Below are 57,671 nucleotides of genomic sequence, written 5' to 3'. Positions count from 1 at the left end.
GCCATGGGCTACGGCAAGACGGACAAAGATGAACTCAAGGTTGAGATGTTCGGCGTCAAAATCAAAATTTCTGATCTGCTGGATGTGGACGCGAACGGTGGTAGCGCACTGGTGCATAAAATCCCGTTCGATATCACCAGCCCGGACTTTATTCGCATCAACGGGACACCTTACCTGCGTGATGATGAAACTGAAGACCTGGTGCACAGTAGGGGGCGGAATGACCGATGTTATCGACGAGGGCAGCCGTGTCGAAGCCCAATTCACGGAAATGGCGGTGGCCAGACAACTGGCAGCCGCAGCTAAAACGAAAAGTGGTCACCCGCTCAGCGCAGAGAACTGCACAGAATGCGGTGATGAAATCCCGCAAAAACGCCGCGAGCACGTACCGGGATGCCAGTACTGCACCGGCTGTCAGGCACTCAACGAAAAGGGACGACTGTGAAGCGATTTGAATTGAAACGCCGTTATTTCCCGCATGGGACGTACAGCACGCTGCACCGCGAAGACGGCAGCCAGGTGTGTGTGATGGTCGAGCGGGCATGGAAAAACAACGCTCAGGGGGAATCGTGTATTACGGAAGGGACATACACGATGTACCCGCACAAATCGCCCAAATTTGGTGAGTGCTATGCGCTGGAAGCCAAGGCGTTGGGGGTTACCCGGTACGGCCCGAGCCTGCGCAGCCACATTCTGATCCATAAAGCGAATTACCCGAGCCAACTGCAGGGGTGTCTAGCGCCAGGTGTGGATTTCGGATTCGTCGGCGATGAGTGGGCGGTGGTGAATTCCACGGCTGCATTTAACGCCCTGATGCGTGAGCTTGGCGGTGAACCGGCTTCGCTCACCATTGTAAAAGACTGACGGTAAAGGACAGATAACGATGTGGGACAACGTAAAGCAACTGATTGGAAATACCGCCCCGTTGATTGGCTCTTTGATTGGCGGTCCGGCAGGGGGCGCGATCGGCAGTTTGGTGGCCTCTGCGTTAGGCGTGGAAAACTCACCGGGTGCCATTGAAGCGGAGCTGCGCACTAATCCGGATGCCTTGCTGAAACTGAAGCAGCTGGAAATGGCACATGAGGTGCAGTTGCGTGAACTGGCATTTCGACATGCGGAGCTGGAAAGCGAAGAACGAAGACTGCAGGTGACACAGCAAACGGCCACCGTTCAGGCTGAAATGGCCAGTGCAGACCCCTTTGTGCGCCGCTGGCGGCCGACGTGGGGTTACACCTTATGTCTGAGCTGGGCGCTCATGTTCTTTGGACTGTTTTTTGTGATGATTTTTCACCCCGCAGAGGCGGCGAATGTTGTGAACGCCATCGTGGCGTTGTCACCGCTGGTTACTGTCGCTCTTGGCGTGTTGGGCGTGAATATTCACAAACGTTCGCTAGACAAACAAATTGCCGCCGGACAAATGCCGTTGGGCCTGTTTGCTGGGATGAGACAAGCCGTTAAAGGGGGCTAGATGAGTGCAACGTGGGTCTCAGTCATTATCGCGGCCATTGCTGTAGTGATCAGCCTGTTGGCGCTCATCTTTGGTCGTTCCGATAAAGGGCAGGCGACCTCCAATGAACACGCCAAACGGATTCACCAAAACGAATTGGCTACTGAGCGACTTCGTGGGGATGTGGCGGAAAAATACGCAACCAAACACGAACTGCGTGAAGCAGTAGACGATTTAAAAACCTCAATTAATGGGCGATTCGATCGCCTGGAAGACAAGCTGGATAAAGAGAGAGACGCAGCATGAGCAAGAAAACCATCATTCTGACCATTGCAGGAACGGATATCAGCTTTGACCCGACCCCGGAACTGTACGGCGAATACATGGGGCAGATGGCCCAAGGAGATCTGGTCGATGCCGCGCATAACTTTGTGATGCAGTCAGCCTCTGAAGACGGCAAGCCAGCACTGCGTGAGCTGTTTGACGATAACCCCGGCGCACCGATGCAGGTTGCAGGTGCGTTGATTAAGGAATACTCGCCGAAGGTGGCGATTAGCGTAAAAAAATAGATGACCTTGTCACGGCCATAGAACTAAGTGACCTGAGCAAAATGCTCGCCTGGCGCAGAAAGTGGTTGCCGGGTGAGCAAGATACCGAAGCCAACCTGGCAAGGGCTGTCTGGTTAGAGAAGAACTACTGGGAAAACATGCGAATGGAGACAGCCAATGGTGTCGCCAAAGCATTCAGCCCATAAAGGATGTATGACCCATGAGCCTACCTGAACCGCTGCGATTTACCGTTGGTCTGATTGACCAAATCAGCAAACCGCTTGGCGATATCCAGCGGCAGTTCGGTGATATGACCCGAACCTATCGCGACGGTACCCACACCATGGTGGCAGGGGCTGCAGGCGTGGCTGGTGCAGGGTTCGCCCTGCAGGCTGCGCTGATGCCAGCCATTGAAATGGACCGGGTGCTGGGTGAGGTGAAGTCGTTAGGCGTGGCGGATGCACAGTTGCAGCAACTGAGCGACACGGCCCTGCGGTTCTCTGTCGAGTACGGCAAGTCGGCCACCGAGTTTGTGGCAGCCTCTTACGATATCCAATCCGCGATTGCCGGTTTGGCGGGTAACGAGCTGGCCGAGTTTACCAAGGCGTCGGGGGTACTGGCGGCGGCAACAAAAGCTGATACCGGCACAATTACCAACTATGTCGGCACCATGTATGGGATTTTTCAGAATGCCGCCCACGGCATGGGGAAGGCGAACTGGGTCAACATGCTGGGTGGGCAAACCGCTAAAGCCGTGCAGATGTTCAAAACCACCGGTGATCAGATGTCGGCGGCCTTCACCTCTGTGGGGGCTTCTGCCACTTCCGTTGGGGTGGGCATGACAGAGCAGATGGCGATTCTCGGTACCTTGCAGGCAACCATGTCAGGCAGTGAAGCCGGGACCAAATACCGGGCATTTCTGGCCGGTGCGGCTAAGGCACAGGACGCTCTGAATATGCGGTTCACCGATGCGCAAGGGCAAATGCTGCCGATTGTCGACATCCTGCGCAACATCAAGGGTCGGTACGGTGAAACCATTTCCGTTGCGGAGGCGGCGGAGCTGTCAAAAGCCTTTGGTACGCAGGAAGCCGTCGCCATGGTGCAGTTGCTGATGCAAAACACCGAAGGGCTGGCTGACTCGATTGAAACCCTGGGCCAAGTCAAAGGACTGGACGTGGCCGAGCAAATGGCCGGAACCATGACTGACCAGTGGGAGCGGTTAGAGCAAGGGGTGTTTGCGGTTAAAGCCGCCTTTGGTCAGGCTCTGCTGCCAGTTGTGCTGCCAGTCGTTCAGATGTTTGCCGATGGTGCCAAAGAAATCCTGCTCTGGACGAAGTTGTTCCCCAATATCACCCGTTATATCGGCTACGCGACAATCGGGTTCTTTGGCCTGGTTGCTGCCGGCGGCGTGATCACCATGCTGTCCGGCGCCATGCAAATGGCGTGGACCACGCTGTCACTGGGTGTCGGGCTCATCAAAGGTGCCAGCGGAGCGGTCTGGATGCTCACGAAGGGATTCACGACGGCCGCGTTTGCCGTGGTGAAGTTCAGTATGGCGCTGTTGGCTAACCCGGTATTTCTCATGGTGGCGGCTATCACTGCCGCAGTGGTATCGGTCGGTGCGCTGATTTACTACTGGGACGATCTCAAAGCCAGCTTTGGCGACACCACCTGGTTCCAGATTTTGGCAGGCGCAGTAACCTTGTTTTCCGCGCCTTTCGTGGCGGCGTTCAATATCGTGAAAGGGGGCTGGCAGTGGGTGATGAGTGGTTTCACTGACACCTCTGGATTTGATGGCCTGTTTGCAGTAGCTGACAGCCTGCGCAATGTGTTTGGTTCAGTGTTTGGCTGGATTACCGAACAGCTGTCTGGCCTGTGGGACATGGCCAAAGGCGTGATGGAATGGTTGCCGGGATTCGGTGGTGATGAGACGGAAGTCAAGTCGGCCGCTGTGCAGCAGGCACTGCCGAGATCAACAATCCCCCCAGGTGGGGCGGCGCGCAGTATAGCCAGCTACCAGACCAGCTCAACGAACTACGGCGGCGTGAGTATCTACGCCCAACAGATGAACAGCCCGCAGGACTTTGCCAACGAAATGGAGATGTTCGCCGGATGAAGTATCAAGACATCCTGATTGAAAACGGTGATGTGGTGCTGGATGCCGGGCGTAACCCTGTGCTGATTCAGGACCGGGCGGTGATCGCCCAGGACATTAAGCACGCCATTATTGAAAGCGGGCTGGCCGTGGAGATGGTGGCCGAGCGCAGCCGGAGTAAACGGGCTGACCTGAGCATGAAGCTGGAGCTGCTGGTTGAGGAAGATGTCCGGCTGGTGCCAGGTACGGTGCGACTGGAAGAGCAGACCGAAGGGGTGATTTATGTGTTCGCCGCCACCCTGGATTTTGGCGAACTGTCGTTGTTTGTCGATGTGGAGCAAAGCCGTGGCTGATATCCCCCAACCTGATTACGAGCAGATTGTTAAAGACGCTGGCATTCCAACGGACAAAGAGAGCTGGAAAGCCGTGCTCAAAGCCGAAATGGAGAAAGCAGGCTCTGTTATCAACAACGACAGCCGATTCTCCCCGTTCTGGCGAATGATTGAAGCGGCCGTGATCAACTGCACCACCTGGCTCATCAACATCCTGCTGGTCAAGCATATCTTGCCGAACATGTTTCTTGCGACCGCCCAAGACCATTATTTGGACTTGCTGGCGTGGGCCTGTCGGGTCGACCGGAAGCCGCACAGCAAGGCGAAAGGTCAGGTGGCCTTTCAACGCTCGGCAGTGAAGGGCCCAGCACTGATTATCCCTAAAGATACCTGGGTGCAAACCGAGGCTATCAATGGCCATATCTACCGGGTGCGGGTAACGGAAGACACCACGTTGCCCGAAGACGAAACCAGCGTGGTGGCCACCGTGGAAGCGGAAGAAGCCGGAGCGGCCTATAACCTTGGCGGCGGCTATTACCATATTTTGCCACAGGCGATCCCCGGTATTGCTGCTGCGACCAATACGGACGACTGGCTGACGGAAGCCGGGGCAGATAAGGAAAGTGACGATGACCTGCGACTGCGGGTGCGAAATCAGTGGTCAGCCGTGGCCAAGTGGCACATTGATGCGGCGTACCGTTCGCTGTTGATGGAAAAGGCTGGCATCCAGAATGACAACATCCATTTCGAGCATAACGCTCCGCGAGGGCCGGGTACGGCGAATGCGTTGATTTTGCTGGATACCGGTGAGCCAGCCGCTGAAATGATAGAGATGCTCAACAACCATATTCGTGACAACGGCCAGCATGGCCATGGCGATGACCTGAAGGTGATGGCGATGCCGGGGGTTGAGCAGGATGTCTCGGTACAAGTGTGGCCAGCGCTGACACTGACACTGGAAGAGCGTGACACGCTGGTGAGTCAGGTCGAGCACTTTATCCGGGCGGCCTTTCGCGAGAACACCGATTACAGCCCGACCCGGACAAACCCGATTGCACGGTTCAGTTTCTCCCGGCTGGGGCAGGAGCTGCATGACCAGTTTCCGGGGGTTGCGTCACTGGAGTTTGGTCAGCCGGATATCGTGAACAACCTGACCATCCCGCGCCTGCGAAATCTGGAGGTCGCCCTTGCAGCTTCCTGAGATTAGGTTCAAGTGGTGGATGGGACGGGGCGAGCTGACCAAGTTCGCCCGAGCCCTGCAGCACTACTGGGGTCATGTTGAAGCCGCACTCAAGATGCCGCTGCAGCAGCATGACCCGCTGACGGCCCCCATAGGCCTGGTTGAACTGATGGCGTGGCAGCGTGATGTCAGCCGGTTGGGGCAGGAGCCGGAAGCGCTGTTTCGTATCCGGGTGGCCCATGCCTACAGCTTTGCCCGCGATGGCGGCAGTATCGCGGGCTGGGAAGACATGTTTTCCAAGCTGGGCTATCCGCATATTACCCAGGACGAACGGCTTAGCCACGTCGACTGGGATGTGATTAGCCTGAAAATTCAGGACGGCGACCTGACCGAAGTACCCCAATTGCTCGATACCGTGATTCAGCAGTATGGCCGTACCTGTCGGCGCTATCAGTACACCACTTATATCGACCTGCCATTGCAGGCCAGACCGCAGACCTTTGAAGCTGAATATGACATGGCCACAGTGACCCAGCCAATGGAAGTGGCACTGCTGCCCAGTCTGCAGAACATTGACATGGAATTAGAGTGTGTGGTGATCACACACCCGATGAAGGAAACCGCATGACCAATACAACCTCTGTCCAGATCCTGACCAAAGCGGGTGAAGAGCTGCTGGCGCGCCTGGCTGCTGAAGAAAAAGAGCTGGTGATTGATAAGTATGTTTTCGCAGATGTGCCGGAGCGCCCTGATTTCCCGCAGCGCGAAGACGGAGTGCCGACCGACTATGTGGTGCATGAGTCAATCATCCATGAGAAAGGCCGCCTGAATCCCAACTCGGTGATCTACTCGTCCACGCTGGCCAGCGATGTTGGCCCGTTTCACTTCAACTGGTCAGGGTTGTACTGCAGCGAACATGATGTGCTGGTCACCATCCATTATCCACAGCGTACTCCGAAGACTGCCGATCAGCCGGGGGTTGCCGGAAACACACTGGTTCGTTCGCAGGTGCTGCAGTACACCGGTGTGGCTGACATCACCAATATCACGGTGGATGCATCCAGCTGGCAGTACAACGCCGACCCACGAATGAAGAAGATGGACAGTGATTCGGCGCAGGCCATTGTCGACCAGAACGGCAAGGACTGGTTTATTGAGGACGGTTTCCTGGTAACTCCACAGTCGACGGCTTTTAAGGTAGCGCCGGGCGCAGGCTATGTATCCGGTCACCGTGTCACGCTTGAGTTTGAGCGCTTCCTGCAGGTGCCGGTCAAGCCGTCATTCATTTATATCGATGCGTATCGCGAAGGCACCCCAACCGGTGAGTGGGTAACAACATTCAATTTTGTTGTATCTGCCGATGAGAAAGACGACTACCTGGACGCTCAGGGGCTGCCTCACTACGTGGTGAAAATCGCGCAGGTGATGGCGGATGGAACGGTGGCGGATTTGCGGCCTGAGGGTGGGCAAGAAGCAACAACGAAAGTTACATCTAGTTTTGTTAGTATCTCTAAACAGCCAATGAACTGCGGTCATATCGTAACACGTGGTTTTTATATGCCAGGTGATAAGGGCAATGCAGAATTTGCCTTTACTGGTAACGAGATAGTGAATGAGGCAGGTAAGAGCTACCTAAATATTGGGTTGGTTTATGATGCTAACGGGCGTGAATTTGAGATAATTAGCAGCCCATTAAACTATCGGCAATTTGGAGCTGTTCTAGATGGTCAATCGACCGTTATGCGTCAAATTAAAGATTGTCATGATTGTGCGAACTTAAAGAAACTTCCAGTTGTCAATGAAGATGGGATCGCGTTAATTGATGATAGTTATTTGGCAGTCATCAATACCAATGTTGATTGGGGAATGACAGAGTTTGTCATACATGAAGATGTTGGCCGTCCTGCGACATGGGATTTTCCGGTTTTGTTCCGTGCTGAAGGTAATCCTCTCTCTGATTTTCAGGGCGTGCTCAATCATGCTGATTTTTATGAAACATCTAGTCATGTTGCTAGCCTCTCATCGTTACACAATGCTTATGTGTTCATTGAGTCCGATCTTGAGCATATAAAAAGAAAACCTGAAAGCACGACGTTTATTTACAAGAAAGAACCTAATCGTGTTGTTAAGAACGGAGAGTTGAATAAGCCGCTTAGATTTGATTATTCCGGAGCAACAAGCCTGTCAGTAAAATATAGAAACTTAGAGGAAAGCTATATCACAATCAAGGGTGGGTTTATTGACTTAAACAGAAGCCCGAGCCATGTGTTTCTTGATATAGCAAGAAATAACACGATTTGGGAATTGATTGGTTTTAAAGATAAAACTCAGTCAGATGAGCTAAATATTCGAGCTACGATGAAAATTACTCATGCAGCGGATATTCGTCTGATTAATGTTAATGGAGAAGCACCAACAAGATTGGAAGGTACGGAAGGGACGTATGGTTTAAGTGGCAACGGTATTGTTGACCTTCAAATGGAAAACATTAATGGTTATTGTGGCTGGGGTTTTTCTGGGTTTAATAATATTAATGGGCTGTCATTAAAATCATCAAAAATAAACCGTATCGACTGTCATTTTGGCCTGTGGGACTTTTATGCAGAGGATACTCACTTCAAGGAATGGGGAGTAATGGTCGGTAGTGGTGGTGGTTATTTAAAATTAAAGAACTGTTCTAGATTTTTTGGTAAGTCAACCAAGCTTAATGCTTCTCAGTATGGGTATAAATCTGTAGTTCAGTTCCGTCCAGATTATGGCGCTGAATGGCGTGGTAATATTGACATTGATGGGTTGACACTGGTTATAGATTCTAAAATGCCAGTCACGGACAAAATCAAAATTGTTGATTTTGTTTCCAGTGGTGATTATGGCGCTCAACAAATAACTGAATGGGGGAGAAACATTAACATTCATAATGTTGTCATCAATGCACCAGACAGCCATTTAAATCGCCATGAGTTCGGTGTGGTCTGTGTCGATTACAATAAATACGCTATTACTACTGGCGTTAGACTACCAGCACGAATTGTTGTCGATAACGTTAATTATTCAAAGGAAAATGCAAATGCATATATATCAGCGGTCAATGGACCTAATGATAAGCATGTAAAAATGCCGGTTGAATCTGCATCGGTTCTATCCGGTGCTCATAATTCAGTTTGGTGTATATCGAGAATTTTTAATGCTAATCGAAATCCGTTTCATGATGATGGTATACCAGGGGCAGAAACGTTAATTCAGTATGATCCGATACCCGATGATAGAAACATTAATTCAGACAAAATCAAATTAAGGGTAATTATTACAGATTGCACAATGTTTGACGTGGAAGTTACTGTTGACCATCTTATAGAAGTTCACGGCGGGTCATGCATATCATATGACGCCAATTCTGGAGGTTTAGTTTCAGAAGGCGAGGCATGGTTTTATGGGTCACAGATCATACCATTACCAAGCCGAACGTCTGGTAATGCAGACTTTTCTCACCATCATCTACGTGATTGTACAATAGTAAAAACAGCTACCCAATATATTCCGACAAAATGTTTAAGCTCAAAAGGAACATTGGTGGAAAAAGGCGCCACGTATGATTTTGTAAGTCCCATCGATTTATTTCATGGATATGTTCAAGTGAATGAACGATTTGAAGATGTTTCTTGAAGATGAGAAAACAATGCTCACTCTCGACGGCACTCAACTCCTACTCAAAAACCTGCGCATCAGCGTGCGTCAGCAACTGGCCGGAAAAGATATGTCCGGCCAGACCTCGGCGACAGACCAGGCGGAAACTGGCAGCAAAGGGAAAACCCTGGCTGTCTCCGGTGTGGTGCCGTTCAGCAGCGCGGGCTTGCTGAGCCGGATTTTCACTTTGGCTGAGCAGCAGGACAACGGTGCCCGCCATGTTTACCGCATCAGCAACCGGACAGCGGAAACCCTCAAAATCAGACAGGTCAAGTTTCAGGGGGCGATACGAGCCGATGAGCAGGATTCCCTGCGCCAGTGGTCTGTGTCCTTTGAGTTGGTCGAGCACTTGTCGGTGCCAGAGCGGGTTGAACAGCGCCAGCCGGATAAACCTGCCGCCCAGCAACAAGCGCAGGGTATTACCACACCGGTGACGGCATCGGCTGAGCAGCCGAATGTCCCACCGGGGACGGAAGTTGAGCTGACCGGCTGGCAAAAGACACTGAAGGATTTTGATAATTGGCTGGCATGAACAATTCCCGCTTCACAATCCAAATGTATATCGGGGCGCAGAAAGTGCCCGTCAGCGACCATCGCCTGGTCTTTGATATCAACACGCCGGGCAGGGCGCAGCTGACGGTTAAAACTACCCCAGACAAAAACAGCGTAGTGGCCGTCGACCTCGGTTGGGGGGATAGAGTAAGCCGGGTGTTCACCGGTTTTATTGAACGGGTGCTGCCGGCTGAAAAGGGATATTCCAAACTGTTCTGCCGTGAGCTGGCCGCCGTACTATACCACCCGCTGCCTGTTGTGATCCGCCACCCGACCCTGATGCAGCTGCTGAGCTATGTGACCGCCAAGACTGGCCTGCAGTTTGTGGTACCAGAGCGGGCCTACAGCAAAACCGCAATTCCTTGTTTCTACAGTGACGGTAATGGTTACCGGGTGATGGATGAGCTGGCACAAGCCTTCAACATACCAGACTTGTTTTGGCAGCAGCAGGGCAATGGCCAGGTGTATGTAGGCAGTTGGAAGGATTCCTACTGGGGCGATAAGCCAACCACGCTGCCTAATGAATTCATGACCGGACACACCGCCAATAAAACAGTGACCGTTCCTTGTATCCCGAAACTTAAACCGGGCGCGCTAGTGAACGGTATCCGACTTAAAGCCGTTGAGTTTTCCGGCACGGAGAGCAAACTGACATGGATGTAGATTCCCTCAAGCGTATCATTTTACGCCTGTTCCCCGAGCTGACGGCCAAGGCCCATCTGCCAAAATGGGGCAAGGTGGTTGATCTGCCAGAGCTGCCGGAAGAAGGCGATAAATCAGACCGCTTCTATCCCCATTATGCGGCCGATATCCAGTTGCTTGATGAACAGGGCAATACCCTGAAAGATACTCCGCCGCTACAGGCCGTGTCGCTTCCGGTGAGTGGAATCGGAGAGTTTGCCGGAATGCTGGCACCGCCTGCGATTGGCAGTATTGTGGAGATTGGGTGGATGTTTGGCCAGGCGGATAAACCATTCATCCGCACTGTGTTACCGCTGGGCTGGAGACTGCCGGCCATCAAAGCAGGGGAGTATCGCTACCAGCAACGCAAAGGCGTGTATAAGCACGTCGACCAGAGCGGTAACTTCTACGATGTCACCGACAAGCTGGCCAAACTGCAATGTGAATTGCGTGAAGTGAAGGCTAAAGCATCGCAGGATTACCGCAGCCCTAAGAGTTGGTTTGGCTCAGATAGCGAGAACCTGTTGAAGTTGGTCAGCGATCTGATGCAAGTGGTTAGTGACCTATCCAGTGCTTGTTCCAGCCACACACACAAGAGCCCAGAGACGGGAGCACCAACCTCACCGCCAGAGCAATCAGCAGATATCAAAGGCCCGGGAACTCAAGCATCCAAACTTAAAGCCAGGTTAGACCCCATCACCAAGTAATCAGCCTTCCACATTAACAGCGCCCAATAGGGCGCTTTCTTGTTTATGCGTAAGGGAGTTGAATCATATGCATGCAAGGACTTATTCTGTCTGTTGAATTGGCAATGGATGACAGAAAGAAGGAACCCAAATGTTGTTTACTTATAATGTTTGTATTAACACGAAGACTTGGTATGCGTATCCAACTGGGAACAGTAAATACGAAAGCAAGTTAGGAACGCCAACGCCTGAAAACATTCGGCAAGCACTTTATGAGGCTTGTTGTAGCCCAAACCCCAAGAATGAAAACTACAGTGCTTGGTCGGCGACGGTAGCGAGAGATGGCATTGAAAATTTCTTTGTGGTGTCGGTTAAGTCAGAGAGTCAAAGCGAAGCTAAGGTATTAGCTAAAAAGCTGATTGCAGATAATGGCTGGACTGACGTAAGCATTAGTACATATCCAACAGCGTCTCACACTGTTTGATACTCTAGCAACGACATCGATTGAGTAAGCGCCGTTAATGAATGGCGCTTTTTTTGTACCTATCGATTACGCCACGGAATCGCGCACTCACGTGACGGAATCCGCACTCCTCCTCCCCTCCCGCGCGCTTTGCCTTGTGCGGTTTTACGAAATTATTTTTTGCGAAAATAGCATGCCAGCCACATACAGGGTTCAACGCTCGAAGCCTTAGCTGGCGCGGGGTATTCAGAGATTCAAAGCCCCTAAGAATGGCTTACAGCGAGTTTTTAAAAATTTCAAAAAATGAAATTCTTTCAGGTTTTCTGAAATTTTCCGACACGAAAACATGGATGCATGCATAGGTAAGCACTTGATATCACAGGGTAGGGAATAGATTTCGTCACGATCTCAATGATCCCGTGTTGATCTCATTGGGTTGAGTGGTGGCGTTTAAGTGATTCATATTTATTGGGTTGTGGTGATGTGATGTAAAGATCAGAATTTCAATTTTGATCACAGGGTTTGGTGGGGATTGGGCTGTGATATTGAAAAGTTTTCGAGTCACGAAATAGCTGTGCTTTTATTGGCGGCTTTTTATAGCTGTCGCCACTTTGTCGCCACTAGGCGTTTCTGGCAACGAACAAGGCCGCTTAAAAGCGGCCCTAAAAACTGCGGAAAAACCGAGTTTACTCTTTCCCGTAAACGTTGTTTTCCTGCTCGCGAACGCGGATGAACGTGGTGCGTTTGGTCAGCTCTTTCAGCTTCGCCGCGCCAACGTAGGTGCAGGTTGAGCGCACACCGCCCATGATGTCCTGAATGGTGTTTTCTACCGGGCCACGGAATGGCAATAGTACGGTTTTTCCTTCAGCAGCACGGTAGTTGGCTACGCCGCCGGAGTGCTTGTCCATCGCGCTCTGGGATGACATGCCATAGAACTTCATGAACATCTCGCCGTCTTGCTCGATCACTTCACCGTTGCTTTCCTCGTGACCGGCCAGCATGCCGCCCAGCATCACGAAGTCGGCACCGCCACCGAAGGCTTTAGAAACGTCACCGGCACAAGTACAGCCGCCGTCACCGATGATCTGGCCGCCAAGGCCATGTGCGGCATCACCACATTCGATGATTGCAGACAGCTGTGGGTATCCAACACCGGTTTTTACGCGGGTGGTACAGACCGAGCCTGGACCAATGCCCACTTTAACGATATCGGCACCGGCGAGAATCAGCTCTTCACACATATCACCGGTCACTACGTTTCCGGCACTGATCACTTTGTCAGGGAAGGCTGCGCGTACTCGCTCAACATACTCGACCAGGTGCTCTGAGTAACCGTTGGCAATATCGATGCAAATGAAGATAAGATCATCGCTCAAGGCCATGATGTCTTTGGTTTTCTGGAAGTCGGCATCAGACGTACCGGTCGACACCATGACATTGTTTAGCACGCTAGCATCGTTGTCGCGGATAAAGCCTGCCCAGTCTTCAACGGTGTAGTGCTTGTGGACTGCGGTCATGACTTTGTGTCGCGCCAGGGCTTTCGCCATGTCAAAGCTACCCACGGAATCCATATTAGCGGCAATAACAGGTACACCAGACCATTGACGGCCACTGTGCTTGAATGTAAAATTGCGGGTTAAATCAACTTGAGAGCGGCTTTTTAGAGTTGAACGTTTTGGACGAAACAGTACATCTTTGAAACCCAATTTCAAGTCTTGTTCGATACGCATTAGTTTTTCCTTAATCTATCGAATTTTGCTTCCTGGCTTTCAGCTATTGGCAGATAGCAGTTAGATCACCAGTTAGCAGGCACAAAAAAACCGGAGCGTTGGCAGACGCTCCGGTTTTCAGCATTATAGGCAGAGAAAGTTAATAAACAAGTCTGATAATGTAATTTTTTTTGTGTTATCCTTCCGAAGATAGTACGTCGAAAAACGTACAGTTATGTCAAAATTTACCGATTTCCTCCTTCAAGACTTCCATTCTTCGATAATCACTGCATAATTCCTAAAACTGGGCGATTAACTGGATTCATTGACCTTGTTTAATAAAAAAAGAACAAATAAATTTTTTCCGCTCGATTTTTACGGTGAAGAGGGAAGTTGGCGGTTCATCATTCGAGCAGAACATCCGGGCGAGATTCTGGATGCGATGTATTGGCGGGCATATGTTTCCTGCCATCGTAAAGACTTTGATTTGCTTCACATCGCGACCGATAAGTTTAATTACAAGTACAATTACTCCTCGTCTGATTCTTCAGAAATGCACTACGCATCTGGTGCTGAGCAACTTCGCGTGAACATGATGGGGCCAATAGTTCCAATCTCTGTTTTTCTGAAGACCCTTGCCGAGCAGCAAGGAAAGTGGATCAAGAAAGCAGCCGGTACTGCAGCAGGAGCAATGGCACTGTCTGCGTCACCGACTGACCAGCCTTAAATCAAGGTGTTTAATCGTACTGATAAGAAAAGTGCTGGCGGGCACTTTTCTTATGCTGAAAAGCAATGAAAGATTCTCATTGCACCGTTATCTTGCACCTAATCTTACACTTTGATTTTTTCTAAGCCTGTTTCCTAATCCACTTTTCCATACGTTTTTTGTGCTAAGACACCTTTATCGAGTCGACTTCTTCGGCCAATCGTCTTGCAGCATCAGCCTAGCTACAACCAGCTTTGCAATAGTCAGCTTTGCAGCATGAGTCTCGCAATATCAGCTTCAAATGATCCAGCTAATAACATCCACCTCAAAACATCCATCTCATAGCATCAGTGAAATTTTCCTGCATGGTTCTATCATGCCTTTGTGATGGTTTTGAACTGCAGAGATCTACAACGTTTCACGGGATTTCTCGTATTTTGCCAGCAGAATAAGCGGGAAAATGATCATTGCTGTTCCCAAAGCCATAATGAGATCAGGCATTTCATCAAACCATATCAGCCCGGCAATAACGGCCGCAATCAGGCCACTGTATTCAGCGCTGGCGATCTTGTTACTGTCTGCTGCGCGGTAAGCGACAACACAAGTACCAGCATAAATAAGAATAAAACTGCTTGAGCCCGCAGCTGTTAGTAGCGGTTCAAAGTCCCAGGCTCGCCCTTCCCATATTGCCAGGCCTAATGATGCCGGAATCCCAACCAGGTTAGTCAGGAGCAGTGTCTGAGGAACGCTCTGGTGTTTGGGTAATTTTCGAATCAACAGGTTATTTCCGGCAATGGTCAACGCAACCACCAAGGCAGCGATCGCCCCCCAGTTAATTTCGGTTGGACGAATAATGACCAATACACCTAGGAAACCAAAAACGCCGGCAATGATCGAATAACGTGAAAGCTGTTCTTTGAACAGAACTAATGCCATTGGCAGCATCAATAATGGCGCTGCGTAGAAAATGGCGTTAGCGGTTGCCAATGGCATGGCGTTGATGGCTATCACCATAAATACGGCACCTAGTAGCCAAATATGAGCTCTGAGTGCGTGCCATTTCAATCCATCCATAAAGCTGGCTTTTCCGGCATTTAAGCAGAAAGGTAGCAGAATGATCACTGCGGTGATTTGGCGAAAAAAGACAAATTGGAAGATGGCAATATCTCCACCGAGTGTTTTGATCAGAGCATCGGAAAGAATGGCGATAAGGTTACCGAATACCAGTAATCCCATCGCCAGTCCGACAGAGATGTTGGGCATAACTGCTCTCCTGACATTACTGGCATTAATTTGTTTGAGTCTTATTGAGTCGATCGGGCGTGCGCTGTGCCTCAATCTGTCATGCCATAAGCTTATGTCAGACTTTACTATCGTATAAAATGATAAAAATTGATTCAGTATGAGCTGAGATAATAATGAGGTTACCACCGCTGAGGGCTGTTCAATGTTTTGAAGCTGTAGCGCGTATGAACAGTTTTTCGAAGGCAGCAGATGCTCTGAATGTGACGCAAAGCGCTGTCAGCCATCAGGTGCGATTGTTGGAAGAGTATCTGGGCGAAGACTTGTTTATCAGGCAGGGGAGGCGGTTATCGCTGACTGTAACAGGTGAAAATTACTTTACGGAGGTGACGCATGCTTTACAGGGAATATCGCAGGCCAGTCGCAAAATACGGGAAGGTGAGAGTGGTCGTATCCGGTTGTCACTGTATAGCTCTCTGGCTGTAAAATGGCTGGTTCCTCGCCTGGAAAACCTGAGACAGATGCATCCCGAAATCGATTTAACATTGAATATGGTGACCGAAGAGCCAGACTTTACCGACGATGTCGCCGATTGTTTTATTACGGCGTATCCACCGAAGAAAAACTATGTCAGTGAGTTTCTATATAAGGAGCTGCTCTATCCGTTTTGTAGTCACAGACTGTGGCAGCAGATGCAGGACCAGCCGTTACCTGATGCCCTCTGGCAACACCCTCTGCTGTCGGTGACATCTATCTTTAAGCGGGGAGAGGAGGGATATGACTGGAAAGTGTGGTGTCAACTGGGCGGATTCGAATTGCCTGAATCGATTAAGATGAATCATTTTAGTCATATGGTCCTCGCGGCTGAGGCGGCCAAGTATCATCAGGGGATCGCATTTTTGAATGATTATTTCCTGACTGATCAAGATCGGCTACAGCATCTGGTACGAATACCAATGCATGAGTTACCGACGGGTGACAACATGTATTTTGTGTACAAACAATCCCGAGCTCGCCAGCCAGAGATAATCACCTTAGGTCGGTGGCTTAAGCAGCAGTGTGTCGACTGACGGCTGTGGTATCTCATGGTGGGGTATAGCAGTGAATTTCTGCTCATCGGTGCTATTTATTAGAATCACAAACAATAAAAAAACCGGCAGGTTAGCTGACCTTGCCGGTTTTTCATTTGTATCAAATTGTCGCTGATTTTATGCCGTTTCTTTCATGTTGCTACAGTGGCAGTTAATGCTAGGGCTAAGCCTTAATATTCGTCTTAGTCTTAGTCGATAGCGAGCCAACGGCGATTAGCTTTCGGTTACACCATGCCACTGATAGTGGTTGTTAGGTTTTTTGCTGACAATCCCTTCTTCCATAAAGCGTTTGAACAGCTCATCAACTTCTTCGGTACTCACTTTCAGGTGACGTGTGACAGCACGCTTGGTGCAGTTAACCTTGTTCGTACTCAGGGCTTCTATCGCTTGTTCGTAAAGCGTTTTCGGCTTCGCTGGCTCCTTAGGCGGTGAGGCATCAGTGTCTGCCTGTGATGCCGGATCGTCTGAATCGCCTTGTGCGGTTTGAACTGATGGCTGATGGCTCAGCAATTCAGGCTCCGCCGGTGAGCAGGCAAAACTGTCAATGGTAAACCCACCTCCCTGACGGAATTGATTTCTGAAACGCAGCTCTTCGCCGATCAGGCCAACGAAGAAGGCCGCGAAGAAATCGAGCAGCACAGACAAGAAAACAACCAGACCTAGCTGTGCGGTCTGGGTTTCGATTCCCAATGATTTGGCCAAGCTGTCGATAAGGCCGATCACAGATCCCTGCGTTACAACAGGCAGACTGTCACGTTCTGCCGCGAGCTGCATTTGTTGCTCACGAAGCTTGTCATTTTGTTCCTGGATACGCGCTACACCGGTAGCGATACGCTCCATCTGAATATATTTTTCTGCAGCGATATTATTGAGTTCGATCTGTTTTTCGATCGCCTCAATCTGCATATTGTAGCTATTAACCTTACTTTGCTGGACGTTGATATGGCTTTGGGCTTTGTTGGTCGCACTGTTGATACCACCAATGGAACCACCAATGGAAATGGCTGCCAGTACTGAGTAGAAAGCGAAAGCAGAGAAGGCGCCTGCATAGTTGCGACGTGAACGGCGCTCGCCAAATTCGTACCAGGCAAAGAATTTACCCAGCTCAAAAATGACCGCTAGTCCACCAAACAACAGCTGCATGACGGGATCTTCATCAATCGATAAAAACAGAAGAAGAGAAAAAATGATTGATGCAAGAATCGAGGCTCCGGTAAAACTGTATACCGTGACCATTGCAAAATTACCCTTAGGGTATCGAACTGGGAGGTTATCGTTGTAAAGCATATGCGTCTAACTGTTGGACAAAACTGAGTTGTCTGACGGAACCTGCCAATAAAATGTTAACTGCATACCGACAGGCTCTAAAAATGGTGGCTTAGGATACCGTAAATACTTCGCTAATCCTTTATAAATTCAGGTCTCTGCTGTTTTCTCGGCCATTTTTTACACTCACCTTTCATAACTGAAGAAATCTTGTCCAAGCATAATTGTGGCTGGTTAAAAATGTGCCAGATAAAGTGATGCCAAAAGCATAACTCTTCGATGGTTGTTGCAAAAATGTTGGTAAGAAATTACTTTAATGATTCTAACGTCTGTTTAAATTAATCGTTTATTTTTTGCTTAATAAGGATTTGGTCATGGAAGCATTGTTGAAGGATTACCCCGTCATTACCGAAATTCCAGTCGCATGGGGGGAGATGGATGCCCTGAATCACGTAAATAATGTGGTGTATTTCAGATATTTTGAAACAGCCCGATTGGACTACTTTTCCAAAATCAACATCATGGAAGAGATGAAGAAAACCAATATCGGGCCGGTACTGAGCGAAACATCCAGTCGCTATAAATTACCGGTTACTTATCCTGATACTCTGCTTGTTGGTAGTCGAGTGTCTGTAGTGAAGCAAGACCGATTCACGATGGAATACCAAATTGTCAGCAAGCGATTGGGGAAAGTGACGACCCTTGGCAAAGCCGAAGTCGTGATGTTTGATTTCTCTAAAAATGGCAAAGCGGAAATCACTCCGTCACTTGCCTCACATATTTTTACACTTCAGCCGGAACTGACTAAAGACGAGCCGTAACTGATAGTATAAATTGTCACTTTATCATCGTATTACTGGATAATCAGAGCTGTATGCCATTGCGGCAATGTTGTTGCGGCTCCGATGCACAAACGACCTTTAATTCCTTCTATACTCCTAGTAACCCAATCTTTTTTCACCATTTTCATCTTACAGGCAGGAGTAAAGCCGTATGTACATTGTGACTCAGCATGAGATAACCGATCCGGAACTGTTCTGGCAGAAGGCGAGTGGAACGCTGACACATCCGCCGGTGGGAATGAGGTTGCACAGCACTATGGTTGTTGAAAGGAACAAGCTTTGTCAGTGCATGTGGGAAGCTGAATCTATTGACGTGGTCAGAGACTTTTTGGAACCTGAATTAGGCGAAGCCAGTGTCATGACTTATGGATTGGTGGATCCGGACAGGGCAATTGGTTGATACATACTGTCAGGTTGCTGGGTTCAGCAATTTTCATTCAGTAGCTAGGTAGTTTTTGGCTTTCTGGAGTAAGGTTCTACAGCGGAAGCATTGAGCGAAATAAATGTCGGGTTGGGTGCTATGAAGGGAATTCGGCTGAGTTGGCTTTGAGATGATACGCCTGTTACCGACTGCCGGTAAAACCACTCATTAAACGTTATTCAATGAAAAAGTGGCGCCGGAGCGCCACTTCAAAATGCTTACTTCTTGTAAGAACCAGCGATGTTGTCGATGCGCTGGTTAGCACGCATTGCTTCCTGGTATGCAGCGTCAGAAGCAGCGCGAGTTTCGTTGATTGCGCCAGCCATAGAGTCTTGCTGAGATTGCAGAGAAGATACTTGCTCAGACAGCGCGTCAACTTTGTTAGTCAGTTGAGTCATTTGATCTACTTCATCAGTGCTTGAACAGCCCATCAGAGTTGCACTTAGGATAAGGCCAGAGATCATAGTTAGTGAACGTTTCATGTGTTTCTCCATTGTGTTGGTTTTTTTTCGTTGACAAGAACAACTAGCATGATGTCATTTTTTTGAATGCATGAGTGGCTCTGTCAGATTAAAAGTGAAGATCCGTCTCATTTGGATCTTTGCTTCCCCTGACAACCATCAACACGATCAGGTTACTGATCGTCACCTCTTATTGTCACTTGTTTTCAATGTCACTGCGATTGCTAAGTATAGTGACGCTTTTTCAGAGTATTATCAGAGGCTTGATAAAAACTGAACAGTTATGTCAGATTTCTGTGAGAAAGAGTGCGTTTTTTAAATCATTAATAAAAAATTCAGCGAAAGAGGATGGGGGAATGTCCCCCAAGTTTGCTAAGCAGTAACTACAGAATAAATCTCAATAGGAGGTTAGTCACTCTTAATACCAAACGCCTGTGCAAGTTCGTACACGTTGTAATTGGAACGAAGATCTAACCCGGTATTGCGGTTCTCATTGTTATCGGAAATGACTTTAAAGTTATCCTTGCTTGTTCGGCTGAAATGCCCCTCGTCCAAAAAGTGCTCCTGAATAATGGTGACTTTTCCACCATAACGTTTTTGCCAGTAGAGCAAACCGGCACCATGATCCCAATGTTTCTTTAATCGTTTGTTAAATTCTGCTTCATCAGGGCAGTTGGGATGAAAAGCCCAGCCTTGCCACATACTGCAGCCTTTGTCGAAAATATCCTGGCTGGCCCCACGAGTAATGCAGCCGGCAAGTTCAAACAATTTAAAAGGCCTGACAAGCAGTTTTTGCAGGAAAGGATTTTTGATTTTTGTCAGGTTGGTCATGGCTATTTCGCCATCAGGAAGATCTTTAAACAGTTCTGATAACCAGCGCATTTTGTCTGGTCGAATAATCAAATCTGAATGGAAAAATGCCATTCGAGGTGCGAAATGAAAAATGAAATCGATGGGAAGGTGCATGTATACAATCGGGAGCTGAAGATGCTTATTAAAATCGATGAGAATGGCATCCGGAGTCAGCTTTTTGGGAGCCCCGGCTCTAGGGTCAAAACCGACAACAGGTGTCCAGCCTGCATCGGATACCATTTTCTGCTGCACATAGGCCCAGTCTTCATCAACACTCCAGACTAACCAGGGGAACTCGACCCCGTCTAAGGCTGCTTTCCAGTCGTCAGCGGCCTTAAGTAAAGTTTCCCAGTGAAGGTGAGTATCAAACTGCATGTTCAGCGCCTGAAAGGCGCGCCAATTGGCATTACCGAGCCGCTTTAACAAGCGGTCTTTATCACTGAACATCCCTGGGAGATTTGTATCCGACTCAGGTTGATTGATGACTTTTTCCAAATTGGCTTGCATGTATTGAGGTATTTGCATGACGCTTCCTTGTGACCAATAAATACGGCTGACCAGAATGGTAAGAGGGGATCCTCCTAATTGAAAATAGTGTGGAATGTTGCCGTATACAAGAAAGATTGACGGAAGAAGAAAGGCTCGAAAGAAAATAAAAGGATGGGGGAAATTAGGCGATGGTGAAAAAACAGCGGGACGTACCCGCTGCTTGGATGAGTCTGGATGAAAAATAGACGTTTATTTTCCGCCAATACTCAGACGGCTGAATCGCATTTTCGGCGCGTAGAATTGACGTGCATAGTCAGTAATCAGATCACTACCTACCGCATCAATTTCTTTTAACATTTGATAGAAATTGCCTGCTACGGTAATCCCGCGGACCGGTTGAATACGCTGACCGTCACGGCACAGGAAGCCGCTGGCACCAAACGAGAAATCACCACTGACGGCATCGGCGCCGGAATGGACGCCCTGAAGCTCAACCAGTTCCAGGTATTCACCGGCGGTTAGCTCAGCCTCAGAACTCTTACCGGTTGCGATAACCGTGTGGCGTGGCGAAATTCCCAGCCCACCTTTTGCCGACCGGGCGGCATTCGCGGTGTTTGCAATACCGAAGTAGTTGGCGGTATGGCTGTTGTGAAGCAGGCTATGCAGTTGTCCCTCACCGAGCAATACGGTATCTCGGGTTGCAAAGCCTTCACTGTCGAATGCCTTTATGGACGAGCCGCCCTGCACGTAAGCCGTATCAGTCATAGTTAATAGCGGGCTGGCGACCTGTTGATTCAGTGAGTCGCGCCATGGATTGATGCCTTTCATGGCCGATGGGCCTGAAAAGCACAGACTGAACGCACTGAACAGGTTGCTCAGGCAACTCAGGTCAAAAATGACGCTGTAGCTGCCGGTATTTACCGGCGCCCCTTCAAGCAGAGCCTGAGCTATATCGTAACCATGGTTGATTGCGTACTCGCTATCCAGTTCGTCAAAACGCCGACCGGAAGACATGCCGCCATGCATAGACTGCTTACCGTCTTTCTCATACAGGGTGTAGGCGTAGCAGTAGGCTGAACGCTCCTGGTGGAAACAGCGGGTGCCCAGCGTGTTCGCCAGAATGATCTGGCTATCTGATTCACTATAGCCGTTGTACGGCGCTGAGCTGGCGTGGGGTTTAGCAACTACACCGCTTTCCAGTGTCAGCGCCAGGACAATTTTGTCATCGACAGTTGCGGTGTCAGCCTGATAGATTTCAGGACAGTTGGTTGTCAGTTGGCTATCAGCACAGCTGATTGTCTGATGCTCATCCTGTTTTGTGTAACGGGCATTGGTCAGCGCCTGTTCGACCATCAGATCAAGGCTGTTTGGCTCGAGTGACTCGGAGTAGCTGGTGGCGATACGTTGATCTTTGATAATGCGCACACCGATAACTTGTCCGGACGTCACTTTGTACTCATCAAGCTCACCTTTGTCGGCTTTTAGCGAAAAATGGTGACCGGCACTGGCAATAACATCAGCCTCTGCGCCAGCAGTACGCACGCGGTCCAGCACTTGGTCAATGGCTTGCTGGAGTTGTTGTTGATCGGCCATTAGTTCCCTCCTCCTACCAGAATGTTGTCGACCTTCAGTGCGGGTTGGCCGACCGTTGTCGGAACCGACCCACTGACCGACCCACACATTCCTGCCGCCATGGCAAAGTCTTCGCCGACCATTGAAATTTCTTTCAATACTTTCGGGCCGGTGCTGATCAGGGTGGCAGTTTTGAGTGGACGCGTGATTTTACCGTCCTCAATCAGGTAGGCTTCCTGCACGGCGAAGTTGAATTCGCCGGTCCCCGGCTGAACGGAACCGCCCCCCATTTTCTTGGCATAAATGCCGCGTTCTACACTGCTAACCATGTCATCAAGCGAGCTACTGCCCGGTTCAATAAAGGTGTTACGCATCCGGGATGCCGGGGCAAATTTATAGGATTCACGACGGCCCGAGCCGGTACGGGCATAACCGGTTTTCAGAGAGCCCATGTGATCAACCATAAAGCTGGTTAGCTTCCCGTCTTTGATCAACTGGGTTCGCTGGGTTTCCATCCCTTCATCATCAATGTTGATGGAACCCCATTCATTGGTGAGGGTACCGTCATCGACCGCATTCACGACCGGGTTTGCAATCAGTTCACCCATTTTGTCGTGGAAAACGGAGGCTTTTTTCGCCACTGAGGTTGTTTCCAGCAAATGGCCGCATGCTTCGTGGAAAATGACGCCACCGAAACCGTTACCGATAATGACTGGCATTTCGCCGGTCGGGCAGGTTTCTGCGAACAGCTTCACCATCGCCTGCTGTGCGACCGTTTGTCCCAGAGCCTGCGCGTTCAGGCTGTTGCTGAACTCCCAACCAGTCAGTGCGCCTGGGGATTCAAACCCTGTAGACTGCTCACTGCCGTTTTTAGCAATAGCGGTTGCGGCAATACGGGTATAGTGACGGGTATCGCCAATGTGAAGACCCGTAGAGTTAAAAATTTCAACCTGCTGCTCACGTTGCATGATGCGACCAATGAACTGATTGATTTTTTCATGCTCGGCACGCGCTGCGTCGTTGCACTGGCGAAGGAACGCAATTTTCGCTTCCAGGTAGCCGTTCTGGCTGAGAGGCTGCTGGCAGGTATGAAGGTTATTGTGTCTGCTGAGATTCAGTGAACCGGCTTGAGCGATCTGATCACGCTTGTCTTTTGCCGCCAGCAGGCTGGTGACGCGCTTCAGTTCTTCTTCGTCTGTGCTGTTGGCGTAGCCATACAGAATTTTATTGCCGAAGAACAAGCGTATGCCGATGCCGAAATCAATACCTGAGCTGATTTGATCGATGTCACCGGAAATCAGTTCTACGGCACTTGACTGATGGTGTTCAACGAACAATTCAGCAAAGTCCGCACCCAGAAACAGGGCATGGTCAATCACCGCTTGTGCAGTTGAAGGGTTTAGCATGGTTGCTCCTTGCTTAATCGCCATCCGAGCAGTGCCCGGATTGGGTAATAGACACTCAGCCCACAACAGCGAATGAGTCGATGCGGGCTGTGGTGAAGTCCTGAACTGTTTTTATAACAATCCTGCTTCACCGATGGGTGATGTCAGTTTCATTATTAGCAGTCAAAATGATTTTTAACAGTTCAGTTACAAGGTTTGGGTCACTTTTCACTCGTTAATGAACACAGGATAGTTTCCAGTTCATCGTAAGGAAGTCTTTCTTTATCAATAACCTCGATGCGGGATTCGAAGTTTTCCAGGGACAGTTCGTTGACCGAAACCACCCGGTTAACAACGTTGAAGGCAAAACAGCCACGTTCGGTATTCACGACGGCCTTGACTCGCTGGGCATTCAGGTTTGAAAACAGGGTAAACAGCTTAGAAAAGTCAAACACCAGATCTGTCGCAAAAAACCAGCCGCAACTGCGATAACCCTGACCGCTATTTTCACGGCGGATAAACTGTTGTCCCGGTGCCAGTTCCAGCCCCGGGAGTGGCGCAGCGTCTTCCTCATGGCCGTGATGGTGATGGCTGTGGCTTGCCTGACGCTCAAGACGTTCAACTTCCAGCCATTCAAGCGCAAGTTCACCTTGCTCAACATGACCTAATACGGCTTTGGCCGGTGTTAAGGTATCGGCATACTGTTCAAAAGCGCGCAGGTCATCCGGCTGACTCTGATCAACTTTGTTGGCGACCAGAATATCTGCCAGCGCGATTTGATCCTGGAAATTTTGATTGTCAGTGTAGATTGAATCGGAAAACTGACGCGGATCAACCAGCGTGATGGTTGCTTTCAGGTCGATGTAGTCGCGGTAAGTATCAGACGTTAGTTTATTGATGATCTCTTTCGGATGCCCAAGGCCGGTCGGTTCCAGAAGCAGGCGATCTGGCTTTTGTGCCAGCAGGGCATTGATACCGACAGACATCGGTAAACCTGCGACACAGCACATGCAGCCACCCGGAACTTCTTTTACGATGGCACCTTGCTGATCCAGAATCGCGCCGTCTACGCCGACATTGCCAAATTCATTGATCAGAATGGCCCATTTTTCATTTTCCGGTTTACGGGCAAGCAAAGAGAGAATTGCAGTGGTTTTACCGGCTCCAAGGAAGCCGGTAATGATATTGGTTGGGATGCGCTTCATAAATTTTGGCCGCTCATCATGCTTGATAATGGCATCATCATAACATCCCAGCCGGAAGCGAAAAGAGGGTTTTCAGGCGCTTGTAGCCGTCTAACCCTCAAAAGTCTCAGGGAAGCTTCAGCTCCGGACGATTTTTAAACTCTTCCAGAGCTTCAGGGTTGGCCAGCGCACCCAGATTTTTGACGGGCTCGTTGTGAACCACGTTTCGGACTGCCAGTTCAACCAGCTTGCCGGATTTGGTTCGAGGAATATCACTGACACTCAGAATCACTTCCGGGAGATGCCGGGGTGAGCAATGGGTACGAATCCGATCCCGAATGGTTTTTTCCAGTTCCTCACTAAGAGAGACGCCCTCATTGAGTTGAACAAACAGTACCACCCGAACATCATTGGCCTTGTTCTGACCGATAACCAGTGAATCTTTTATCTCATCCAGGCGGTTAACCTGGCGGTAAATTTCCGCTGTACCGATACGTACGCCACCTGGATTCAGAACTGCGTCGGAACGGCCATAGAAAATCAGACCACCGTGTTTGGTTAGTGAGACGTAGTCACCGTGATGCCAGACACCGGGGAAAGTGTCCCAGTAGGCACTGTGATAACGGCTGCCGTCCGTGTCATTCCAGAAACCGCAAGGTTGGTTGGGGAAGCTGTTGCAGCACACCAGTTCGCCTTGACGTTCATACAACGGATGTCCTTCGCCATCAAACACCTGAACATCCATCCCCAATCCACGTCCCTGGCATTCGCCACGATATACCGGGCTGATGGGGTTGCCGATCGCAAAGCAGCCGCATATATCCGTACCGCCGGCAATAGACGCGAGTTGAACATCCTGATGAATGGACTGGTAGACGTAGTCAAACTGCTCAGGAGAAAGCACCGAACCGGTCGAGCACAAGGTACGCAGCTTATTCAGCTTGTGAGTTTGAATCGGCTGGATTACCTGTTTCTCCAGTGCTTCAAGATACTTGGCCGAGGTGCCGAACAAAGTAACGTTTTCTAGTTCAGCCATGTCCCACAGTACATTTCCGTTGGGGTAGAAAGGCGAGCCATCATACAGGATCAGCGTAGCTCCTGATGCCAGTCCGGTGACCATCCAGTTCCACATCATCCAGCCGCAGGTAGTGAAGTAAAACAGCCGGTCGCCCGGTTTTACATCACTGTGTAACTGATGCTCTTTCAGGTGATTTAGCAGCGTGCCGCCCACACTGTGAACAATGCACTTGGGTTTGCCGGTTGTGCCGGAGGAGTAAAGGATATACAGCGGGTGATCAAAACTCACTGGGGTAAAACCGAGTTCGCAGGGTTCCGTCGATGACAGAATCTGCGTCCAGTGATGTTCGCTGACACCCGGAATGGTTATTGCGTTTGTTGTATCGGTTACATTAGTGACGTTGTCACTATTGGCGGAGAGGCCAACGTATGGGATTGTGACCACGTGGGTCAGGCCTTCCAGTTCAGCGGCAATATCGGCTACTTTCTGGCGGTAGGTGTGCGTTTTACCGTTATAAAAATAGCCATCGGCAAAAAACAGGACTTTAGGTTTAGTCTGACCGAAGCGCTCAATGACGCTGTCGGCACCAAAATCCGGAGAGGTTGAAGTCCAGGTTGCGCCTAGTGCGGTGGTGGCCAGCATGGCAACAATGGTCTGCGGCAGGTTTGGTAAATAGCCCGCCACCACATCGCCTTTCGTGACGCCAGCCTGGTGCAGGAATCCGGCAATCTGAGCGGTTTGGTGATAGAGCTGTTCCCAGCTCAGTCGTTGAATCCGTGAGCTGTCGCCTTCACTGTGGAAGACGAGCGCGTCTTCTTTTGCTCGCTGGTGCCAGTTCTTGAGCAGGTTTTCTGCATAGTTCAGTTTTGCGTGCGGGAACCACTGGGTGTCTTTGGCTGGGGCTTGGCTTGCTGGCGGGCAGTAGCTGACTGGCGGTTTTTTCGCGCCTTCAACACCGCAAAAGTCCCAGAGCAAATCCCAGAATTCTTCACTGTGGTTGACACTCCACTGATGTAGCTGGTTGTAGTCGTGAAATAGGGTGTCTTTTTTTGCGCTGACTGCAACCATGAACTGGTACATCAGGCTGTCATGTATCCGGTCTTTTTCCGGCATCCAAAGCAGGGCTGATTGTGCGCCTGATGGGGTTGCCGTTGTTGAGGCAGTTGTGGTCATAATCTGTTACCTCAAGGTTGCTGGTTGTCAGGGTGGGCGGCAATAAATGCCGGTAGCGCCTGGCAGCGTGCTTCAATATCCAGTAGGCGAGGGTAATGGCTGAGATCGAAACCAAAACGTTTCGCGTTATAGAGTTGAGGAATCAGGCAAATATCAGCCAGTGAGGGTTCATCTCCGCAGCAAAAAGGGTGAGAATGGCGACTTACCATGACTTCCAGGCTTTGCAGGCCTTGCTTCAGCCAGTGGTGATACCAGGCCATTTTTTCGCTCTCGTCAATGGCCAGTGGACCGGTCAAGTATTTCAGCACCCGTAAGTTGTTCAGGGGATGAATATCGCAGGCAATCGCGAACGCGATTTCTCGGCATTTGGCTTTTTGCCATGGTTCGGAAGGCAGCAGTGGTGGCTCCGGATAACGTTCATCCAGATACTCAATAATGGCCAGTGACTGACTGAGAAGTTCGCCGTCATTTTCGGATCCTGCCGCCGGATCGGGAATGAAGCCCGGCACCAGTCCGCTTGGATTAAGCGCGGTATATGTTGTGCTGTTTTGTTCGTTGTCCAGTAGTGATACTGGCTGTTGTGCATACTCCAGCCCTTTGAGGTTAAGGGCGATTCTGACCCGATAAGACGCGGAAGAACGGTAATAATCGTACAGTTTCATGATAACAATCCTTTTATGCGCTAAACCTGTTTCGCTCTAAGCACAGTGCTGACACCTGGGTGTCAGCACTGAATCAAAGCGCAATAAGTACCGTTTTTACACGTGATGCGGATCGTGGTGGTTCAGATCTTCATCGTGATATTTGTGCTCGTAACGCACAACCGTCTGATCGATGGCGCCAAAAATGGAGTGCCCGTTGTCATCAAACATTTCGATACGGACTTTGTCACCAAAGCGCATGAACGGTGTTTTCGCTTCACCCTGATCGATAATTTCCAGCATGCGGCGTTCTGCCAGACAGCATGAGCCGCTGCTGCGATCTTTGTTTGAAACTGTACCTGAACCTATGATGGTACCGGCAGAGATAGCACGGCTTTTCGCAACATGCTGCACCAGTTCCGCAAAGTTGAACGTCATGTCTGTACCTGCATGCGGATTACCAAACAGCTCGCCATTGAGATGCACCGTCAGAGGGTGGTGAACTTTGTAGTCATGCCAGTTATCACCCAGTTCGTCCGGGGTCACGGCGACCGGAGAAAAAGCAGAAGCAGGCTTGGACTGGAAGAAACCAAAACCCTTGGCCAGCTCGCCAGGAATCAGGTTACGCAGCGAAACATCATTTACCAGCATCAGCAGTTTAATATGGCCGTGAACTTCTTCGGTGCGGGTACCCATGTCGACATCATCAGTAATGACTGCGATTTCCCCTTCGAAGTCGATGCCCCAGTTTTCGTCTACCGCTAGGATGTCGTCCATCGGGCCAAGGAAACCGTCAGACATTCCCTGATACATCAGCGGATCGGTCCAGAAGCTTTCCGGCATTTCGGCACCGCGGGCTTTGCGAACCAGTTCAACATGGTTAACGTAAGCACTGCCGTCTGCCCACTGGTATGCGCGTGGCAGAGGAGAGGCACACAACGCCGGATTGAACGGAAAGGTATCCGGTGCAATACCGTCATTAAGGTTACGGTACAAATGCTGCAGATCGGCCTCGACCTGATCCCAGTTATCCAGTGCAAACTGGAGAGTAGGGGCGATGTCGTGGGCATGAACGGCCGTTTTCAGGTCGCGGGAAACAACAATCAGCTGGCCGTCACGACCATGGTTAAGAGAAGCTAGTTTCACGTAATACTCCTTGTTTCAATGTTAATCCTTGGGTGGGCCGCAACGTGAAATAAGTGCGGCCTGCTGCGTTATTCGTTGGTCTTAGGTCGACTTTTCCAAGAATAAACATAGTCTTTATTTTCAGCACTTTCCGCTTGTTCACTCACTTCGAGTGGCCAGCGGGTATCAATCATGACGGCGACCTCGTCGGTTTCTTTCTTCGGTGATGACATACTGGCTGCCAGCGCTTTCGGATGCGGGCCGTGTGAAAAGCCGCATGGGTGGTGCGTGATCATGCCGGCTTCGATGTTGTCACGGCTGAAGAAATTACCGCGGTGGTAGAACAGCACTTCGTCATAATCATCATTGTTGTGATAGAACGGCACTTTCAGTGCATTCGGGTCACTTTCAATTGGGCGTGGTACAAACGTGCATATCACAAAACCATCTGCCACAAAGGTAGTGTGTGCCGATGGCGGCAGGTGATAGCGGTGGCTCATCAGCGGGCGGATATCACGCCAGTTCAGTTTGAACACGGTCAGATCCCCCTTCCAGCCCTGTGCATCCAGCGGGTTGTACGGGTAAGTGATAGTGTTTAACTGGCTGCGTGCTTTCAGCTTCACTTTCCAGGTCTGGTTGTCACTTTGCTGCGCCAGGAAGGTGTCGTTGATTCGTGCATATTCCAGCACGCCCGGGTCAAACACCGCATGTTTACCGACAATACCGCGTTCTGCCATTTTGTAGCCGCTGTTGGTGGCTTCGATCAGCAACATTTCAACCGGCTCGTGCGGCTCAATACGCCAGCTGGTGGCGCGTGGCAACACAATGTAATCACCGTCACGGAAACTCAGGTGGCCGTAGTCACAGAACAATTCACCGCTGCCGTTATGGATAAACAGAACTTCATCTCCATCACCATTGCGGGCCAGGTGGTCCATCTCTTTGTCGCAGCGCCATGAACGCAGACGGACATTGTTGTTGAACAATAACAGGGCGGCATCCCAGGGCGAATTGCCTTGAGTTTCAATCAGGTTGGTATCAATCGCTCGCGGACGCAAAGGCCCTTCCCATTCCGTCCAGCCTGTTGGCGGGTGGCTGTGGTACATATGACTGGCCGGACCAAAAAAACCTTCCTTGCCACACTCGCGCTCATACGTGCCTTCCGGTAGATCACAGTGTGCCTGCCGGGAGACTTTCCCTTCAGAAATAGGAAACTGAAACCATTGACGCATTGCCTGTCCCTCTGGTTATCGGTGGGTAAAATTTGACGTTAAATCCGTGGTTAACGTTTTGTTAATTCATAGCTTAACTCTGGCCCAGAGCGTGCTAACAGGCAACTGTTGCCGAAATTTAGCTTTTTGTCAGATGTTCGGTTTGCTTTACATATCCAAGTAAATTCAATGAGTAATGGCAACCCCCAGTGTTTACAAGGGCTCTGGAGGGGTTTTTCAGGGTTGAAAATGGTGTGTAAATGAAATGTTACAGGTGGGGTTTTTCTGATTCTTGAGAAGGGCTTCCTTTGTCCACCTGAACCCTCCTAATCTAATTAATAACCAGCGAGGACAATCACTTTCCTATTCCGGGGAAGTGAATCCGAAAGCTGAACTGAATGATTAGGACCAACCAAATTTGCCAAGGTGAGGCAGAAACAGATGAAGTAGGACGATTATGGGTAGTGCGACTAAATATGTATCAAAAAAGCCCGATGAACGAGGCTTTGTGGACTGGGATCAGTCTGAAAATCAGATTTGGCATGATTTGGTGACTCGTCAGCTTAGTTGCGTGAGCGGACGTGCCTGCCAGGCCTACATTGACGGCCTGAAAATGTTGAATTTACCAATCGACAAAGCGCCGCAACTGGGGGATGTCAACCGGGTGCTGAAAGCACAAACAGGCTGGGAGTGTGTCGCAGTACCCGCCCTGATTAACTTTGACAGGTTCTTCGAATTGCTGGCAAACAAGCAATTTCCGGTTGCCACCTTCCTGCGCAGCCGCGAAGAGTTTGATTATCTGCAAGAGCCGGATTTTTTCCATGAAATCTTCGGTCACTGCGCCATGCTGACGAATCCGGCGTTTGCTGAATTTACGCATACCTACGGGAAGCTGGGATTCAGTGCTTCACCGAAAGATCGGGTATATCTGGCACGTTTGTACTGGTTTACCGTAGAGTTCGGTTTGCTGCAGGAAACCAACGGCATCCGAATTTACGGGGGCGGTATTTTGTCATCGCCGGGTGAAACGCGATTTGCGCTGACAGGTGATTTCGAAAGTGCCAATGATTCGGTCAACGATCCTGAATCGGGCTTAAACCAACAGAACACCGAACAGATTGAATTATCACAACGTGAGGTCAAACCGATTTACCGGCCATTTGACCCGATTGATATCATGCGAACACCATATCGCATTGATATCATGCAACCTGTCTATTTCATCCTGGATGACATTCAACAGCTTTTTGAGCTGGCTCAGCAGGATATTATGAGTATGGTGGAGCAGGCGAAGGCAATGGGCCTTCATGAACCGCTGTTTCCACCGAAAAACAAGGACGAAGACAAAAAAGTGGGGAACTATGTCTGAATTACATGAACTGAAATGTGAAGCTTGCCAGATTGATGCGCCAATGGTGACGGAACTGGAAACAACAGAGCTGGTGAAAGATATTCCGGAATGGGACGTATTGGATCGTGATGGCATTAAGCAGCTAGAGCGTGTATTCAGCTTTAAGAACTTTAAGCAGGCATGGGCCTTTGCCGACAAAGTGGCCGAAATGGCGGAAGAAGAGTTCCACCATCCGACGATTACTCTGGAATGGGGCAAAGTAACGGTTTGCTGGTGGAGCCACTCCATCAAAGGGCTACATAAAAATGATTTCATTTGCGCAGCAAAAACCGATCAGTTGCTGGCAGAATAATGACATAAAAAATCGCGGCAATCTTTACGGTTAGCCGAGCTTTCATAAAACCCTAAGTTTAATAAACTTAGGGTTTTTTCATGTTACGTTAAGGTAAAAACAGTATTTTATTGCTTATGGAATGAAATATATTTGCGTTATGATTGCGAAAAATCATACGTGAGCCTTATCTATACTGATAATAGATAAGGGATTTAGAGGTTACATATGGGCAAACCACAAGAGCCTGACACGCTGGTTGGCTGTGAAGAGTGTGGGTTGGTGGTTGAACTGCCGACATTAAAAGATGGTGAAAAAGCAACGTGTCCCCGTTGCGATCACACTTTGGCGAAAAGAATAGCTTTGCCCTTTCAGCGTCCGCTGTCTTATGGCGTTGCCAGTCTGGTTATGCTGGTGGCAAGCATCAGCTTTCCTTTCATGTCATTTAGTGTGAAGGGGATCAAACAGGAAATCACGCTTATGCACGCAGCAGAAATGCTGAGTGTGTTTCAGAACAGTTTACTGGCGCTTTTGCTTCTGCTGACGGTGCTGATTCTGCCGGCAACCTACCTTATTTCTTTACTCTATTTTTATTTTCGGGCCTGGACACTGGTGATGGGCAGAAGCAGTAATGCGATCAGTGCAACGGAAAAACGTCTGTGCCGGTTGATGCTGCGTATTGAACCCTGGTTGATGGTGGATGTATTTCTGATTGGGGTGCTGGTCAGCCTGATCAAGATCGCTTCATTGGCTGATATCGGGTTGGGTATGTCATTCTGGGCGTTCTGTATTTACACCGTGCTGGTGGTGAAATGCGTGTCGATGGTTGACCCTACCTGGTTATGGATGCAGTTCTTGCCGATGGAACGACTGCCGCAGGTCAAAGCCGGTGACTCCCACCTGTCTGACAATCACATCAGTTGCCATTATTGCGGTCAGCTGAATGCCATTGATCAGGACGGAAAGCGATGTGTGCGCTGCCACGGTAAATTGCATGGTTATCATCCGCAAGCGATGCTGCAACGTTCCTGGGCGCTGCTTATTGCTGCCACCATCTTTTTTATTCCGGCAAACCTGTACCCGATGATGTACACCGTGAGCTTGGGTAATAGTGAAGGCTCCACCATTCTGGAAGGGGTGGTGCTGCTATGGCAACTGAAGTCTTATCCGATTGCGGCGGTGATTTTCTTTGCCAGTATTCTGATTCCGTTGGCGAAAATTTTTGCCCTTATCTGGCTGTATTCACATGCCCAGAAGGCCACGTCGATGGATGATATGAAAGCTATCAAGAAGCTGAAGCTCTATCGGATGACCGAATTTATTGGTCGCTGGTCAATGATCGACATTTTTGTCGTGGCGATTCTGGTTGCGCTGGTACAACTGCAAAACCTGATGGCGATCTACCCGGGTCCGGCGGCACTTTCATTTGCAGGCGTGGTATTACTGACCATGCTGTCTGCGATGTCATTCGATCCGCGCGTGTTCTGGACCAAACAAGAAAGTGACACGAATTCCTCACAAAACGCTGTGAACCATTAAGAGAAAGAAATCTATGAGTGAACAACCCTCATCAAGGGCTAAAACCCATGTGATTAAGCAGGTATCGTCCATCTGGCTGGTACCCCTGATTGCCGTTGGTATCGGTATCTGGATGCTTGTTCAGTACATTACCAGTCAGGGCCCGGTTATTACCCTGCGTCTCGATACCGCAGAGGGGATCGAAGTCGGTAAAACCGAGATCCGCGCTCTGAATGTAAAAGTGGGTGTCGTGACCGATGTGGTCCTGAACGATGATTACAGTGCGATTGAAGTCACTGCCCAGATGGATAAAGACGCCGAGCGTATGCTGATGGAAGATACCTTATTTTGGGTCGTGAAACCGCGCATTGGTAAGTCGGGTGTCTCGGGGCTGGATACGTTGCTCTCTGGTGCGTATATTCAGTTGCAGCCGGGCCATGCAGACAAAGAAAAACGTCATTTCGATGTGCTCGATATTCCACCGGTCGCGCCACCTGATGCAAAAGGGCTGCGTTTGATTCTGACCCACAATGAAGCCGGTAAACTGGGGGTGGGCGATCCTGTTTTGTATGAGGGCTTTACGGTTGGCCGTGTTGAGAAAGTCATGTTTGACACCAACACCAAGAAAGCACACTACCAGCTGTTTATTTTCGAGCCTTACAACGGACTAATTCGTAAGCGTACCCGTTTCTGGCTGACGTCTGGTGTTGATATGCAGATTTCGGCAGAGGGCTTTAACCTGAAAATCGGCTCAATTGAATCCTTGTTGACTGGCGGGGTAAGCTTCCGCGTGCCTAATGGTTACGATCCGGGTGAGCTGATCACGAAAGACAAATCTGTGTTCCGCTTGTATGACAGTATCAAAGATGTACGTGAACGTTTCTTCGACGAATATCTGGAATATGTCATGTTGTTTGATGAGTCCGTTCGCGGCCTGAAAGCGGGGGCGCCAGTGGAATACCGTGGTATTCGCATCGGTACGGTTCAAAAAGTGCCGTTGAATATGGCGATTGGTGTACGTGAAGGCTTTAGCAACCGTCCAATTCCGGTATTGGTACGTATCGAGCTGGGACGTGTCGCTGAGCATGTCAGCAACGAGACGCTGGAATCGTTAAAGGTCAATCTGGAGAAGGAATTTGGTAACGGACTTCGCGGGACCCTGAAAACAGGCAGTCTGCTGACTGGTGCGTTGTTGGTTGATCTGGAAATCTATAAAGATGAGAAGCCGTTTGTACCGCGGCAATATGGTGAATATACGATCTTCCCGACCAAGGCGGGTGGCTTTGCTCAAATTCAGCGTGAAGTGATGGCTGTATTGAAGAAAGTCAACAATCTGCCGATTGAAGATACGCTGACAACACTGACTCGAACCATGGAAACGTCGCAGCAGACATTGCGAGCAACTGAAAAAGTGGCTAGTCAGCTTAACAATCTGTTAGCGCAGCAAGAGACACAGGCGCTGCCGGGCGAGATTCGTAAGAGCCTGCAACAGATTCAGAATACCCTGAATGGTTACGGGCCAGACGGCGTGCCATATCAGAATCTGGAATCTGCACTGCAGCAGTTTGAGCAGGTAATGGCTGACCTGCAGCCTGTTTTACGCCAGTTGAATGATAAACCTAATTCACTAATCTTCTCAGATGAAGCACCGGCTGATCCGATTCCGGTTGGAGGAAAACAATAATGAAAAGAGTCGTCTTACTGGCACTGCTTCTGGCCGGGTGCAGTTCATCGGAACCGACCACCAGCAAAACGTATTTGCTGCCAACCACCGAAACGAATTTGGCGACCTCGTTCGCCAATAAACATCAGCCGGTTGTTGTGGTAAGACCGGTTCAGGTTGCGGAGCACTTGTCCGGTACAGGTCTGGTTTATCAGACCAGTGAAACGGAAGTTGTTCAGGCGCGCCAGAATCTGTGGGCAGAGAGTTTGTCTAAACAGCTGACCCGCATCATTACGCAGGAACTGCGTCAGAAACAGTCTCGCTATTGGTTTGACGAGCTCTCACCGGTCGTCAGTAATGCGAATGTGCCGAAACTGCAGGTGAAATTTGACCGTTTTAACGGGCATTTCACGGGACTGGCACAACTGAGCGGACAGTGGATTTTGACCGATGCGGAAGGCAGAGCGGTCTCCAGGCAACCATTTTCGATTCAGGTACCGCTTGAATCCGGTGGATACGATGCTCAGGTTCTGGCGTTGTCAGAAGGGGTCTCTCGCCTGACTACACAGATTAGTCAGAGTATCAGTCAGCTGACGCTGTAACGTGAACCGAACACGCTGGTCTGCCAACTCGTTAACAGACCAGTGAAAAATAGCAAAAAAAGAGAGCCCGAAGGCTCTCTTTTTTGTCGCGGCAAACTCGGCGCTGACTGATCCTCTGATGTCGCTACAAGGAAATGGTCGCGGCCAGAATACCTTTACCGTCAGTTAGCTTAGTAGCCAGTTAGGGTATCGCTTGCCTGAATGTACCGCGCTGTGCTCATGTTGAATATAGGGATCCTGACATAGGGACCCTGATACATTGTCCTCAAGTGGGTTACCTGTATCTTCGTTACGGCTACATGCACTTTGGTACCGTTCTCTTACTGCCGCTCAGCGATGGCATTTTCGGTAATATCCGTTGACCCAGCACTCTGGTAAGGATTCGCCAGAGGGGAACGCAAGATATTGTTTATCAACACTGACCGGGTCAGCCAGATCCTCACCAGACTGATACTGCACAGTAACTTCATTGGAGAATGGGTTGATCAGGGATGCCATGTCGATGACATCCACCAGATCGCCGGTACGGGACTCTTTCAAAAACATTTCTCTCTCCATAGTTTGCTATGTGACTGAGAATACAAACCGAATCTTGGCTAAAGTTAGCCAAGCAAACATCGATCACTGTTGGTTATCGTTTTGGTTTAATTATGGCTGATTTTGCGCGCTTTGCTTTTGGTGTCGATCAGCCTGCTGTAAAGCGTGTGCAGCGTATGGTATTCGGTGGATAGTGTGATTCTAGCGACCGGTTATGTTCAAACGATACGCGCGCCAACCTAACCACCAGATAAGCTTCAGCTACGCAGCTATACGCATCAACAAGGATATTAAATGAGTCAGTTTTATTGGGGTGTGGACCTTGGCGGCACCAAAATTGAGTGTGCGGTGATGAATACGGAAGATCAGTGCGTCCTGCGACACCGAATTGATACTGAAGGTGAGCAGGGGTACGAGCACGTTATTGGCCGGATTGGTCTGCTGGTTAACACTTGTGCCAACGAACTTGGTGTATTTCCGGCGCGAGTGGGTTTCGGTACGCCGGGTACGCTGGACCCGGCAACGGGGGTGATGAAAAACTGCAACTCCACGTTTTTAAACGGACGAACGCTTGATCGTGATCTGGAAGCTGAATTGGGTGTGCCTGTGGTGCTGGCCAATGATGCAAATTGCTTTGCCTTGGCAGAAACCCGTTTAGGTGTAGTAAAAGATATTTGCCCCGATGCACAGGTTGTTTTCGGCATCATTATGGGAACCGGTGTCGGCAGTGGCATTGTGGTGCACAACCAGGCTCTGTACGGCTGTCATGGTATCGCCGGTGAGTGGGGACATAACGTTATTGAAGCTGGTGGGGTTGCCTGCTACTGCGGAAAAGCCGGATGTGTGGAAACCGTGATCTCCGGAAAAGGACTTGAACAATATTTTCAGCAACAGGCAAAGGTCAGTGCGCCGGTGCCACTTCAGCAAATTGTTGCCATGTCAGCGCAGGGAGAACCGGCAGCGCAGAAAACATTGGAGCGGCTTTACTCGTACTTTGGAAAGGCGGTTGCTCAGGTGATCAATATTCTGGATCCGGATGTCATTGTGGTTGGCGGCGGAGTGGGCAATATTGACAGCCTTTACGAGCATGCTGAGCAGGCCATTTTACCGCATTTGTTTAATCCGGTGCTCAATACCCGAATTGTCAAACCCAAGCTGGGTGACAGCGCCGGGGTTTTCGGTGCAGCGATGTTAGTTAAACCGAATTAAGTGGCAGCTGTGAGTGAATGTAAACCCAGCTAGTCTGTTGGCTGTTGACTCGCCTGAGTGTGTCAATGGACTAACTGTGTCTGCGGAAAAGAGATTCTCCTGAGGAAGCTATACTTCTGGCAATGTGATAACGGTTAAGCGGGCAGGTAACTGCCGGCCAGACTCAGATTTCATGCCCAAATTCCATGCCCACATTCCCTGATAGGAGAGTAATGATGAAAGCTGACTTGTCTCAGGTAAAGCGTCTTCAGGTAAAACTGCCTTTAGTGTTGCTATTCACGCTTGGGTCTTCTGGCAGTATTGCTGCCACGGACCTGCCGCAACCCTCGCACGGAATAGATTATCCGGCAGGATGGGATCAATGGTCTGCAGTCGCTGTTTCGCACCGTACGGATAACAACACAATCCGCTTAATCTTAGGCAATGAATTGGCGGTGAAGGCCGCGCGGGAAGGCCAAACCAATCCCTGGCCGGACGGGGCGATATTAGCCAAAGTCGTGTGGAAAGATACCGAGCTGGAAAATTGGAAAGCAGCTACTGTGCCGGGTGAGTTTGTCCATGCTGAGTTTATGTTCAAAGACTCTAAACGTTTTACAGAAACGTATGGCTGGGGCTGGGCGCGTTGGGTTGGGCCTGAACAAAAGCCTTTTAATGAAGGCGCTGGCGTGTGCGTGGCATGTCACACGCCAGTTAAAGATCGTGACTGGGTATTTACCGATGTGCCTTTCTTTCCACAGTTTAAATAACGGGTAACGGATGTTTTCGTGACGTTGTGACAAAACCTATTGGCAGATAAACCCTGTTGGTAGATAAACCCAATCAACCCCAATACGGCAAGGTGCTAAGGTTTCTGGAATTGGCACCTTGTAGCTTGCATCCAGTAGCGGCACCTTGTAACGGAATCAGGCACCTAACTCCTGATAAACAGGTGCCATGTAGACCATATCGGCCATATCGATAGGTACTTGGTAAATTGAAGATAGGCCAATTGGTAACCAAAATCCCGCAGAGACTTAACACCGTTCCGATAAAGCCTCAGAAAATAAAGCTCAGCATCAGAGTAAATAACTGGGCATCTTTATCTTCCCCGAGACGTTTGCTTGGCACCGTAAACTGGCCGGGGTTTAATGCATCATAATCCGAGCGTGCCATGTAAACGCCTTGCCATTCAGCATTCAGTGAAATTGTGTACGTTAAATCGTATCGAACACCCGCCGTCAGACTCTGAGATTTTCTGCGATGATGACTTTCGCCGTATACCAGATATGGTGTGAATTTATCTATGGTATAAGCACCGGACAAATACCAGTTACTTTGCAATTTATCCGTCTGAGCTTCAGCAATCAGCTGCCAGCCATCCCAGGAATATTCAGCACCCAGAGTATAGATATTCAGCGTTTCCTGATATGGATTCGGATCCGAGGTCAAGGTGTACTGAGTATTCATATAGCCGAAGTGAATGCGGTAATTAAAACCGCTGAGTTCGACAGATAAACCCGCCATATGATTGGTATCGAATGTCAGGGTTTCATCGCCGAGGCGCGTAGTATTATTGCGTTCAAAGCCATAATAGGGTGACAGTGTCACAATGGCTTCATCATTCAGCTCTTTCAGCCACAGGGCAGAGATACCGTCAAAATAGGTAAACCCTAAAATACTGTCATAAACCTCCTGAGGGGGACGTGCCCATGGGTAGGTCTGGCCGACGTAGTAGTACTCCGACATCAGAAATAAGGGGATGCGCAGACGTCCGCCTTTCAGGTTGAGCCCGCCGAACTGATAGCTGAGATAACCCCATTCCATTTCAGGATCAGACCAGTGATCCTGAGGGCGTTTAACAACCTGTAACGATGCCCTGAAAGCATCAGATAACTGCCAGTCAGCCTGCAAGCCAAATGTCGTATCACAGTCAAAACAGGTGTCATCGACAATTTCACGATGTACAAACAGCGGTGCGGCGTTATCGGTACGAGTCACCGATGTTGACCCGAACCCGCTGACGGATAATGAGTCAGAAAGCGGAATGGCGGCCTCACTGAAAGGGGCGGCGACAAGCAGTGGAAGTAATAAGGTAATGTATTTGGTCATTCCGTTACTCTCCTTGTAACACCGTGATCAGAATATTGGCATTTTCGGGCACATCGCGAATGGGCGCATACGCGATGCCGTTCGGATTGTTGTTCAGCCACTCCAGAATGTCTTTAATGTCGTCACTAGACAGTTCTTCCGGCGGTGTCCCTTTGCCGGAAAATGACAGACTGGCCCAGTAGCCATTCATTTGAGATACCGACTTGCCAAGTAACATGTTGTAAAACTCTTCGCGGTGAATGGAGTTTTCAGGTAAATCAACCAGGACGATATTAATGCTGCCGTTCAGTTTCTTGGTTTTCCCTTTGTAAAGCATGCGGGCTTTACTCTTACTTAGCGGGGGAAGATCGCTATTGAGCGTAAAGACAGCAAATTCAACGTCGTTTCCTTCCCTTGCGAGCGTCATTTTGCTGGTGGTGAGTAGTGAAAATACGATCAGCGTAGCGAGGAAAAAATGTGTAAAACTCAATCCTTTGAACATCGATAAAGTTCCATCGTACTGCTTATATCCTGCTATAAATACTAGTAGACATTGATGTGACTACAAATAGACATTTCAGGAATGCAAAGCAAGGAGCAAATATGGGCCTTCTTAACAGGCTTTCAATCAAACTGCGTATATTAACGCTGGTTATCCTGCCGATGGCATTCGCGGGGGTATTTACCGGAGAAGAAGTCACAAAATTGTTGGATAAGGTGAAATCACTGGGAATGTTGCAGTCCCGAATCGAACTGCTTGATGCTAATTCCGATTTTTCACAGGCTGTACATACCCTGAAAACAGACAAACTGGCCAATATCGGCAATCCGCATTTATCCATCCCTGCCTATGAATCGCTTTCTCGTTTCGAGTCGCAACTGGCCAGTGCATTCTCACTTACTACCTTACCGCAGGTACAGACTCAAACGTTAGAAATGAAAGAGCTGTTGGAAGAGTATGAGCGAGTTTCACCAGAAGAAGTGAATGACTGGTCAGACTGGGGTATTGATCTGGTGACGCAAAACCTGGTGCTGCTGGAAAAGCACAAACTGGCCATCGGTGAAGCGGCGATTGAACAAAAGGTCGATATTCTCTTTCAGTTACAATGGCTTCAACTTTGGGCACAGCAGGAAAACTGGTATATCCAGCTGATTCATCAAATACCGCAAAACGCTCCCGTTTATAAAGAACAACTTGATACCCTGATTGAACGACAGCAGTTGATCATCGAGCGCTACCTGACGATCAATGCCACGCCAGCGCAAATTGAATTGCTCAGCAATACCTTTGCCAATCCGGTGTTTGCGACCAGCCACAGTTATCGTAACCAGATTTTTGATGACAATCAGGTCACCGTCGGAATGACAGAAATGGTGAAAACGCTGAACGAGCGTTATGCCCTGATTCAGTATGTTGTTCACACACTCAGCAGTGAGTTGCACCGAAATATTGATGACTCCATTCAGTCAGCCCGCACCCTGATCTGGTTTTATATTGCCGGTATTGTGTTTTCATTGGTCGTGACCCTGATTCTGGGCATGAATCTGTTCCATCGTTTTGGTTCGTATTTAAACCGGATACTGAAATCAATGGCCAGTCTGGAAAAAACCGGTGGTCACGAAGCCAAAGTCGAGGCTGATGGCAATGATGAGCTGACGCAGTTCAGCCATAAACTGAACCGCCTGATTGATGAGAGAATCCAGAACCGGATCAACCTTATCCGAGCTAAAGAAGAGGCGGAAAAAGCCAACAAGGCGAAAAGCTCCTTCCTCGCGAATATGTCTCATGAAATCCGTACGCCGCTAAATGGTATCATTGGCATGTCGGGGATTCTGGCTGATACGGAACTGACTCCATCACAGGTGGAGTATCTGCAAACCATTGAAACCTCCTCACAGACCTTGTTGCTGCTGATAAATGACATTCTGGATCTCTCGAAGATTGAGTCAGGGAATCTCGTGCTGGCACCAACGGAGTGTGACGTTCAGGAGGTCGCCTATGACACTATCACGATCATTCTTGCGCGCGCCGCGACACACGGACTTGATCTGCAAATTAAACTTGACCCGGCTTTACCGGCTCTGGTCATGCTGGATGAATACCGGCTGCGTCAGGTACTGATCAATTTACTCTCTAATGCGGTGAAGTTTACTCACAGTGGTTCCATTACCCTTGAAATAACGAATGAGCGTGTGAATGAGAAACATGTCAGGCTGTCGTTCTCGGTCACGGATACAGGGATAGGTATCGAAAAAGATAAGCAACAGCAGATTTTCGCTCCTTTTACTCAGGAAGACGGGTCAATCACCCGCCAGTTTGGTGGCACCGGGCTGGGACTGGCAATCTGCCGCCAGCTGGTGGAGTTAATGGATGGCGAAATTCAGTTGCAGTCAGAGAAGGGAATCGGCAGCCGTTTCACGTTCAGTATCGAAGCACCTGTTTATCAGCAATTCCCTTCGGATGTTGAGCCTCTGCGAGGTAACCATGTGCTGATCGTCGGTGATAGCTCTGATCACCGGGAATGGATTCACCATGAATGCCGCAAAAATGGCGTGCATGCTGAAGCCCTGACTGTGGAGCATTTTCTCGGCAAAGCGCAGCGCGTTGAAACGGACAGCTATGACTTAGTCATTTACTGCCAGAACTCGCTGACAGAATCAAAACTTCACCTGTCTGAGATTCGTCAGTTGTTACCGGGATTGACGGTGGTGCTGAGTTGCCGTCATCTGGATGATAAGTACGATTTTGGCAACAGCGTTGATGGGGTCATTACCTTGCCATTGCTTGGGCGACGTTTCGTCAGAACACTGAAGTCAGCGATTAGCTCGGGTAAAACAGAAGCCAGTACGCTGGGAAGTGACACCGTACATACCGAGGAAACCGAAAAAGTCCTGATCGTGGAAGATAACATCGTCAATCAGCGAGTGGCATCTGTTTTGCTGAAAAAAGCAGGATACCAATACGACATTGCCAGTAACGGGCAAGAAGCTGTCGAAGCGTTTAAGCTGGGATCACCTTACTATGCGGTGTTGATGGATTGCATGATGCCGATAATGGATGGCTTTTCAGCGACCCGAGAGATCCGCCGCTGGGAAAACGATCAGTCCGACATTATTACCCGTACCCCAATCATTGCGCTGACAGCCAGTGTGCTGGACGAAGACATTACCAAATGCTTTGATGCCGGCATGGATGACTATGTTGCGAAGCCGTTCAAAAAAGAGGTTTTGCTGGAAAAGCTAAAAGGTTTGAGTTCTCTGGTTTAAGCGTGGGTCGGGGCACTGACAGCCGGATAGCCGACTCTCTGAACCAATATTATCTCTGCCCGGTTTTTGGCACTTGCGGCTTAACATTAACTGGTTAACCATTGGCTGATTAAGAATCGCCCTGAACGGAAGGGCTTTAGGGTGTTTCTTCTTTGCTGTTGTTTTTGCGGCTTTTAGTCAATTATTCGCTTTTAACTATTCGCTTTATTTTAAATAGTCCACACTTGAAGGGCGGCCTGTCGACGCTGCCAATTTGGCATCTGGCACTGCTTTTTCAACGGTGGTATGCGCGTTTAAGTCACCGATTTTAAATCCACGATTGAATGGTTACGTAAATGGGGCCCGTTATTGCGAGGTAACCATCTATGAGTATTTTACTTGAGCAAGCAAAACTATTTTTTGAAGCCTGTGAAACTGGTCAGGGGTGGGAGATATGCAGTGCTTATTGCCATCCCGATGCCACCTTCTCAGCCCAGGCCGATGCTTTGACTGAGATAGATACGCTGCAACAATACACCGAATGGACCAAAGGAATATTAACGCCTATACCTGATGGGCACTATGAATTACGGTTCTTTGCCGAAGACGAATCGCGAGACGCTGTAGCAGCTTACGCCGTGTTTCATGGCACCAACACCGGTCCGGGTGGCCCGGATGTTCCTACCGGAAAAACCATCGCGGCAGATTACGTGTATGTGATGCAGTTTGAGGACAATCGAATTCGGCACATGACCAAAATCTGGAACGATACTATCAGCCTCAGACAGTTAGGCTGGGGATAACCGGTGAAACGAGGTAGGGCGTTAGGCAGGGAAGCCTGCAAATGCCAGTGGATGTCGTTGTCGGATACTGTTGTTAGGATGCTGTCGTATAAGCTGTTGAATCTGATTTTTGAACGGAATTTTACGCGTAACCCGTTCTGACTCTTGCTACTTTGAGTGATTTATCGCACACTTCGGGCGTTTTTTACTGTGACAATAGGTTTTCATTATGGCATCCACTGCAGCAGCTCTGCATATTCTGGTCAAACACAAAGAACAGGCCGACGATATTTTGATGCAACTCAAAAAAGGCGCTAAGTTTCAGACGCTTGCAAAAAAATATTCAACGTGTCCGTCAGGTAAGCGTGGCGGTGACCTCGGTGAATTTCGCCGCGGAGCGATGGTGCCGGCGTTTGATAAAGCGGTATTCAGCGGCAAGGTGCTGGAGCCAATTGGTCCGGTAAAAACAAAATTCGGATACCATATTATTAAGGTGCTTTACCGTACATAAGGGTAAAACCTGTATTGGCACTGTTCGAGACAGTGTCGACAAGATGGCAGGGTATATTCGAACGGTCCTCCTGTATGCCTGCCATCACTAACATATCCTTATCTCATTCAATCTAGGCTCATTCAAGCAGGACACACTAAAGTCGGACACATTCAAATCTAATCCTTTCAAATATGCAGCATGCGAAACCAACTTCGGCTACGTTGAGCGCGAGTGCATATTAACGTTGCCAAACACTTTTCTGATGTCATTATTGTCTATAAAAACCCTTTGGAGTCTTTTTCATGTCGGATGTGATTCGTTATCAGATTCATCCAACTAAGGATCAGTTACAAGATGCCACCGCAATTCTCGCTACACAGCCTAATGCGAAGCATTTAGTGACTCCTATAAATTTGGCCAACGATTTTTGTGTGGTGGTTGCCATTGATGGCGAAAAAGTGGTGGGGGTTGCTACTATAAAAGCACTTAAGCAGGCAGATATTGGTGAAATTGGTCACCTTTACGTTCTTCCCACTTATTTAAGGCAAGGTATTGCGAAACAACTTACCCATTTACGCATCGAATATGCGCTGAAACATGGTTTGGCGTTACTTTATGCGGTGATTAAAGAAGGTAACGTAGCATCGACACAAAACCTTATTAAATTTGGTTTTCAACATTTTGGTTTATTTACCAATGTGAAAAAGACCGGGAAGAATTTCGACTGGTACTATCTGGTTCTGGAAAATTCTCTGGATGGTGAATCCGTAATGGCTACATTAACTCATCCTCGTCAACGCCTTCTATAGAGATGTTGTTAATATGGTATTTTGTCCCTCTAGTCGTTACACCGAAATGTCAGCCTTAATAAGCAAGGCGGCATTTTACGTTTAATTACTGTTATTACCCTAATACAATAATGAGTCAGGGTGAATTTCTCTGACTCGTTTTTCCCAATCGCGTTAACGTATTAGGTTAGTCGCGGTTCTCATTAGTCAATTTTTTATACTTCCTCTTATATCAAGTAATCTAAGGTTTTTGTAAAAAACACCAGAAGCTATTCAATCAGAAGGCTCAAGTTAATATCGTTATAACTCAGCTATTACCTCATGCATAAATAGAGAGAACGTCTAAACTTCATAGCAAAGTAATCTATTGGTTGAACAACAAATCAATGTTTTATTTTTTGAACGTCATCCAAAAAGAAAGGATGCAGAACGTCGGGTTGAATTGGGTCAGGCGAAACACCTTCCAAAAGCATTCTTCATCGACTAACCATCGTGACCTGCCCCTAGTATCCTTGTTAGCTTTCAGCCTCATTTTGAGGCTGCTTCAAACACCTCTGACCGTCACATAAGATCATCAAATAACCGTCTTCAGATACCAACCAAAGAGCAATATTCCGCTGGCTGATACCCAGCTACCTAACACGCGCACTGCAATCCGTGTCCATGCAGATTTCAGGGCAACCACACTCGCGCTGACTAATGTCATAAGTACAAATAAAGCGCCGATGGTGCCAATTAGTCCTGCTGCTGCCGGGCCTGCTTGAAGGGCCTGACCGTTAAAAACACCATGTGCAAACCCGACAAAAGCAATGACTATAACCAAATGGCGTTTGGGTATGACGACATCCGCTGCGACTAATACGCCCAGCAGTACAAAAGAAATGGCGGCAATGGGCAGGGAGGATGAGTCGATGGTCGTAGTCAGGCCAATGAGACCGCCAATACACCAAGCAATGGGGAATGCAAACATACCTAAACGGCTGGCCGATGCTCCTGATAGCCCGCAGTAGAGTGCTAATGCGATGACAGTGAGTAGGTCTTCAGGCGTGATGAATAAATGCGTAATGCCATCATAAACAGGGCCCAAACCGGTGTTCACAAGGTGAGCGTGTGCAAAGCAAGGCAGAAGCGCAAGCATTATTGCGACGCCGGCATTCCATCTTTTCAAGCGAGTGAAGCGTTTGAGAGTTACAGCAGAGCCTGCCACAAAAAGACGCCTCCCATCACCATGACAACGGAACCAGCACCTCGCAAAATCAGTTTCCCAGAATTAAAGCGATGTAACAGACCTAAACTGATACCCACACAGTGAAGTGTGCCAGTGCCAACCACAAAACCTATCGAATACAGCAGTCCATTTTGTCCTTTAGGTAATTCTGTGCCGTGTGCATAGCCATGAAAAAGGGCGAAAAATCCAACTAAGGCAACGATAAATTTCATGTTTGCTTTGGCTTCCATCAGCACCATAAAACCCAGCACGATAGCCGAAAGGGAGATACCAACTTCGACGCTGGGAAAAGGTAATTCGAGTAAGCCGATAAAACCGCCAAATGCCATCATCATAGGAAACGCAACGGGTAAAAGCCAAACGGCTGGTCGACCTAACTGAGCCCCCCAGATGCCCACCGCAATCATGACTAAGATATGATCAAGGCCAGACCAAGGATGCCCCAAACCAGTGACGAATCCGGCTGCGGGGTTTCCTTGAACGTGGGCTTGGGCAATCGGTGATATCAACACACTTAATGCGATGCCTGATAGCAGCAGCTGACGGTGATACGCCTGCCTCATGTTTATAATCCTCCAGCCAGTATGACTGTTCTTTGAATCGTCCAGTAAGCGCCCAGGCTTCCGACGAGATAGCCGGGAATCCACGAAACCCATTCAGGCCAGCGAACGTTGAGCGTGTTAAATGCCCAGAGCATGGCAAGCGCCAAGCCGACAAAACCGATTTGACCGAGTTCGACGCCAATATTGAATGACAGGAGTGCCAGCGGAAGCTCTGCTTTCGGCATGCCAGTGGTGGTCAATCCGCTGGCAAAACCAAATCCGTGTAGTAGTCCAAATCCGAATGCCACTATCCATGGATAGTGAATTGTCCAGCTTGGTTGTCCTCGGCGTGCTTTTATGATTTCCGGGCCTAAAAACAGAATGGACAGGGCAATCGTGGCGTTCAACGGCGGCAGTGGTACGGACGCAAGTCCTAGTGTTGCCAGCCCAAGCGTGATGGAGTGAGCCAGCGTAAATGAAGTGATGGTTTTAAGTAATGCTAGTTTTGTTTTGACGATCAGCATTAAGCCAAGGACAAACAACAAATGATCTATTCCCAGCAATATGTGGTGCAATCCCAGCGCCACATATTCCGCGCCAGCCTGATGCCAGCTTCGCTCGCCTCTCAAGGTGACCGATGGGCGAGTGGGGCTGGCGATATAGGTAAACTCACTGCCGTCAGTGAATACAGTTCGTACCAAAACATCGGTGATGGTTTTTTCTAGTCTGGGAAAGCGTAAGGTCGCGCCGTTAAATTGTGTTTTATCGACGGCGACAATTTTTGTGGTGATGTGTGCATCTTTGCTGGCGAAGGTTGAGGCGGGTGCTATTTCCTCCCATGCATCTGGCAACTCCAGTTGAGCAGGATGAGGTTTGCCGTAATAAATCGGGGCTTTCCAGACGACCTGATAACGCTGTTCATCCAGCTGGGTGATATCCACAACACCGGGCTGGCTTTCATGGGCATTGGCGATGTTGCTGAGGGTGATTAGCAGCAATATTAGGCCAAGCCATGTTGATGAACGGCAATATGGCTTCTTCATGGCATCGCCTTTTGGCTGCCGCTGTTATCAATCTTTACTGTGTATTGCTGGCGCAAACGCTGATAATGGATATCCAGAAATTGCTGGCGACGCTCTGAAAGTACACCTCGCTCCACGGTGGCTTTTACTTCTCTTAACTCTGGTATGTAACTCGGGATGCGATGCTCAACTTTGACTAGGTGATAGCCATATTGTGAGCGAATAGGGCCTGCCCATTTTCCCTGCTCCAAAGTATCTATTGAGTCTGCAAAAGCTTTTCCGAATTGGTTATGAATCGTTCTGACAGACATCAATGGATAATGGTTTGCCAGTAACGTTGAGTCGCCTAACTGCTCGATATTCGCTTGTGAATGGTGCTGGTTAAGCTGCTTTTTTAGCGACTGAATCTGTGTATCAAGTTCTTCTTGAGTATGTTGAGGGGAAAAATAAATTTGTGAGAAGGCGAGTTGACTGTCAATCACAAAGTCATCCGCATGGCGCTTCAGGTAGCTTTCTAACTCGCTTTGAGTGGGGGCTTTTCCGGCAGAAAGATCGATATAGAGCGACTCTAACTTCATGCGCAATCTGCGTTTAATATAGAGATCCTCGTTTTGCAGCCCTAAAGACAAGGCTTCTTGGTAAGTAATATCGTCTCTTATTTTTTCTTCAATTAACTGAGTGAGTTCTTGTTCACTGGGGGGACGCTGCCAAGTGTTGTGAAAGTTGTTGATGATATTTTCAATGTCGGCCCGGGTGACATTGATGATCTTCAGCTGTCCTTGTTCAGGTTCGTCGTTTATATAATCGAAAGCGACAAACAACAAGGCACCTATCAGTAAAAAATGAATCAGAGGTTCCCGAATGAGTTTTTCCATAAACCGCCAAAAGTCAGATGAAATTACCCCTTCATTACGGTAAGAAATGAAGGGGTAAAGGTTATTGTTTAGACGGGGTATACCAAATTGGAGAGGTATACGCGCGCTCGGTTACTGTCATCGGTACCTCGTCTGAAAACTTCGCATCAGCAAAATATGCTTTGTCGTAAGCTGTCCAGCGTGGGGTGGGTATTTCGATAACACGAGCGTAATAGAACGCTTTTAAGCTCGGGTCAAAGTCGGGATCTTGCCATACGGTTATTAGTTCTGATGAGCCGATGGTGTTTGTCCACGTCGCGTTAGCCACATCCACGGTATTGCCAATCGATGGCAAGTTACCGTCTTTATCTAACTTACGGTCACCAGACCACACGACATTGTAAACTTTTTCTTGTGGTTTTCCCGCTTTATCAAGCCAGCCTTTAATGATTTGAATACGGTCTAGGTTGCCGGAGAATGAGTCTTTCAGTGCCGCGACAAGGAAGCTCGGTGCTTTAGCGCCATTGTACGGTGTGGTGAGGTCACCGCCCATCGGTACGCCTTTACCGTAACCGACCGCGCCGGGGTTGCGACTGAGGACATCTTCTGGCTTGAAGTCCCAACCGCCAAAGAATCGTACCAATATACGCGTACCGGTGGTGGCGTAGACCTCTTTCCGTTTCATCGCATCCCAAATTGACGCGCGGGTATTTTCTTCAGCCCATACCGCAGTCAGGCCGGATGCGCCTAACTGCCAGTCTTTCACCGTACGACCTTCAAAATCGAATGCGTTGCCAGTCGAACGTTCAGCGCTTGGTTCGCTCGCTGGGAACTTGCCAAAGAAATTGTTTTCTTCCGCTGAAGAAATGCCTGTGTGGTCATCGGTTGAACCAACCAAGCCAAATTTAAACGGGTTGGTGCCAAATTCTTCCTCAAGTTTTAGACCATTTTTTAACGCTTCACGTGCGTATTCCCGCTCAATCATGCCTGGCTCTTTTGGCACGACATTTAAGTTTCCTTTATCCCAGATTTCGAAATTGGCAAATTCATCGGCGGGTGCGAGAGAAGGGTGTTGCTCTGATGTCCCTTTGCTTTGCGTGACTTCGTACAACGGTTCCCATCGTGCACGCGCTTCGGCCCATTTTGCATCAATTGGCTTACCGTCTGGCGTTTCGGTGGAAAACATCAGGCCGTTCGACAAGTTACCATTGTGTGGCACGGCTAAAACCTGCCCACCGGTTTTCTCTTCGTACCCTTGCATCCAATCCCATAACTGGTTTGGGATCTCCGTATCAAACGTCGTAAGCGGTCGCACTTGGTCCGCTAGTGCCTTTCCATCTCTGTATACGATATTACGGTGCAAGTTATTCCCGCCACCATAATTGGATGTCCACTCGTAACCAATCAAAGCGGTAAAAGTACCTGGTTTATTGTGGCTTTCCACAATTTCCGTCATGTCTTTCCATGTGTCCATTTGTACTTTTGTATCTGTCATGGCTTCAGGTAATTTACCTTGTCCTTGTAAAGTAATGATTTCCATCACCACTTTACTGGCATCCTCCCCTCCGGCTTGCATACCTTCATGCCAGCGTTTCAGGGTTGGATCAGTCATGAGTGAGCTTTTGCCCTCCAATACCGCGCTCATTACGCCCATTGCATCGGAATGGTCGGCAACCATCATCCAGTCATACGGTCTCGACAGCCTGACGGCCTGGCCGGTACTGGATGTGATTTCTTTGCCTTCCGCGTAACGAAGTGCTTCATCTGGTCCGACACGCGTACCCGCTGCAATCGCATCAGCAGACCAGGAAGTATGCAGATGTAACTCCCCCCAGAGAGGACGAGTCGAATAGGCTCGTCCGGCGTAAGGTGAATAACCTTTTTGTTGGAAAAAACGTGCAACTTGTTTCGAATCAATCGAGCCCGCATCGGTAGTGACACTTTCAGCATAAGAAGGAAGCGTCATGACAGTACAACAGGCGGCGACGACTGCACTTAACATATTGAGTTTCTGAATGGGGAAAGAGGTAGCTGTGGCGTAATGGTGTGTCATGCCTAGACTCCTGGAAACTGGCGGTATCAGGTGAGAACCTTCACTCGATTCAGGCGATGAAGACTAGTTGCGATGCAAATATGCCCAAGTAAAAAGTGTATACGTAATATGTGGAAAAGCCATTTGGGCCGAAGTCAGTGGATGTCGTTCGTATCTATCTTGTTATAGGGGCTTATGGGTTGGGCTTAATGGTTTCGTCTTTAGGGTATGGTCTTGATTGTATTAAACTCAATGACAACGTATGGGGTGAGCTGGTGTTTGGATGAGAGGGCAGGTACGATTCGGTCAGAGGATTGATCGCGACCTGCCATGCTCTGCTGTTTCCTCAGTATATTGTGTCGACACTTAACGGTTGATGAGATCCATACGCATAATGTGCTGAGGTCCGGCGGGGCCGCCTAGGTAAAGTTCTTTGGTATCGTCAAAGCCTGCTTTTATGTAACAGCGGTGGGCAACCGGGTTCTGGCAGTTAACTGTTAAGTAAACCGCGTGATGATCTGGGTACACGTCCCGAAGATACATCGGGAGTGCCGCCATGGCAGCCTGACCATAGCCTTTACCCTGCTGACGGGAATCGATCAGAAGCGCCCGTAATCCGAGTGAGGTCTGAGGGCAAAACGGGTAGTTTTCCGGGTAGGCGGTATCAATTCGGAAGTAGCCAATGACAGTCCCCTCAAGCAGAATGACATGCCGGTGAAGGTGAGGGGGAGACTCGCTAATGAAGCCCTCCGGCAGGAGGGTAAATCGCTCCTGACCATCTGCTATCTTTAGAGAAATGATCTGGCTGGTATGGTGCGGGGCGTAAGGTTCAATATGAATCACGATAAATCCCTTCTATTGTTTCGCGAATGTCCTTAAAAGCAGTAAAATACCAGTATTTTCATCACGTTTCGATTTTTCGTGGTGCTTGTTCGTGTAGTTTGAGAACCACCAATGAATTCCAGTCATCATTCCTTACTTGCCACACTCAATGCGCTCGATGTGAAAGCGTTCAAAACTCACAGTCAGAAAATCCAGCCCGGAGATGTGTTTGTCTGTCGTCAGGGGCTGACCTGGGACAGTCACTTGTCTGCAACTGACGCTGTAAACCGTGGGGCGATTGCCGTTATTGCAAATCGTCAGCTGGAAATTTCGGTACCCTGCCTTGTAAGCCCGAGCCACAGTACCAGTATCAGTTTGATCAACCAGTATTATCAGTACCCGCAGGATAAGCTGAAACATATCGGCGTAACAGGCACCAATGGAAAAACAACGGTGGCGTATTGTTTGAGCCAGCTACTGAACATTGATGGTATGTCGGCGTACACAGGTACGTTGGGCAGTGCCTTTGCCAATGTTTTTTACCCGCTGGATAACACCACGCCCGATGCGATTACGTTGCTGAACCTGTTTCATGCGATGCAGCAAGCCGGGGTTACACACCATGTGATGGAAGTCAGTAGCCATGCGCTATCGCAGGATCGTGTAACACATATTGATTTTGATGCCGTTGTTATCACCAATATTGGTTCGGATCATCTGGATTATCACCGTAACCGAGAAGATTACATTCAGGCCAAGTTGCGCTTGATTGACCGATTAAAGCCGGGAGGTACGGCGGTCGTGAATCTGGATGATGAGCAAGTGGTGTCGGTGCTTGATCGGTGCCGAAGCAAATACGCCATGCTAACGTTCAGCCGTTATGACCCGGATGCTGACTTGTACGCACAGAACATTACGGCCACGTGCAAAGGCGCAACGTTTGTTCTGCATTATGGTGGGGAAACGTATCCTGTGGCGACAGTTCTGCCATTCGATTTCAACATTGAAAACACACTGGTGATGCTGGCGTTGCTGGTTGCTTCAGGGCTGAATATGTCAGACGCGGTCAACCGACTGGGCGCACTGCAACCGGCACCGGGTCGCAGTGAAGTGTATACCTTAGCCAATGGCGCAACCGTCATTCTCGATTATGCCCATAACTACGACAGTTTACTGAACTTATATCAGAACGTTCGGGGTGATTCGCCAGTCCCTGAGTTGCAAGTCACCGGTTCGTCAGCCCTCATGTCGCAGGAAAATGGCGCTGGCAGAGTGCTGACCGTCATTGGTGTGACGGGAGAGCGGCTGGAAGATGCGCCTGAGATAGGGCGGTTGTGTGCCGGAAAATCGGATCATGTCGTCTTTACGACCGATAATCCGCTGGGTGTGGATCAGTCGGATATGTTTAGTGCGTTGACCCGCGATCTGGACGCATCGCTGATGGCGAAAGCTGTAATAGTGCCTGATCGGGCACTGGCCATTGAGCAGGCCGTGAACCAGCTGATGCCTAATGACGTGCTGTTGTTGTGCGGGAAAGGCCATGAAGAGTATCAGTACATCAGCCTGAATAAGCATGATGCTGAACCTTATATGGGGGATCTGGCTGCGTTACGACGTGCGGCAATGGGAAGGGGATGGAGCGTGGATGACCTGGAAGCGAAAGACACTTTGGTTCATCTCGCCATTAAAAACTGAGGGGTTTCTTTCGGTTCAGCAGGTAGAGCGGAAAACAGTAAGAGCGATTGCAGCGAGCCAAAACTCAGAGAGTCCGCAATTCTGAAATAAAAGCGGCGTCAGAAAAAAATAAAGCGCCAGTGGCGCTTTATTTTTATGAGAGGACGGTGTTTAACCTGTATCGAATAGCGGTAATATCGAATAGCGGTAAGGCCGCTATCAGAAGTGCAGCTGAATAACCGATTCAGCCACACAGCCCGGACGACGAACGCCTTCAATTTCGACTGTCAGCTCCTGAACAATTTCCAGGCCACGTTTGATTGGTGTAACTGACTGAATACGGGTTGTTGCACGCACGCGGTTGCCGGACTTGACGGGGTAAGGGAAGCGTACCTTGTTAAAGCCCAGGTTAACGGTCATTTTAGCGGTCGGAAACTTCTGTTTGTTCGGGTCCACACTGTCAGTCAGGGCAGAAAGTAATGACAAAGTCAGAAAACCGTGTGCAATTGTGGTTTTGAATGGTGACTCCTGAGCAGCACGTTCAGGGTCGGTGTGAATCCACTGGTGATCTTCTGTAACGTCCGCAAATTTGTTGATGCGGTCTTGATCCACCATTAGCCATTCACCCGTGTGAAGTACTTCCCCCAGAGATGCCGTCAGTTCTTTGTACAACTGCTCCGCTTCCGGTTTCATGACAACAGGAGCCGGCGCAGGTTTTTCAGCTTCAGTCTTTTCAAAAGATGGCTTTTCAAAAACCGGCTTCTTAAGGGTTTCGACAGCATGAACAACATTGTCGTCATTTGACGCAGACGTTTTTCCGGAAATTAACGCGCCAAGCTGTGATTTATTTGTTTTATTCACAAAATCAAGCCAGTGCTCACGAAGTGAGGGTGACAGCAAATCTTTCAACTCAAATGAATGAGGAAAAATGCTTTCACGCTTCTGCTTGATAAAATCGGCAACTTTCATGATTCGAAACCTTTTAATACTTCTGTTCGCCACAAGAACAAGGCGATGTATTGTAACGTTAAATTAGAAGATGGGAAGTTAAAATGTGTTCCAGGTCTCAGTTTGGTGCTGGTCAGATGAGTTTAACTTAAATTAAAACAATTAGTTACACTGCATGTAAGAATAGTGCAAAAAATCTAATTGCGAATTTTTCTCACTGAGTGTTTGCACCAAAATTAATCAAAAAACAAATTTAAGCGAACAGTTGTACTCTGTGTTTGTTACTTTGAGCGTACACTTGTATTTTATTTTTCAGCTAACACTTGTTCGTGTATATAAATGGATTGAATTTATAAAATTACAAATGAACAGTATTTAAAATTTTTTTGGCACGAACAAAAATATAATAGTGGATAAAATGGTATTTTTCTTGGCTCAACACCAAATATTTTTGTTTGTGGGGTACGACTTTACATCGTCCTGACTTTCTGGCTGGCATACACAGCAACAGAGTTCAGCTCGCTTCTTGTTTTCCGTCTCTTCGATTCGGTTTGATCCAGCTTGTTTCTTCCTGTCTGTCGCACCCTTCCTTCTAGCCACTGTGCGATCGCCTGCTCCAAACGGCAGGCGTACTAGGACAGCACTTTGTTCTCAAAATCTCAATACAGAGAAGTAGGAAGTACTGCCACCAGAGCTACGCTTAAAATCTGACTCCATCTGGGTGTCTGACTAATACGATAAGTGAGCTTTAGGCTAGGTACATACATTTATGAACAGTTGTAGGACGCTGGTACTTGCCACTTGTCTGGTGGCCTCCGGCTCTGTGTTCTCTGCCCAGTTTGACGACATTGCCGTTAAGCTCGATCAATATGTAAAAAAAGAAGTAAAGCAAGGTCTTCCGGGTGCCGCTCTGGCTGTCGTGATTAACGGTGACATCAGATTGTTACGGGGCTATGGCGTCGTCAAAAACGGTTCGAATAAAAAGGTTAACTCAGCCACTGTATTCCCGCTGGCTTCTATATCTAAGACATTCGCTTCAGCGGCGGTGTCGATTCTGGTCGAACGTGGTTTGCTGGAATGGGATACCCATGTCGTGCCATACCTCGAAAACATTACCTTCAGTGACGCTGATCTGGGTAAAGAAGTGACTCTACGCCATGTCTTGTCACAATCGACAGGGTTGGTCGCGCAGGCCTATTCTGATTTGCTGGAAGACAATGTGTCTTATCCTAAAATTCTTCAGATTCTTAACAGGGTAAAATTCGTCTGCGAACCGGGTAACTGTTACAGCTATCAGAATGTAGTTTATAACTTATCGGCAGACATGCTGGCCTTGGCCGCCGGAGTGGATTACCCGACGTTTGTTAAAGAGCAGGTCTTTATTCCGCTCAGGATGGACAATGCCTCCTTTGGCATGGAGGGCTACAAACAGGCCGATAATCGGGCTTCGCCACATGTTAAGGTGAAGTCGGGCTGTGGGGCTGTGCAGCCCACTCCGTTCTACTATCGGGTGCCTGCCGCTGCCGGAATTAATGCAAGTGCGCAGGATCTCGCGAAATGGATGCTGGCTCAGATGGGGCAGCAGCCGACAGTATTAGAGCCGTCTCTGCTGGAGATTATGCATAAGCCACATGTCAGGGCGAATCAATACCGTTATCGCGCCAGAATGAGCAATGTGACCTACGGGTTAGGATGGCGACTGTTTGATTACCGTGGGCTGACTGGTTTTGTGCACCATGGAGGATGGGTGAAAGGGTTTCGTACGGAAATGGTTTTTAACCGCAATACCCAGACCGGAATGGTGTTTCTGGCAAATTGTGAAAACAACCGGGTGGCGAGAGATATCGTATTGTTTTTCCTGCAACTTTACCAAGAAAGATACGGCGTACAATTGGCTGGTGCGGACACAAAAAAATAGTGTACTTTTACCCGGTTCACCGCTTGTATTCCTGTGTCAGCAGCGCTATGCTCACTCACGAAAAACAGGGGAGCTGGCGTGAAACTGAACCGTTACTTCCTTGTGTTTCTTGCTTGTATAGACACATGACTGGTTATTTAACTATTCCATCCCATTGAGGTGAAATATGGCGAAACATCGTAAAGCAAAATCATCGGTAAAAGACACCGAGATTGGTCATGAACTTCGTGTCAATGACACTGAATTCGGCCGTGGTACCATCCGTGATAACGCGTTGAAGGCAGTGGTTACCAGCCAGCTGTTCCGCTCTCGCGTTGAAAAAGCGAAAAAAGGAAAAGGCAGCTTCAACCGCAAAGCAAAACATGCGGGACGAGAGTCCTATCCAATGGCTGCGTAATTCGCGGTGATTGAATAGGGCTCTTGGAAAGGCTATTTCCGTTGTCTCAATTTGTGTGGTGGCGTTTCTTTACCGGTTAAGCCGATGGCTCTGGTAAACAAAGCCCTCAGGTAAATAAGGCTCAGACATCAGTCTGAGCCTTATTTGTATCTGGTGTATCTGGCGGGTAGTGATGACGCCAAGCGACAGTCTACTGCTTGCTATGAAAAATTGAGTGTCTGCTAGTGCAGCCGGAACCGTGCGATTAATTCACACTGATTGCTGACATTGATGTTCTCAACCTGTCTGGCGACAATTGGGTTCGGATGGCGTTTCAGAAATTCAATCAGCGCGCTTTTACAACAGCCCAACGAGGCGATAAAACTTTCACAGTTGCGTCGTGGACATTGCGGAACCATTGCCATGACCTGCTCTGAGGCAAGCTGAAGATACTTCAGCTCAAATTCATCATCGCCCTGATTGCGCCAGAAGTTAGCCAGATTATGGCAGGACATCACTTTAATGGTGAGCAATTCTTCCAGTTCATCCCGGGTGCCTTTCATCGGCGTAAGCTGTTGAGACTCCGCCAGCGCAAGCTGATAATGGACGACCGCGATAGAAGGATTGTCTTCCCGCTCAGAATGAAGTGCGCGTAGTGTCAGTTGTTCCCAGCGTGATACGTCCATGATGTCCTTTCCTCAATAAACCTTTTAGCCCAAGAGCCTCTTAACCCAAGAGTTTCTCTTTAGTGCCTCTCGACCTTGGGTATTTCAAACTAAACAGATTGCAGCGCGTCAAGGTAATGTTGTTGTACCTGATCCCAGTCAACAACCTGCCACCAGGCGTCAATGTAGTCAGGGCGTTTGTTCTGGTAGTTCAGGTAGTAGGCGTGTTCCCAGACATCCAGTGCAAGGATAGGGGTTCCCTGTACCTCGGCAATGTTCATCAACGGGTTATCCTGGTTGCTGGTGGAAGAAATTTCCAGACGACCGCCCACTACGGACAACCAGATAAAGCCGGAACCAAAGTGTGTGGCAGCCAGTGTGGAAAACGCCTCTTTGAAATCCTCGAAACTGCCAAAATGACAATGCAGGGCTTCTGCCAGCAAACCGCCCGGCTGGCCACCACCATGGGGAGACATACAGGCCCAATACAGGTTGTGGTTATAGTAACCCCCGCCGTGATTCCGGATGGCTGGTGCAAGGGAAGACACATTGGCAAACATGGATTCCAGTGTCATATCTTCCAGTTCTGTACCGGCGATCGCCTCCATGAATTTCGTGAAATAGGTACGGTGATGACGGTCATAGTGGATTTCCATGGTCTTTGCATCGATGTACGGTTCCAGAGCATCATAGCGATAAGGTAGCGGGGTAAATTGATATGTCATGATCGTACTCTCTTGGTTTATTATTCCCACATGTTAATGAGAATTAATATCATTATCAACCATGTTTTTTGTACGATAATTCGATGATGAGACTAGAAGCCAACTCCAATGAAAAGGAGAGGAATGAAAAACAAAAAAAGCAGCAATCAGATTGCTGCTTTTTATGATTTTTACCTGTCTTTTTATATTTTTTACCTATATAGACAGACGGCTAGCCTGAGG

The 57,671-nt window shown here is 48.9% G+C and carries 56 protein-coding genes and 2 pseudogenes (1 of these 58 cut by a window edge); 34 read left to right on the top strand and 24 right to left on the bottom strand.

Features of this window, described 5'->3' with window-relative positions; genetic code table 11:
• From C9I92_RS15140 to C9I92_RS15070, 16 genes and pseudogenes are all read left to right on the top strand, one after another.
• Window positions 1–204, top strand: a pseudogene (locus tag C9I92_RS15140) (phage protein) (its annotated part extends 243 nt beyond the left edge of the window); the annotation flags it as partial.
• 73 nt (window positions 205–277) lie between these two features.
• Window positions 278–445 (top strand): TraR/DksA C4-type zinc finger protein, encoded by a 168-nt coding sequence (locus C9I92_RS15135; RefSeq protein ID WP_346242795.1) that lies wholly within the window; start codon window positions 278–280, stop codon window positions 443–445.
• Window positions 442–864, top strand: a complete 423-nt coding sequence (locus tag C9I92_RS15130; protein ID WP_047885865.1) for a DUF5675 family protein — start codon at window positions 442–444, stop codon at window positions 862–864. The genes C9I92_RS15135 and C9I92_RS15130 overlap by 4 nt, the downstream gene beginning before the upstream one ends.
• A 19-nt stretch (window positions 865–883) precedes the next feature.
• The gene (locus C9I92_RS15125) at window positions 884–1,468 is read left to right on the top strand and encodes a 3TM-type holin (protein WP_047885864.1); all 585 of its coding nucleotides are present in this window, start codon (window positions 884–886) and stop codon (window positions 1,466–1,468) included.
• Complete coding sequence (locus C9I92_RS15120) at window positions 1,469–1,753, top strand: hypothetical protein (RefSeq protein ID WP_047885863.1); 285 nt, start codon at window positions 1,469–1,471, stop codon at window positions 1,751–1,753.
• On the top strand, window positions 1,750–2,016 hold the full coding sequence (locus tag C9I92_RS15115; protein ID WP_047885862.1) for a putative phage tail assembly chaperone: 267 nt from the start codon (window positions 1,750–1,752) through the stop codon (window positions 2,014–2,016). The genes C9I92_RS15120 and C9I92_RS15115 overlap by 4 nt, the downstream gene beginning before the upstream one ends.
• A 41-nt stretch (window positions 2,017–2,057) precedes the next feature.
• Window positions 2,058–2,201, top strand: coding sequence for a DUF6890 family protein (locus C9I92_RS25440; RefSeq protein ID WP_169776039.1), 144 nt, complete (start codon window positions 2,058–2,060; stop codon window positions 2,199–2,201).
• Between the two features lie 14 nt (window positions 2,202–2,215).
• Window positions 2,216–4,111, top strand: a complete 1,896-nt coding sequence (locus C9I92_RS15110; RefSeq protein WP_047885861.1) for a phage tail tape measure protein — start codon at window positions 2,216–2,218, stop codon at window positions 4,109–4,111.
• The gene (locus tag C9I92_RS15105) at window positions 4,108–4,443 is read left to right on the top strand and encodes a DUF2590 family protein (protein ID WP_047885860.1); all 336 of its coding nucleotides are present in this window, start codon (window positions 4,108–4,110) and stop codon (window positions 4,441–4,443) included. Before C9I92_RS15110 ends, C9I92_RS15105 begins: the two co-directional genes overlap by 4 nt.
• Window positions 4,436–5,623 (top strand): baseplate J/gp47 family protein, encoded by a 1,188-nt coding sequence (locus tag C9I92_RS15100; RefSeq protein ID WP_047886330.1) that lies wholly within the window; start codon window positions 4,436–4,438, stop codon window positions 5,621–5,623. The genes C9I92_RS15105 and C9I92_RS15100 overlap by 8 nt, the downstream gene beginning before the upstream one ends.
• A 19-nt stretch (window positions 5,624–5,642) precedes the next feature.
• The gene (locus C9I92_RS15095; RefSeq protein WP_047885859.1) at window positions 5,643–6,230 is read left to right on the top strand and encodes a phage tail protein; all 588 of its coding nucleotides are present in this window, start codon (window positions 5,643–5,645) and stop codon (window positions 6,228–6,230) included.
• On the top strand, window positions 6,227–9,265 hold the full coding sequence (locus C9I92_RS15090) for a phage tail-collar fiber domain-containing protein (protein ID WP_053061868.1): 3,039 nt from the start codon (window positions 6,227–6,229) through the stop codon (window positions 9,263–9,265). Before C9I92_RS15095 ends, C9I92_RS15090 begins: the two co-directional genes overlap by 4 nt.
• Window positions 9,266–9,278: 13 nt before the next feature.
• Complete coding sequence (locus C9I92_RS15085) at window positions 9,279–9,818, top strand: baseplate complex protein (RefSeq protein WP_047886328.1); 540 nt, start codon at window positions 9,279–9,281, stop codon at window positions 9,816–9,818.
• Window positions 9,819–9,841: 23 nt separating this feature from the next.
• Window positions 9,842–10,501 (top strand): hypothetical protein, encoded by a 660-nt coding sequence (locus tag C9I92_RS15080; RefSeq protein ID WP_422894369.1) that lies wholly within the window; start codon window positions 9,842–9,844, stop codon window positions 10,499–10,501.
• Entirely contained in the window at window positions 10,492–11,226 is a 735-nt protein-coding gene (locus tag C9I92_RS15075; protein ID WP_047885857.1) for a hypothetical protein, read from the top strand. The genes C9I92_RS15080 and C9I92_RS15075 overlap by 10 nt, the downstream gene beginning before the upstream one ends.
• Before the next feature lie 130 nt (window positions 11,227–11,356).
• Window positions 11,357–11,689: a hypothetical protein gene (locus C9I92_RS15070; RefSeq protein ID WP_047885856.1), complete on the top strand. Its 333-nt coding sequence runs from the start codon at window positions 11,357–11,359 to the stop codon at window positions 11,687–11,689.
• Window positions 11,690–12,354: 665 nt separating this feature from the next.
• Here the strand turns inward: C9I92_RS15070 and C9I92_RS15065 are convergent.
• On the bottom strand, window positions 12,355–13,398 hold the full coding sequence (locus tag C9I92_RS15065) for a GMP reductase (protein WP_047885855.1): 1,044 nt from the start codon (window positions 13,396–13,398) through the stop codon (window positions 12,355–12,357).
• A gap of 310 nt (window positions 13,399–13,708) precedes the next feature.
• On the opposite strand from C9I92_RS15065, the gene C9I92_RS15060 reads away from it, so the two are divergent.
• Complete coding sequence (locus C9I92_RS15060; RefSeq protein WP_248827387.1) at window positions 13,709–14,104, top strand: hypothetical protein; 396 nt, start codon at window positions 13,709–13,711, stop codon at window positions 14,102–14,104.
• A 387-nt stretch (window positions 14,105–14,491) separates the two neighbouring features.
• Here the strand turns inward: C9I92_RS15060 and C9I92_RS15055 are convergent, their stop codons facing one another.
• Window positions 14,492–15,346 (bottom strand): DMT family transporter, encoded by an 855-nt coding sequence (locus C9I92_RS15055; protein WP_047885854.1) that lies wholly within the window; start codon window positions 15,344–15,346, stop codon window positions 14,492–14,494.
• Between the two features lie 155 nt (window positions 15,347–15,501).
• On the opposite strand from C9I92_RS15055, the gene C9I92_RS15050 reads away from it, so the two are divergent.
• Window positions 15,502–16,395, top strand: a complete 894-nt coding sequence (locus tag C9I92_RS15050) for a LysR family transcriptional regulator (protein WP_047885853.1) — start codon at window positions 15,502–15,504, stop codon at window positions 16,393–16,395.
• A 234-nt stretch (window positions 16,396–16,629) separates the two neighbouring features.
• Here the strand turns inward: C9I92_RS15050 and C9I92_RS15045 are convergent, their stop codons facing one another.
• Entirely contained in the window at window positions 16,630–17,703 is a 1,074-nt protein-coding gene (locus C9I92_RS15045) for a hypothetical protein (RefSeq protein ID WP_047885852.1), read from the bottom strand.
• A 353-nt stretch (window positions 17,704–18,056) separates the two neighbouring features.
• Here C9I92_RS15045 and C9I92_RS15040 point away from each other — a divergent pair, with 353 nt between their 5' ends.
• A complete protein-coding gene (locus C9I92_RS15040; protein ID WP_047885851.1) occupies window positions 18,057–18,503 on the top strand; it encodes an acyl-CoA thioesterase in 447 nt (148 codons plus the stop codon).
• Between the two features lie 172 nt (window positions 18,504–18,675).
• Entirely contained in the window at window positions 18,676–18,924 is a 249-nt protein-coding gene (locus tag C9I92_RS15035; RefSeq protein WP_047885850.1) for a hypothetical protein, read from the top strand.
• A gap of 239 nt (window positions 18,925–19,163) precedes the next feature.
• Here the strand turns inward: C9I92_RS15035 and C9I92_RS15030 are convergent, their stop codons facing one another.
• The 9 genes from C9I92_RS15030 to C9I92_RS14990 form a co-directional block, all read right to left on the bottom strand.
• Window positions 19,164–19,427 carry an Lpp/OprI family alanine-zipper lipoprotein gene (locus C9I92_RS15030; protein ID WP_047885849.1) on the bottom strand — a complete coding sequence of 88 codons (264 nt, stop codon included), beginning with the start codon at window positions 19,425–19,427 and terminating at the stop codon, window positions 19,164–19,166.
• A gap of 387 nt (window positions 19,428–19,814) precedes the next feature.
• Entirely contained in the window at window positions 19,815–20,783 is a 969-nt protein-coding gene (locus C9I92_RS15025; RefSeq protein ID WP_146149698.1) for a hypothetical protein, read from the bottom strand.
• A gap of 213 nt (window positions 20,784–20,996) precedes the next feature.
• Window positions 20,997–22,340: a TldD/PmbA family protein gene (locus C9I92_RS15020; RefSeq protein WP_047885848.1), complete on the bottom strand. Its 1,344-nt coding sequence runs from the start codon at window positions 22,338–22,340 to the stop codon at window positions 20,997–20,999.
• Complete coding sequence (locus C9I92_RS15015) at window positions 22,340–23,725, bottom strand: TldD/PmbA family protein (RefSeq protein ID WP_047885847.1); 1,386 nt, start codon at window positions 23,723–23,725, stop codon at window positions 22,340–22,342. Before C9I92_RS15015 ends, C9I92_RS15020 begins: the two co-directional genes overlap by 1 nt.
• A gap of 200 nt (window positions 23,726–23,925) precedes the next feature.
• Window positions 23,926–24,909, bottom strand: coding sequence for a CobW family GTP-binding protein (locus tag C9I92_RS15010; protein WP_047885846.1), 984 nt, complete (start codon window positions 24,907–24,909; stop codon window positions 23,926–23,928).
• A 106-nt stretch (window positions 24,910–25,015) separates the two neighbouring features.
• The gene (locus C9I92_RS15005) at window positions 25,016–27,079 is read right to left on the bottom strand and encodes an acetoacetate--CoA ligase (RefSeq protein ID WP_053061866.1); all 2,064 of its coding nucleotides are present in this window, start codon (window positions 27,077–27,079) and stop codon (window positions 25,016–25,018) included.
• Between the two features lie 11 nt (window positions 27,080–27,090).
• Entirely contained in the window at window positions 27,091–27,741 is a 651-nt protein-coding gene (gene maiA / locus C9I92_RS15000) for a maleylacetoacetate isomerase (protein ID WP_047885845.1), read from the bottom strand.
• Between the two features lie 96 nt (window positions 27,742–27,837).
• Window positions 27,838–28,866 (bottom strand): fumarylacetoacetate hydrolase family protein, encoded by a 1,029-nt coding sequence (locus C9I92_RS14995; protein WP_047885844.1) that lies wholly within the window; start codon window positions 28,864–28,866, stop codon window positions 27,838–27,840.
• A gap of 68 nt (window positions 28,867–28,934) precedes the next feature.
• Window positions 28,935–30,077 (bottom strand): homogentisate 1,2-dioxygenase, encoded by a 1,143-nt coding sequence (locus C9I92_RS14990; RefSeq protein WP_047885843.1) that lies wholly within the window; start codon window positions 30,075–30,077, stop codon window positions 28,935–28,937.
• Window positions 30,078–30,513: 436 nt separating this feature from the next.
• Here C9I92_RS14990 and phhA point away from each other — a divergent pair, with 436 nt between their 5' ends.
• From phhA to C9I92_RS14965, 5 genes are all read left to right on the top strand, one after another.
• Window positions 30,514–31,425, top strand: a complete 912-nt coding sequence (gene phhA, locus C9I92_RS14985) for a phenylalanine 4-monooxygenase (RefSeq protein WP_047885842.1) — start codon at window positions 30,514–30,516, stop codon at window positions 31,423–31,425.
• Entirely contained in the window at window positions 31,418–31,759 is a 342-nt protein-coding gene (locus C9I92_RS14980; RefSeq protein ID WP_047885841.1) for a 4a-hydroxytetrahydrobiopterin dehydratase, read from the top strand. Before phhA ends, C9I92_RS14980 begins: the two co-directional genes overlap by 8 nt.
• Window positions 31,760–31,966: 207 nt before the next feature.
• Window positions 31,967–33,277 (top strand): paraquat-inducible protein A, encoded by a 1,311-nt coding sequence (locus C9I92_RS14975; protein WP_047885840.1) that lies wholly within the window; start codon window positions 31,967–31,969, stop codon window positions 33,275–33,277.
• Window positions 33,278–33,290: 13 nt separating this feature from the next.
• Window positions 33,291–34,940: an intermembrane transport protein PqiB gene (gene pqiB / locus C9I92_RS14970; protein ID WP_047885839.1), complete on the top strand. Its 1,650-nt coding sequence runs from the start codon at window positions 33,291–33,293 to the stop codon at window positions 34,938–34,940.
• The gene (locus tag C9I92_RS14965; protein ID WP_047885838.1) at window positions 34,940–35,521 is read left to right on the top strand and encodes a PqiC family protein; all 582 of its coding nucleotides are present in this window, start codon (window positions 34,940–34,942) and stop codon (window positions 35,519–35,521) included. The genes pqiB and C9I92_RS14965 overlap by 1 nt, the downstream gene beginning before the upstream one ends.
• 330 nt (window positions 35,522–35,851) lie before the next feature.
• On the opposite strand, the gene C9I92_RS14960 is transcribed toward C9I92_RS14965, so the two are convergent.
• Window positions 35,852–36,067, bottom strand: coding sequence for a hypothetical protein (locus C9I92_RS14960; protein ID WP_047885837.1), 216 nt, complete (start codon window positions 36,065–36,067; stop codon window positions 35,852–35,854).
• Between the two features lie 285 nt (window positions 36,068–36,352).
• Between C9I92_RS14960 and C9I92_RS14955 the strand changes: the two genes are divergently transcribed.
• Both C9I92_RS14955 and C9I92_RS14950 read left to right on the top strand, forming a co-directional pair.
• On the top strand, window positions 36,353–37,267 hold the full coding sequence (locus tag C9I92_RS14955) for an ROK family protein (RefSeq protein ID WP_047885836.1): 915 nt from the start codon (window positions 36,353–36,355) through the stop codon (window positions 37,265–37,267).
• 212 nt (window positions 37,268–37,479) lie between these two features.
• Window positions 37,480–38,013 (top strand): cytochrome P460 family protein, encoded by a 534-nt coding sequence (locus C9I92_RS14950; RefSeq protein ID WP_207103745.1) that lies wholly within the window; start codon window positions 37,480–37,482, stop codon window positions 38,011–38,013.
• Window positions 38,014–38,302: 289 nt separating this feature from the next.
• Here C9I92_RS14950 and C9I92_RS14945 read toward each other — a convergent pair whose 3' ends face one another.
• Window positions 38,303–39,355: a porin gene (locus C9I92_RS14945; RefSeq protein ID WP_047885834.1), complete on the bottom strand. Its 1,053-nt coding sequence runs from the start codon at window positions 39,353–39,355 to the stop codon at window positions 38,303–38,305.
• Between the two features lie 4 nt (window positions 39,356–39,359).
• Complete coding sequence (locus C9I92_RS14940) at window positions 39,360–39,836, bottom strand: hypothetical protein (RefSeq protein WP_047885833.1); 477 nt, start codon at window positions 39,834–39,836, stop codon at window positions 39,360–39,362.
• Between the two features lie 101 nt (window positions 39,837–39,937).
• On the opposite strand from C9I92_RS14940, the gene C9I92_RS14935 reads away from it, so the two are divergent.
• From C9I92_RS14935 to C9I92_RS14920, 4 genes are all read left to right on the top strand, one after another.
• Complete coding sequence (locus tag C9I92_RS14935) at window positions 39,938–42,601, top strand: hybrid sensor histidine kinase/response regulator (RefSeq protein ID WP_047885832.1); 2,664 nt, start codon at window positions 39,938–39,940, stop codon at window positions 42,599–42,601.
• 365 nt (window positions 42,602–42,966) lie between these two features.
• The gene (locus C9I92_RS14930; RefSeq protein WP_047885831.1) at window positions 42,967–43,383 is read left to right on the top strand and encodes an ester cyclase; all 417 of its coding nucleotides are present in this window, start codon (window positions 42,967–42,969) and stop codon (window positions 43,381–43,383) included.
• A gap of 208 nt (window positions 43,384–43,591) precedes the next feature.
• The gene (gene ppiC, locus C9I92_RS14925) at window positions 43,592–43,873 is read left to right on the top strand and encodes a peptidylprolyl isomerase PpiC (protein WP_047885830.1); all 282 of its coding nucleotides are present in this window, start codon (window positions 43,592–43,594) and stop codon (window positions 43,871–43,873) included.
• Between the two features lie 284 nt (window positions 43,874–44,157).
• Entirely contained in the window at window positions 44,158–44,664 is a 507-nt protein-coding gene (locus tag C9I92_RS14920) for a GNAT family N-acetyltransferase (protein ID WP_047885829.1), read from the top strand.
• 553 nt (window positions 44,665–45,217) lie between these two features.
• Here the strand turns inward: C9I92_RS14920 and C9I92_RS14915 are convergent.
• The 6 genes from C9I92_RS14915 to C9I92_RS14890 all read right to left on the bottom strand — a co-directional run bounded on the left by C9I92_RS14915 (window position 45,218) and on the right by C9I92_RS14890 (window position 51,164).
• Window positions 45,218–45,850 (bottom strand): HupE/UreJ family protein, encoded by a 633-nt coding sequence (locus C9I92_RS14915; protein WP_146149697.1) that lies wholly within the window; start codon window positions 45,848–45,850, stop codon window positions 45,218–45,220.
• Entirely contained in the window at window positions 45,832–46,434 is a 603-nt protein-coding gene (locus C9I92_RS14910; RefSeq protein ID WP_047885827.1) for a HupE/UreJ family protein, read from the bottom strand. Before C9I92_RS14910 ends, C9I92_RS14915 begins: the two co-directional genes overlap by 19 nt.
• Before the next feature lie 2 nt (window positions 46,435–46,436).
• Window positions 46,437–47,456, bottom strand: a complete 1,020-nt coding sequence (locus C9I92_RS14905) for a HupE/UreJ family protein (protein WP_047885826.1) — start codon at window positions 47,454–47,456, stop codon at window positions 46,437–46,439.
• A complete protein-coding gene (locus tag C9I92_RS14900) occupies window positions 47,453–48,310 on the bottom strand; it encodes a peptidyl-prolyl cis-trans isomerase (protein WP_047885825.1) in 858 nt (285 codons plus the stop codon). The genes C9I92_RS14905 and C9I92_RS14900 overlap by 4 nt, the downstream gene beginning before the upstream one ends.
• A 61-nt stretch (window positions 48,311–48,371) precedes the next feature.
• Entirely contained in the window at window positions 48,372–50,342 is a 1,971-nt protein-coding gene (locus C9I92_RS14895; RefSeq protein WP_084712594.1) for a DUF3604 domain-containing protein, read from the bottom strand.
• Between the two features lie 345 nt (window positions 50,343–50,687).
• Complete coding sequence (locus C9I92_RS14890; RefSeq protein ID WP_047885824.1) at window positions 50,688–51,164, bottom strand: GNAT family N-acetyltransferase; 477 nt, start codon at window positions 51,162–51,164, stop codon at window positions 50,688–50,690.
• Window positions 51,165–51,275: 111 nt separating this feature from the next.
• Here C9I92_RS14890 and C9I92_RS14885 point away from each other — a divergent pair, with 111 nt between their 5' ends.
• A complete protein-coding gene (locus C9I92_RS14885; protein ID WP_053061865.1) occupies window positions 51,276–52,838 on the top strand; it encodes a Mur ligase family protein in 1,563 nt (520 codons plus the stop codon).
• A 198-nt stretch (window positions 52,839–53,036) separates the two neighbouring features.
• On the opposite strand, the gene C9I92_RS14880 is transcribed toward C9I92_RS14885, so the two are convergent.
• Window positions 53,037–53,786 carry a MaoC family dehydratase gene (locus C9I92_RS14880; RefSeq protein ID WP_047885823.1) on the bottom strand — a complete coding sequence of 250 codons (750 nt, stop codon included), beginning with the start codon at window positions 53,784–53,786 and terminating at the stop codon, window positions 53,037–53,039.
• A 748-nt stretch (window positions 53,787–54,534) separates the two neighbouring features.
• Here C9I92_RS14880 and C9I92_RS14875 point away from each other — a divergent pair.
• Together C9I92_RS14875 and C9I92_RS14870 are read left to right on the top strand one after the other, a co-directional pair.
• Window positions 54,535–55,683 carry a serine hydrolase domain-containing protein gene (locus C9I92_RS14875; protein ID WP_047885822.1) on the top strand — a complete coding sequence of 383 codons (1,149 nt, stop codon included), beginning with the start codon at window positions 54,535–54,537 and terminating at the stop codon, window positions 55,681–55,683.
• 211 nt (window positions 55,684–55,894) lie between these two features.
• A pseudogene (locus C9I92_RS14870) lies at window positions 55,895–56,065 on the top strand (alternative ribosome-rescue factor A); the annotation flags it as partial.
• Between the two features lie 236 nt (window positions 56,066–56,301).
• Here C9I92_RS14870 and C9I92_RS14865 read toward each other — a convergent pair.
• Window positions 56,302–56,745, bottom strand: a complete 444-nt coding sequence (locus tag C9I92_RS14865) for a DUF2753 family protein (RefSeq protein ID WP_047885820.1) — start codon at window positions 56,743–56,745, stop codon at window positions 56,302–56,304.
• Between the two features lie 89 nt (window positions 56,746–56,834).
• Window positions 56,835–57,449 (bottom strand): superoxide dismutase, encoded by a 615-nt coding sequence (locus C9I92_RS14860; protein WP_047885819.1) that lies wholly within the window; start codon window positions 57,447–57,449, stop codon window positions 56,835–56,837.
• Window positions 57,450–57,671: the final 222 nt, after the last annotated feature.

This window comes from Photobacterium ganghwense (assembly GCF_003025595.1).
GTDB lineage: Bacteria > Pseudomonadota > Gammaproteobacteria > Enterobacterales > Vibrionaceae > Photobacterium > Photobacterium ganghwense.
This window is presented reverse-complemented; position numbering and strand designations above follow the sequence as displayed.

Coding starts and splice junctions, on each gene's coding strand:
- C9I92_RS15065 (WP_047885855.1), bottom strand. CDS start 13,398: ATGCGTATCGAACAAGACTTGAAATTGGGTTTCAAAGATGTACTGTTT.
- C9I92_RS15110 (WP_047885861.1), top strand. CDS start 2,216: ATGAGCCTACCTGAACCGCTGCGATTTACCGTTGGTCTGATTGACCAA.
- C9I92_RS14860 (WP_047885819.1), bottom strand. CDS start 57,449: ATGACATATCAATTTACCCCGCTACCTTATCGCTATGATGCTCTGGAA.
- C9I92_RS15115 (WP_047885862.1), top strand. CDS start 1,750: ATGAGCAAGAAAACCATCATTCTGACCATTGCAGGAACGGATATCAGC.
- C9I92_RS15015 (WP_047885847.1), bottom strand. CDS start 23,725: ATGCTAAACCCTTCAACTGCACAAGCGGTGATTGACCATGCCCTGTTT.
- C9I92_RS15125 (WP_047885864.1), top strand. CDS start 884: ATGTGGGACAACGTAAAGCAACTGATTGGAAATACCGCCCCGTTGATT.
- C9I92_RS14975 (WP_047885840.1), top strand. CDS start 31,967: ATGGGCAAACCACAAGAGCCTGACACGCTGGTTGGCTGTGAAGAGTGT.
- C9I92_RS15120 (WP_047885863.1), top strand. CDS start 1,469: ATGAGTGCAACGTGGGTCTCAGTCATTATCGCGGCCATTGCTGTAGTG.
- C9I92_RS14875 (WP_047885822.1), top strand. CDS start 54,535: ATGAACAGTTGTAGGACGCTGGTACTTGCCACTTGTCTGGTGGCCTCC.
- C9I92_RS15050 (WP_047885853.1), top strand. CDS start 15,502: ATGAGGTTACCACCGCTGAGGGCTGTTCAATGTTTTGAAGCTGTAGCG.
- C9I92_RS14935 (WP_047885832.1), top strand. CDS start 39,938: ATGGGCCTTCTTAACAGGCTTTCAATCAAACTGCGTATATTAACGCTG.
- C9I92_RS14980 (WP_047885841.1), top strand. CDS start 31,418: ATGTCTGAATTACATGAACTGAAATGTGAAGCTTGCCAGATTGATGCG.
- C9I92_RS14955 (WP_047885836.1), top strand. CDS start 36,353: ATGAGTCAGTTTTATTGGGGTGTGGACCTTGGCGGCACCAAAATTGAG.
- C9I92_RS15105 (WP_047885860.1), top strand. CDS start 4,108: ATGAAGTATCAAGACATCCTGATTGAAAACGGTGATGTGGTGCTGGAT.
- C9I92_RS14880 (WP_047885823.1), bottom strand. CDS start 53,786: ATGAAAGTTGCCGATTTTATCAAGCAGAAGCGTGAAAGCATTTTTCCT.
- C9I92_RS14990 (WP_047885843.1), bottom strand. CDS start 30,077: ATGCGTCAATGGTTTCAGTTTCCTATTTCTGAAGGGAAAGTCTCCCGG.
- C9I92_RS15090 (WP_053061868.1), top strand. CDS start 6,227: ATGACCAATACAACCTCTGTCCAGATCCTGACCAAAGCGGGTGAAGAG.
- C9I92_RS15005 (WP_053061866.1), bottom strand. CDS start 27,079: ATGACCACAACTGCCTCAACAACGGCAACCCCATCAGGCGCACAATCA.
- C9I92_RS15030 (WP_047885849.1), bottom strand. CDS start 19,427: ATGAAACGTTCACTAACTATGATCTCTGGCCTTATCCTAAGTGCAACT.
- C9I92_RS15085 (WP_047886328.1), top strand. CDS start 9,279: ATGCTCACTCTCGACGGCACTCAACTCCTACTCAAAAACCTGCGCATC.
- C9I92_RS14910 (WP_047885827.1), bottom strand. CDS start 46,434: ATGAGGCAGGCGTATCACCGTCAGCTGCTGCTATCAGGCATCGCATTA.
- C9I92_RS14965 (WP_047885838.1), top strand. CDS start 34,940: ATGAAAAGAGTCGTCTTACTGGCACTGCTTCTGGCCGGGTGCAGTTCA.
- C9I92_RS15080 (WP_422894369.1), top strand. CDS start 9,842: ATGTATATCGGGGCGCAGAAAGTGCCCGTCAGCGACCATCGCCTGGTC.
- C9I92_RS14940 (WP_047885833.1), bottom strand. CDS start 39,836: ATGTTCAAAGGATTGAGTTTTACACATTTTTTCCTCGCTACGCTGATC.
- ppiC (WP_047885830.1), top strand. CDS start 43,592: ATGGCATCCACTGCAGCAGCTCTGCATATTCTGGTCAAACACAAAGAA.
- C9I92_RS25440 (WP_169776039.1), top strand. CDS start 2,058: ATGCTCGCCTGGCGCAGAAAGTGGTTGCCGGGTGAGCAAGATACCGAA.
- C9I92_RS14950 (WP_207103745.1), top strand. CDS start 37,480: ATGATGAAAGCTGACTTGTCTCAGGTAAAGCGTCTTCAGGTAAAACTG.
- C9I92_RS15075 (WP_047885857.1), top strand. CDS start 10,492: ATGGATGTAGATTCCCTCAAGCGTATCATTTTACGCCTGTTCCCCGAG.
- pqiB (WP_047885839.1), top strand. CDS start 33,291: ATGAGTGAACAACCCTCATCAAGGGCTAAAACCCATGTGATTAAGCAG.
- C9I92_RS15055 (WP_047885854.1), bottom strand. CDS start 15,346: ATGCCCAACATCTCTGTCGGACTGGCGATGGGATTACTGGTATTCGGT.
- C9I92_RS15095 (WP_047885859.1), top strand. CDS start 5,643: ATGGGACGGGGCGAGCTGACCAAGTTCGCCCGAGCCCTGCAGCACTAC.
- C9I92_RS15045 (WP_047885852.1), bottom strand. CDS start 17,703: ATGCTTTACAACGATAACCTCCCAGTTCGATACCCTAAGGGTAATTTT.
- C9I92_RS14900 (WP_047885825.1), bottom strand. CDS start 48,310: ATGGAAAAACTCATTCGGGAACCTCTGATTCATTTTTTACTGATAGGT.
- C9I92_RS14960 (WP_047885837.1), bottom strand. CDS start 36,067: ATGTTTTTGAAAGAGTCCCGTACCGGCGATCTGGTGGATGTCATCGAC.
- C9I92_RS15025 (WP_146149698.1), bottom strand. CDS start 20,783: ATGCAAATACCTCAATACATGCAAGCCAATTTGGAAAAAGTCATCAAT.
- maiA (WP_047885845.1), bottom strand. CDS start 27,741: ATGAAACTGTACGATTATTACCGTTCTTCCGCGTCTTATCGGGTCAGA.
- C9I92_RS14865 (WP_047885820.1), bottom strand. CDS start 56,745: ATGGACGTATCACGCTGGGAACAACTGACACTACGCGCACTTCATTCT.
- C9I92_RS15035 (WP_047885850.1), top strand. CDS start 18,676: ATGTACATTGTGACTCAGCATGAGATAACCGATCCGGAACTGTTCTGG.
- C9I92_RS14945 (WP_047885834.1), bottom strand. CDS start 39,355: ATGACCAAATACATTACCTTATTACTTCCACTGCTTGTCGCCGCCCCT.
- C9I92_RS14920 (WP_047885829.1), top strand. CDS start 44,158: ATGTCGGATGTGATTCGTTATCAGATTCATCCAACTAAGGATCAGTTA.
- C9I92_RS15070 (WP_047885856.1), top strand. CDS start 11,357: ATGTTGTTTACTTATAATGTTTGTATTAACACGAAGACTTGGTATGCG.
- C9I92_RS14895 (WP_084712594.1), bottom strand. CDS start 50,342: ATGACACACCATTACGCCACAGCTACCTCTTTCCCCATTCAGAAACTC.
- C9I92_RS15010 (WP_047885846.1), bottom strand. CDS start 24,909: ATGAAGCGCATCCCAACCAATATCATTACCGGCTTCCTTGGAGCCGGT.
- C9I92_RS14885 (WP_053061865.1), top strand. CDS start 51,276: ATGAATTCCAGTCATCATTCCTTACTTGCCACACTCAATGCGCTCGAT.
- C9I92_RS14930 (WP_047885831.1), top strand. CDS start 42,967: ATGAGTATTTTACTTGAGCAAGCAAAACTATTTTTTGAAGCCTGTGAA.
- phhA (WP_047885842.1), top strand. CDS start 30,514: ATGGGTAGTGCGACTAAATATGTATCAAAAAAGCCCGATGAACGAGGC.
- C9I92_RS15040 (WP_047885851.1), top strand. CDS start 18,057: ATGGAAGCATTGTTGAAGGATTACCCCGTCATTACCGAAATTCCAGTC.
- C9I92_RS14905 (WP_047885826.1), bottom strand. CDS start 47,456: ATGAAGAAGCCATATTGCCGTTCATCAACATGGCTTGGCCTAATATTG.
- C9I92_RS15020 (WP_047885848.1), bottom strand. CDS start 22,340: ATGGCCGATCAACAACAACTCCAGCAAGCCATTGACCAAGTGCTGGAC.